General features: G+C 68.8%; 46 protein-coding genes. 17 read left to right on the top strand and 29 right to left on the bottom strand.

Features of this window, described 5'->3' with window-relative positions; all coding sequences use genetic code 11:
* Nucleotides 1–67 precede the first annotated feature (67 nt).
* Nucleotides 68–1,450: an aminomethyl transferase family protein gene (locus B1729_RS15225; RefSeq protein WP_163615926.1), complete on the bottom strand. Its 1,383-nt coding sequence runs from the start codon at nt 1,448–1,450 to the stop codon at nt 68–70.
* A gap of 224 nt (nt 1,451–1,674) precedes the next feature.
* On the opposite strand from B1729_RS15225, the gene B1729_RS15230 reads away from it, so the two are divergent.
* Genes B1729_RS15230 through B1729_RS15250 form a run of 5 tightly spaced genes read left to right on the top strand, consistent with a single transcriptional unit; the run spans nt 1,675 to nt 6,507 of the window.
* Nucleotides 1,675–2,487: an ABC transporter ATP-binding protein gene (locus B1729_RS15230; protein ID WP_239539665.1), complete on the top strand. Its 813-nt coding sequence runs from the start codon at nt 1,675–1,677 to the stop codon at nt 2,485–2,487.
* A complete protein-coding gene (locus B1729_RS15235; RefSeq protein WP_163615928.1) occupies nt 2,474–3,184 on the top strand; it encodes an ABC transporter ATP-binding protein in 711 nt (236 codons plus the stop codon). The genes B1729_RS15230 and B1729_RS15235 overlap by 14 nt, the downstream gene beginning before the upstream one ends.
* A gap of 1 nt (nt 3,185) precedes the next feature.
* Nucleotides 3,186–4,067, top strand: coding sequence for a branched-chain amino acid ABC transporter permease (locus B1729_RS15240; protein WP_163633578.1), 882 nt, complete (start codon nt 3,186–3,188; stop codon nt 4,065–4,067).
* On the top strand, nt 4,067–5,215 hold the full coding sequence (locus tag B1729_RS15245; RefSeq protein WP_163633579.1) for a branched-chain amino acid ABC transporter permease: 1,149 nt from the start codon (nt 4,067–4,069) through the stop codon (nt 5,213–5,215). Before B1729_RS15240 ends, B1729_RS15245 begins: the two co-directional genes overlap by 1 nt.
* 20 nt (nt 5,216–5,235) lie before the next feature.
* Nucleotides 5,236–6,507 carry an ABC transporter substrate-binding protein gene (locus B1729_RS15250; RefSeq protein WP_239526222.1) on the top strand — a complete coding sequence of 424 codons (1,272 nt, stop codon included), beginning with the start codon at nt 5,236–5,238 and terminating at the stop codon, nt 6,505–6,507.
* A gap of 210 nt (nt 6,508–6,717) precedes the next feature.
* On the opposite strand, the gene B1729_RS15255 is transcribed toward B1729_RS15250, so the two are convergent.
* Nucleotides 6,718–7,377, bottom strand: coding sequence for a GntR family transcriptional regulator (locus B1729_RS15255; RefSeq protein WP_163633581.1), 660 nt, complete (start codon nt 7,375–7,377; stop codon nt 6,718–6,720).
* Nucleotides 7,378–7,647: 270 nt separating this feature from the next.
* Here B1729_RS15255 and B1729_RS15260 point away from each other — a divergent pair, with 270 nt between their 5' ends.
* Nucleotides 7,648–9,144, top strand: a complete 1,497-nt coding sequence (locus tag B1729_RS15260; RefSeq protein ID WP_163633583.1) for an aldehyde dehydrogenase family protein — start codon at nt 7,648–7,650, stop codon at nt 9,142–9,144.
* 243 nt (nt 9,145–9,387) lie between these two features.
* Here B1729_RS15260 and B1729_RS15265 read toward each other — a convergent pair whose 3' ends face one another.
* Nucleotides 9,388–11,862, bottom strand: a complete 2,475-nt coding sequence (locus B1729_RS15265) for a caspase family protein (protein WP_163633585.1) — start codon at nt 11,860–11,862, stop codon at nt 9,388–9,390.
* A gap of 33 nt (nt 11,863–11,895) precedes the next feature.
* Nucleotides 11,896–12,744, bottom strand: a complete 849-nt coding sequence (locus B1729_RS15270; RefSeq protein ID WP_163633587.1) for a caspase family protein — start codon at nt 12,742–12,744, stop codon at nt 11,896–11,898.
* A gap of 204 nt (nt 12,745–12,948) precedes the next feature.
* Here B1729_RS15270 and B1729_RS15275 point away from each other — a divergent pair, with 204 nt between their 5' ends.
* Nucleotides 12,949–13,527: a DUF998 domain-containing protein gene (locus B1729_RS15275; RefSeq protein ID WP_163620298.1), complete on the top strand. Its 579-nt coding sequence runs from the start codon at nt 12,949–12,951 to the stop codon at nt 13,525–13,527.
* Between the two features lie 26 nt (nt 13,528–13,553).
* On the opposite strand, the gene B1729_RS15280 is transcribed toward B1729_RS15275, so the two are convergent.
* The 3 genes from B1729_RS15280 to B1729_RS15290 all read right to left on the bottom strand — a co-directional run bounded on the left by B1729_RS15280 (nt 13,554) and on the right by B1729_RS15290 (nt 15,674).
* Nucleotides 13,554–14,210 (bottom strand): redoxin domain-containing protein, encoded by a 657-nt coding sequence (locus tag B1729_RS15280; RefSeq protein WP_163633589.1) that lies wholly within the window; start codon nt 14,208–14,210, stop codon nt 13,554–13,556.
* Between the two features lie 250 nt (nt 14,211–14,460).
* Entirely contained in the window at nt 14,461–15,381 is a 921-nt protein-coding gene (locus B1729_RS15285; RefSeq protein ID WP_163633591.1) for a hypothetical protein, read from the bottom strand.
* 44 nt (nt 15,382–15,425) lie between these two features.
* Nucleotides 15,426–15,674: a hypothetical protein gene (locus B1729_RS15290; protein WP_163620304.1), complete on the bottom strand. Its 249-nt coding sequence runs from the start codon at nt 15,672–15,674 to the stop codon at nt 15,426–15,428.
* Between the two features lie 402 nt (nt 15,675–16,076).
* On the opposite strand from B1729_RS15290, the gene B1729_RS15295 reads away from it, so the two are divergent.
* On the top strand, nt 16,077–16,541 hold the full coding sequence (locus B1729_RS15295; RefSeq protein ID WP_239526224.1) for a hemerythrin domain-containing protein: 465 nt from the start codon (nt 16,077–16,079) through the stop codon (nt 16,539–16,541).
* Between the two features lie 144 nt (nt 16,542–16,685).
* Here B1729_RS15295 and B1729_RS15300 read toward each other — a convergent pair whose 3' ends face one another.
* Nucleotides 16,686–17,276 (bottom strand): TetR/AcrR family transcriptional regulator, encoded by a 591-nt coding sequence (locus B1729_RS15300; RefSeq protein WP_163633593.1) that lies wholly within the window; start codon nt 17,274–17,276, stop codon nt 16,686–16,688.
* 108 nt (nt 17,277–17,384) lie between these two features.
* On the opposite strand from B1729_RS15300, the gene B1729_RS15305 reads away from it, so the two are divergent.
* Complete coding sequence (locus B1729_RS15305; RefSeq protein WP_163633595.1) at nt 17,385–18,263, top strand: SDR family NAD(P)-dependent oxidoreductase; 879 nt, start codon at nt 17,385–17,387, stop codon at nt 18,261–18,263.
* 118 nt (nt 18,264–18,381) lie between these two features.
* On the opposite strand, the gene B1729_RS15310 is transcribed toward B1729_RS15305, so the two are convergent.
* The 7 genes from B1729_RS15310 to B1729_RS15340 form a co-directional block, all read right to left on the bottom strand.
* On the bottom strand, nt 18,382–18,966 hold the full coding sequence (locus B1729_RS15310; protein WP_163633597.1) for a pyridoxamine 5'-phosphate oxidase family protein: 585 nt from the start codon (nt 18,964–18,966) through the stop codon (nt 18,382–18,384).
* A gap of 204 nt (nt 18,967–19,170) precedes the next feature.
* Nucleotides 19,171–20,061, bottom strand: coding sequence for an MBL fold metallo-hydrolase (locus B1729_RS15315; protein WP_204260177.1), 891 nt, complete (start codon nt 20,059–20,061; stop codon nt 19,171–19,173).
* 683 nt (nt 20,062–20,744) lie between these two features.
* A complete protein-coding gene (locus B1729_RS15320) occupies nt 20,745–22,175 on the bottom strand; it encodes an HNH endonuclease signature motif containing protein (RefSeq protein WP_163633599.1) in 1,431 nt (476 codons plus the stop codon).
* A 255-nt stretch (nt 22,176–22,430) separates the two neighbouring features.
* Nucleotides 22,431–23,039 (bottom strand): helix-turn-helix transcriptional regulator, encoded by a 609-nt coding sequence (locus B1729_RS15325; RefSeq protein WP_163620336.1) that lies wholly within the window; start codon nt 23,037–23,039, stop codon nt 22,431–22,433.
* A gap of 187 nt (nt 23,040–23,226) precedes the next feature.
* On the bottom strand, nt 23,227–24,636 hold the full coding sequence (locus B1729_RS15330) for an aminomethyl transferase family protein (RefSeq protein WP_163620338.1): 1,410 nt from the start codon (nt 24,634–24,636) through the stop codon (nt 23,227–23,229).
* A gap of 91 nt (nt 24,637–24,727) precedes the next feature.
* Complete coding sequence (gene purU / locus B1729_RS15335) at nt 24,728–25,603, bottom strand: formyltetrahydrofolate deformylase (protein WP_163620340.1); 876 nt, start codon at nt 25,601–25,603, stop codon at nt 24,728–24,730.
* Nucleotides 25,600–26,505, bottom strand: coding sequence for a methylenetetrahydrofolate reductase (locus tag B1729_RS15340; protein ID WP_163633601.1), 906 nt, complete (start codon nt 26,503–26,505; stop codon nt 25,600–25,602). Before B1729_RS15340 ends, purU begins: the two co-directional genes overlap by 4 nt.
* Nucleotides 26,506–26,840: 335 nt before the next feature.
* Between B1729_RS15340 and B1729_RS15345 the strand changes: the two genes are divergently transcribed.
* From B1729_RS15345 to B1729_RS15365, 5 genes are all read left to right on the top strand, one after another.
* The gene (locus B1729_RS15345; RefSeq protein ID WP_163633603.1) at nt 26,841–27,824 is read left to right on the top strand and encodes an ABC transporter substrate-binding protein; all 984 of its coding nucleotides are present in this window, start codon (nt 26,841–26,843) and stop codon (nt 27,822–27,824) included.
* A 192-nt stretch (nt 27,825–28,016) separates the two neighbouring features.
* Nucleotides 28,017–28,850 carry an ABC transporter permease gene (locus B1729_RS15350; RefSeq protein ID WP_163633604.1) on the top strand — a complete coding sequence of 278 codons (834 nt, stop codon included), beginning with the start codon at nt 28,017–28,019 and terminating at the stop codon, nt 28,848–28,850.
* Nucleotides 28,847–29,671 (top strand): ABC transporter permease, encoded by an 825-nt coding sequence (locus B1729_RS15355; protein ID WP_163633606.1) that lies wholly within the window; start codon nt 28,847–28,849, stop codon nt 29,669–29,671. The genes B1729_RS15350 and B1729_RS15355 overlap by 4 nt, the downstream gene beginning before the upstream one ends.
* Entirely contained in the window at nt 29,664–30,485 is an 822-nt protein-coding gene (locus B1729_RS15360) for an ABC transporter ATP-binding protein (protein WP_163620350.1), read from the top strand. The genes B1729_RS15355 and B1729_RS15360 overlap by 8 nt, the downstream gene beginning before the upstream one ends.
* On the top strand, nt 30,482–31,342 hold the full coding sequence (locus B1729_RS15365) for a PaaX family transcriptional regulator C-terminal domain-containing protein (protein WP_239526229.1): 861 nt from the start codon (nt 30,482–30,484) through the stop codon (nt 31,340–31,342). Before B1729_RS15360 ends, B1729_RS15365 begins: the two co-directional genes overlap by 4 nt.
* A gap of 38 nt (nt 31,343–31,380) precedes the next feature.
* On the opposite strand, the gene B1729_RS15370 is transcribed toward B1729_RS15365, so the two are convergent.
* Genes B1729_RS15370 through phnD form a run of 5 tightly spaced genes read right to left on the bottom strand, consistent with a single transcriptional unit; the run spans nt 31,381 to nt 37,096 of the window.
* Entirely contained in the window at nt 31,381–32,349 is a 969-nt protein-coding gene (locus B1729_RS15370) for a PaaX family transcriptional regulator C-terminal domain-containing protein (protein ID WP_163620351.1), read from the bottom strand.
* Between the two features lie 24 nt (nt 32,350–32,373).
* Nucleotides 32,374–33,639 carry a cytochrome P450 gene (locus tag B1729_RS15375; protein ID WP_163633608.1) on the bottom strand — a complete coding sequence of 422 codons (1,266 nt, stop codon included), beginning with the start codon at nt 33,637–33,639 and terminating at the stop codon, nt 32,374–32,376.
* Nucleotides 33,639–35,276 (bottom strand): phosphonate ABC transporter, permease protein PhnE, encoded by a 1,638-nt coding sequence (gene phnE / locus B1729_RS15380; protein ID WP_163633610.1) that lies wholly within the window; start codon nt 35,274–35,276, stop codon nt 33,639–33,641. The genes B1729_RS15375 and phnE overlap by 1 nt, the downstream gene beginning before the upstream one ends.
* A 1-nt stretch (nt 35,277) precedes the next feature.
* Nucleotides 35,278–36,096: a phosphonate ABC transporter ATP-binding protein gene (locus tag B1729_RS15385; protein WP_163633612.1), complete on the bottom strand. Its 819-nt coding sequence runs from the start codon at nt 36,094–36,096 to the stop codon at nt 35,278–35,280.
* 4 nt (nt 36,097–36,100) lie between these two features.
* Complete coding sequence (gene phnD / locus B1729_RS15390) at nt 36,101–37,096, bottom strand: phosphate/phosphite/phosphonate ABC transporter substrate-binding protein (protein WP_163633614.1); 996 nt, start codon at nt 37,094–37,096, stop codon at nt 36,101–36,103.
* A gap of 296 nt (nt 37,097–37,392) precedes the next feature.
* Between phnD and B1729_RS15395 the strand changes: the two genes are divergently transcribed.
* Nucleotides 37,393–40,029, top strand: a complete 2,637-nt coding sequence (locus B1729_RS15395; RefSeq protein ID WP_163633616.1) for a hypothetical protein — start codon at nt 37,393–37,395, stop codon at nt 40,027–40,029.
* Between the two features lie 138 nt (nt 40,030–40,167).
* On the opposite strand, the gene B1729_RS15400 is transcribed toward B1729_RS15395, so the two are convergent.
* The 6 genes from B1729_RS15400 to B1729_RS15425 all read right to left on the bottom strand — a co-directional run bounded on the left by B1729_RS15400 (nt 40,168) and on the right by B1729_RS15425 (nt 45,922).
* Nucleotides 40,168–40,629 (bottom strand): DUF3237 domain-containing protein, encoded by a 462-nt coding sequence (locus B1729_RS15400; protein WP_163620363.1) that lies wholly within the window; start codon nt 40,627–40,629, stop codon nt 40,168–40,170.
* A complete protein-coding gene (locus B1729_RS15405; RefSeq protein ID WP_163620382.1) occupies nt 40,626–42,149 on the bottom strand; it encodes a long-chain fatty acid--CoA ligase in 1,524 nt (507 codons plus the stop codon). Before B1729_RS15405 ends, B1729_RS15400 begins: the two co-directional genes overlap by 4 nt.
* Nucleotides 42,150–42,279: 130 nt before the next feature.
* Complete coding sequence (locus B1729_RS15410) at nt 42,280–42,732, bottom strand: MaoC family dehydratase (protein WP_163633618.1); 453 nt, start codon at nt 42,730–42,732, stop codon at nt 42,280–42,282.
* A gap of 110 nt (nt 42,733–42,842) precedes the next feature.
* Nucleotides 42,843–44,048, bottom strand: a complete 1,206-nt coding sequence (locus tag B1729_RS15415) for an acyl-CoA dehydrogenase family protein (RefSeq protein WP_163633620.1) — start codon at nt 44,046–44,048, stop codon at nt 42,843–42,845.
* 1 nt (nt 44,049) lies between these two features.
* A complete protein-coding gene (locus B1729_RS15420) occupies nt 44,050–44,952 on the bottom strand; it encodes an amidohydrolase family protein (RefSeq protein WP_163633622.1) in 903 nt (300 codons plus the stop codon).
* Nucleotides 44,953–44,977: 25 nt separating this feature from the next.
* Nucleotides 44,978–45,922 (bottom strand): SDR family NAD(P)-dependent oxidoreductase, encoded by a 945-nt coding sequence (locus B1729_RS15425; protein ID WP_163633624.1) that lies wholly within the window; start codon nt 45,920–45,922, stop codon nt 44,978–44,980.
* 94 nt (nt 45,923–46,016) lie between these two features.
* On the opposite strand from B1729_RS15425, the gene B1729_RS15430 reads away from it, so the two are divergent.
* Nucleotides 46,017–46,481, top strand: coding sequence for a MarR family winged helix-turn-helix transcriptional regulator (locus tag B1729_RS15430; RefSeq protein ID WP_163633626.1), 465 nt, complete (start codon nt 46,017–46,019; stop codon nt 46,479–46,481).
* A gap of 79 nt (nt 46,482–46,560) precedes the next feature.
* Here the strand turns inward: B1729_RS15430 and B1729_RS15435 are convergent, their stop codons facing one another.
* The 3 genes from B1729_RS15435 to B1729_RS15445 all read right to left on the bottom strand — a co-directional run bounded on the left by B1729_RS15435 (nt 46,561) and on the right by B1729_RS15445 (nt 50,180).
* Entirely contained in the window at nt 46,561–47,787 is a 1,227-nt protein-coding gene (locus B1729_RS15435; RefSeq protein WP_239539666.1) for an MFS transporter, read from the bottom strand.
* Between the two features lie 216 nt (nt 47,788–48,003).
* A complete protein-coding gene (locus tag B1729_RS15440; RefSeq protein ID WP_163633628.1) occupies nt 48,004–49,188 on the bottom strand; it encodes a 4-hydroxybenzoate 3-monooxygenase in 1,185 nt (394 codons plus the stop codon).
* 239 nt (nt 49,189–49,427) lie between these two features.
* Entirely contained in the window at nt 49,428–50,180 is a 753-nt protein-coding gene (locus B1729_RS15445) for an IclR family transcriptional regulator (RefSeq protein ID WP_163633630.1), read from the bottom strand.
* Nucleotides 50,181–50,595: 415 nt separating this feature from the next.
* Here B1729_RS15445 and B1729_RS15450 point away from each other — a divergent pair, with 415 nt between their 5' ends.
* On the top strand, nt 50,596–51,354 hold the full coding sequence (locus B1729_RS15450) for an IclR family transcriptional regulator (RefSeq protein WP_163616874.1): 759 nt from the start codon (nt 50,596–50,598) through the stop codon (nt 51,352–51,354).
* Nucleotides 51,355–51,676 lie beyond the last annotated feature (322 nt).

Raw genomic sequence — 51,676 nt, forward strand, 5'->3', positions numbered from 1 at the left:
CGCTCCCTCAACGACCGGGACCCGGTCGTTGAGCGAGCGAAGCGAGACGAAACGCGCCGAACGCGGCTCAGGCGTTCGCGCGATAGACCGTCCGGGCGTAGTCGTGGTACGGCGCGGGAGCGACGGTCGCGCGGATCCGCACCTGGCGGTGGTCGGCGTCGACCGAGTCCTTGCGCGAGACCGGGTCCTCGCCCCACACCACCTCGACCTCGTCGCCGTCGCGCAGCGCCACGTCCAGGGTGGCCAGCGACATGTAGAGCTGGTCGTACGCGACGTAGCCGGCATCCGTCGAGATCCCCACGCGCTCGCCGCCCTTCAGGATCTCGTCCATCTGGTACAGCCCGTAGCGGGCCTTCGGGAAGTCGAGGTACTTGGCCGGGGTGCCGGGCTCGACCTGCGAGCGGACGACCGCCGCGACGTCGTCGGCGTTCCAGATCAGCGTGACCTTGCGGCGGCGCTGGTTCTCGGCGTGCTTCTCGAGCGCCTCGCGCCCGTGGAAGTCGTGGTCGAAGCGCACCGAGCGCCCGAGGCCGATGTCGAACGGCGTCAGGTAGAAGTCGTGGACGTCGCTCGAGTACAGCGAGCCGGCCACCGAGCCGATGCGCGCGGCGGGGAGCCAGGCGCGGTACTCCGCGAAGTCGTCGTCGAACACGGCGGGGAAGGGGGTCGGCACCCAGCCCGACTCCAGCGGCGACGACGAGTACGCCTTGGCTCCGACGCGGCGGATGTCGTGCTCTGCGCCGGCCTCCATGAGGGCGTTCAGGACGATCTCGTTGTCCTCCCACGGTCCGTAGAACTCGAACCCTGGCTGCCCCGCCATGCCGTGGCGGAGCGCCTTGACCGGGCGCCCGGCGATGGTCACGTCGCCGATGTGGAAGAACTTGATCTCGGGCGCCGGCCCGCCGAACACCTTCTCCATGACGAGGTCGGCGTGGGGGCCCTGCAGCTCGTAGCGGTAGAACGTCGGCGGCCCTTGGCGCATGTGCGAGTTCGCCTCGAGGCGGTATCGCACGTCCTTGCCGGCATCCTGAGCCTTCTCGACGTTGAAGCGCACCCAGTCGATGAGGATGTGGTGCCCGATGAGCACGAGACCCTCGGGGCCCTCGGCGTTGTAGAACAGGATGCCGTCGCCGATGAGGTAGCCGTCCTGGTTCACCGAGATGAGCTGCTTCGCGACGCCCGGTCGGAACGTCGAGAAGGTGTTCGGCGAGATCGAGCTCAGGAGCGGGATGAGGTCGGCGCCGTCGAGGAACAGCTGCGTCATGTGGTGCGACTGGTCCATGAGCGCGACCGACGTGTTCCAGGCCCGCTGCTCGTCGCGCCAGTTCGTGAACTCCGGTGCGACCGGGAAGGTGAATGCCGGCCAGTTCTGGTTGCGCAGCAGCTCCACCGCGCTGCCTGCGCGATCGATCGCCTGGGCAAGTGTCTCTGCTGAGTCGTTCGTGGTCATCGTCGACCCTCCTTCGTTGTTGCGGAAGCTGCGGTCAGCGTAAGAGCTCCTCTCGGCGGCTTGTCTTGGCTGTTCCGTTGAACGGAATCGGATGCCGCATCCCCCGGTCGGGCGGGCCAGCATCGAATCGCAGGGTCACGGTTGCGAAACTTCACACCAAAATCGTTGACAATCTTTCCGGGGATCCGTAGTTTTCCCAGCAGGGGAGGACTCGAGTCCCCTTGATGACCACACGCGACGACGCGAAAGGTGGGGCCATGGGCGCTCGGCTCGCAGTCCGCGATGTCAGCCTTCACTTCGGCGGCGTCAAGGTGCTCGAGGACGTGAGCTTCACCGTCGAGCCGGGCCAGATCTTCGGCCTGGTCGGGCCCAACGGCGCCGGCAAGACGTCTCTCTTCAACTGCGTGAGCGGTCACTACCGGCCGAACGCCGGCTCCATCACGATCGACGACGTCGAGGTCGTCGGGTCGTCCCCGGCCACGCTCGCGCGGCAGGGGCTCGCGCGCACATTCCAGCATCCCGCGCTCCAGTTGCGTGAGACCGTGCTCGAGAACGTGCTCCTCGGCGCCCATACGCGCCTTCCCGGCGGTCCGGTGGAGTGGTCGCTGCGGCTGCCGCGCACCGTGCGCGCCGAGAAGGCGCTGCGGCAGGAGGCACTCGACCTGCTGGAGCGCAACGGCCTCGGGTGGGCCGCCAAGATGCGGGCCGACGAGCTGTCGCACGGCCTGCACAAGGGCATCGAGCTCTGCCGCGCGCTGCTCACCCACCCTGGCCTCCTCCTCCTCGACGAACCGGCGGCAGGGCTCCCGCACGCCGAGGTGGAGCAGCTCATCGAGACGGTGCGGCGGGTGCGCGATGAAGACATCACGGTGGTGATCGTCGAGCACAACATGGGGCTCATCTCGGCGCTCACCGACCGTGTCGTGGTGCTCGATCACGGCCGCAAGCTGATGGAGGGCTCGGCCGCGGAGGCGCAGGCCGACCCCCGCGTCATCGAGGCCTACATCGGGAAGGACGCGGTCGATGACGCTGCTTGAACTGGCCGACGTGCGCGCCTTCTACGGCCGCATCCAGGTGCTGGAGGGCGTCTCGCTGACGGTCCCCGACGGCGGCGCGGTCGGCATCCTCGGCGCGAACGGCGCCGGAAAGACCACGACGCTGCGCGCGATCTCGGGCACCGTGCGCTCGACGGGAACGATCCGATTCGACGGCAAGGACCTGCGGGGACTGCGTCCCGACCAAGTCGCCGCACTCGGGATCGCGCACGTGCCGGAGGGGCGCGGCACGCTCGGCGATCTGACGGTGCGGGAGAACCTCAGGGTCGGCGCCTACAAGCGCAAGGACCGCAAGGGCATCGCGTCGGACATGGACTACTGCCTCGACCTGTTCCCGCAGCTGCAGGACCGGATCCGCTCCAACGGCTCAGCGCTCTCGGGCGGCGAGCAGCAGATGCTCGCGATCGCCCGCGCCATCATGTCGAAGCCGCGGCTGCTGCTGCTGGACGAGGCATCCCTCGGTCTCGCTCCCGGCACCGCGAAGAGCGTGTACCAGGCGATCGGCCGGCTGCGCAGTGAATCGGGTATCGCGATGCTCGTGGTCGAGCAGAACGCCAACCTCGCCTTCACTCTCGTCGACAGCGCCACGGTGCTCGAGACCGGGCGGAACGCCCTCACCGGCTCGTCGGCGGAGCTCAAGGGCATGGACGAGATCCGCCGCGCGTACCTGGGAGGCTGACGTGGGCACGTTCATCCAGCTCGTCATCGACGGCCTCTCGACCGGCTCGATCTACGCCGCCCTCGCGCTCGCGATCGTGCTGGTGAACCAGGCGACCGGGCTCATCAACTTCGCGCAGGGCGGCATGGCGGTGCTGTCCGCCTACATCGCGTGGGCGCTGAACGGTCTCGGCATCCCGCTCCTGCTCGCGATCCTCGCAGCCGTCGTCATCTCGTTCTTCCTCGGAGCCGTCATCGAGCGGTATCTCATCCGGCGCTTCGAGCGCGGCGACCCTGACACCGCCGTCGTCGTGACGATCGGCCTGCTCACCTTGATCACGGGGTTCTGCGCCTGGATCTGGACGTACAACAACCGGCTGTTCCCCTCGCTGTTCCCGCTGGAGACCATCCAGATCGCGGGGGCGGTGGTCAGCGTCCGCTCGCTCGGCACCTTCATCGTGATCGTCGCATGCATGCTGCTGCTGCAGGCGCTGTTCCTGGGCACCAAGCTCGGTCTCGCGCTGCGGGCAGTCGCGATCAATCCCGCGTCCGCCGCATTCTCCGGCGTGAACGTCGGCCGCAACCTCATGGTCGGCTGGGGGCTCGCCGCCGTGCTCGGCGCGGTCGCGGGCGTGCTCGTGGCGCCGCAGCTGACCCTGACGCCCGGGATGATGGACTCCGCCCTCGTCTACGCGCTCGCCGCATGCATCCTCGGCGGCCTGTCGAGCCCCGTCGGGGTCGTGGTGGCCGCGTGGCTCATCGGCGTGCTCGAGAACCTCGCCGCCGTCTACGTGCCGTTCATCGGTCACGATCTGAAGATCGCGGTGCCCTTCATCCTGATCTTCGTCGTGCTCTTCCTGCGGCCACAGGGCCTGTTCGGGCGGAAAGCGGTGGTGCGCGTCTGATGGCTGCGAACACGGACCTCTCCAACCGGTCGCCCCTCCTCGAGCGCCCCTGGGTGCGCTGGGCCGTCATCGGCCTCGTCATCGTGCTGATGATCGTGCTGCCGCTGATGCTCCCGGAGTTCGCGAACCAGACGATCGCGCGCATCGGCGTCTTCGCCGTCGCCGTCCTGGGACTCAACGTCGTGATGGGCTACACCGGCCAGGTCTCGCTCGGCCAGATCTTCTTCGTCGGCGTCGGCGCCTACGTCACGGCGTTCGGGGTCAACGCCGACTGGAACATCCTGCTCGTCTTCGTGCTCGCGTGCCTCGTCCCCGCGGTCATCGGCCTGGTCATCGCCCTCGCCGCCGCGCGGCTCGGCGGACTCGCCATCGCCATGGTCACGATCGCGCTGCCGATCATCGGCGTGCCCCTCGCCAAGCGCCTGTCGCACTTCACGGGCGGCTCGCAGGGCACCTCCGCCCGCTTCTCGGGCGCACCGGAGTGGACCGGCCTGTACGACGACCAGTGGCAGCTGTACATCGTCTTCCTCATCGGCGGCATCACCTTCATGCTCACGCGCAACCTCGTGCGGGGCAAGTACGGCAGGGCCTTCGCGATCGTGAAGGGGAACGAGGCGGTCGCCGGGTCGCTGGGCGTGTCGCCATACCGCTATAAGGTGCTCGCGTTCACCATCGCCTCGCTCATCGGCGGCGTGAGCGGCTTCCTCTACATGGTCGTCATCCAGTACACCTCGCCCGAGACGCTGCACTTCGGCCACTCGATCGAGCTGCTCGCGTCGATGGTGATCGGCGGCGCCGGCAGCATCCTCGGCTCGCTCCTCGGGGGCATCTGGTACGTGCTGCTGCCGCAGGTCACCAACCTCATCGACCCGAACATCACCGCCATGCTGCAGGGCGCCATCCTCCTGGTCGTGCTGTTCATCCTGCCCGGCGGCCTGGTCTCGCTCCCGAGCCTGTGGCGGCGACGCGGGCGCGACGCCGGCTCCGGTCGCCCGGGCGGACCCGTCGGCGGTGCCATGCAGGCGGATGCCGCGGCATCCGTCGCCGGAACCTCCACCGTCGGCGACGCACTGGGCGCCCCTTCGAAGCAATCACCACCACCACCTACGACGCAATCACCACCATCACCACCTACGACGCAGTCGTAACACACAGAGAGGCATGACCCATGAGCACGAATCGCAGAAGGATGCGCGTCGCCTCGGTCGTCGCGGGGATCGGCATCGTCGCCGTCCTCGCTGCCGGCTGCGCACGCGGCGGCGGATCGCCGAACGACACCGACGACGGCGGCGGCGCGGAGGCGAGTCCGGGGATCACCGACGACTCGATCACCCTCGGCATCACCACCCCGCTGTCGGGTCCGACCGCCGGCCCGGGAACCTGCACGGTCGCCGGCATCACCGCGTACTTCGGGGCGCGGAACGCCGAGGGCGGAGTCGAGTTCGGTGACGGCAACACCCGCACGGTCGAGATCGAGGCGCTGGACGACGAGTACGACCCGCAGAAGGCCAAGGCCAACTACGACCAGCTCAAGAGCAGCGTCTTCGCTATGACCGCCGGTCTCGGCACGCCCACCAACCGGGCGTGGCTCGACGCGGCGATCGCCGACGAGGTGCCGCAGGTGCTGATCATGACGGGCGACCCGATCTTCAGCAACCAGGAGGAGAGCCCCTGGCAGCTCGGGTTCGTGCCGATCTACCAGAACGAGGGCGAGGCGTTCGGCGAGCTGCTCGCCGGATCGGGCGAAGACCACACGGTCGCGATCCTGTCGCAGAACGACGACTACGGCGAGGGCTACGTCGAGGGCTTCAAGACGGCCATCGAGGGCGCCGACAACATCGAGATCGTCAAGGAGCTCACCTACGAGGCCACCGACGCCTCGGTCGACGCGCAGCTGACCGAGCTGGCCGGCTCGGGCGCCGACGTGTTCTTCAACGCCATGTCGATCACCCCGCTGGTGATCTCGTCGCTGCAGAAGTCGCAGGAGCTCGGCTGGCTGCCGTCGTGGTTCCTGCCGTCGAACACGTCGAGCCCGACCGCCATCCTCGAGCCGGGCGGCGCCGCGGCGTTCCCCGGCGTCTACACGGTGGCGTTCGCGCAGTCGGCGGCCGCGCCGACGTTCGCCGAGAGCGAGGAGGGCGCCGCCTTCCTCGAGCAGCTCGCGGAGTACGCGAACTACCCGGACGTCCCCGCGTTCCCGCACTGCGTCTGGTCGTACCAGATCGGGGCGACGCTCGAGGAGGTGTTCGGCGCCATGACCGAGCCGACGCGCGACAACTTCATGGAGGCGCTGCGCGACGTCTCAGGCTTCACGGCGCCGCTCATGCTCGAGGGCTCCACCGTCGACACGACCGAGGACGGACTGCCCGCCGTCTCGACGGTGCAGGTGCAGAAGTACAACGGCAAGGGCTACGCCCCCGCCGAGAGCTGGGACGAGTGACCTGAGGGGTGCGGAGGGGCGGCCGGAGCATCCGGTCGCCCCTCTGCCGTGCGCCGGTGCGTTTCGTCTCGCTTCGCTCGCTCAACGACCGGAAGCTCGACCCCGGTCGTCGAGCGAGCGAGACGAAACGCGCTCCACCCGGACGAAACACCCTCCACCCGGTCGTTGAGCGAGCGAGGAACGAGCGAGACGAAACGCGCCGAGCGCGGCTCACTCCATGCCGTGGAGCACCTCGACGATGCCGGAGAGGTGGGCGCGGGTCGCGGCCTCGGCGGCGTCGGGGTCTTTGGCGAGGATCGCGTCGATGATCGCGATGTGCTCGGGAGCCGACGTCGTGGCGCGACCGGGGTGGAACGCGAGCCGGAACTGGTGGCGCGCCGACTGGGCGCGCAGCCGCTCGAGCAGCTGCGTGGCGGTGCCGTGGCGGCTGAGATCGCGGATGCGCCGGTCGAGCTCCTGGTTGAGTCGCGAGTACGCCATGAGGTCGCCCGAGCCGATCGCCGCCTCGATCTCGGCGCGCAGCGCCCGGAGCCCGTCGGCGTCGGCGGGAGTGAGATTCTCGGCGGCCTTGCGCGCGCAGAGCGTCTCGAGCCCGATGCGCACCTCGACGATCTCGATCGCCTCGTCGACGGTGATCGCGCGCACGCGCGCGCCGCGGTTCGGCAGGCGCTCGACGAGCCCCTCGCCGGCGAGGTTGAGAAGCGCGGTGCGCACCGAGGCGCGCGAGGCGCCATACCGTTCGCTCAGGTCGGCTTCGATGAGGCGCTGGTGCGGGGCGAACTGCGCCTCGAGGATCGCCTCGCGGATCACCTGCGTCAGATCGGGGCGATCCATCGCGTCGTCGTCACTGCGCACTGCGGCATCCGTCATCTCGCCCACCCCTTCGGCGCCTTTGTCCGTGCTGACACTATCTCTCGACGATCGTCTCATCGGGAAGCATTTCATACGAAATCCGCGCGAAAATCGTCGACAATCTTGATTCACGCCCATGCGAGAGGCACGCTGGGAGCAGGTGTCGACGGGCGCACCCGGCGCCGCCCCGCTGACAACCCGAACGACGTGCCCCGGCGAGAGCCGGAGCAAGGAAGCACGAGCCCCGGCGAGAGCCGGAGCAAGGAAGCACAGAGAGGTGGGCGTTCCATGGGCGAGACCGCGATGGGGACATCGGTTCGGACGGGGCTGTACATCGGCGGTGAGGAGCGGTTCACCGACGACGTGCTGACGATCCCCGACCCCGGCAGGCCCGGAGTGGTCGTCGGCGAGGCGGCTGCGGCATCCGTGTCGGATGTGAAGGATGCCGTCGCCGCGGCGAAGCAGGCCTTCCCGGCGTGGGCGGCGCTCACGCCGCAGGAGCGTGCCGCGAAGATGGCTGAGGCGATCGCGGGCATCGCAGACGACCGCGATGAGGACGCCGCGATCCTGTCGCAGGAGAACGGCAAGGTCCGGATGGAGGCGTGGATCGACGGGCTGGTGTTCGAGATCCGCTGGAACCTCGCCCTCATGCTCGCCGATGAGGTGGATGCCTCCAAGACGCTGCCGCCGGTGCCCGGTGCGATCCCGGTGTCGACCGAGGTGTCGTACCAGCCGCTGGGTGTCGTGACGGTGATCGTGCCGTTCAACTGGCCGATCGCGATCCTGGGTGCCTCTCTGCCGCACGCGCTGCTGGCGGGCAACACCGCGATCGTGAAGCCGCCGCCCTCGGCGCCGCTGGCGACCACGCGGGTCGTGCAGCGGGTCGCCGAGAAGCTGCCGCCGGGCGTGCTGAACGTCGTCACCGGACGCGACCAGGACATGGCCGACCTCATCCAGAACCCCGACGTCGCCAAGGTCTGCTTCACCGGCAGTGTGAACGGCGGCAAGCGGATCATGGAGATGGCGTCCAAGACGCTGACGCGCGTGACGCTCGAGCTGGGCGGCAACGACGCGGCGGTCTTCCTCGACGACGCGATCCTCGACGACGCGCACCTCGACCGGCTCTACGCCGCGATCTACGACACCACCGGCCAGATCTGCATGAACGCCAAGCGCGTCTACGTGCACCGTTCGCGTCTCGACGAGCTCGTCTCGGGGCTGAGCGCACGGCTCGAGCAGGCCAAGCTCGGCCACGGTCTCGACGAGGGGACCACGATGGGGCCGCTGCACCAGCCGGCGCAGAAGGCGTTCGTCGACGAGATCATCCAGGAGGCGAAGGATGCCGGAGCCGACGTCCGCGAGTTCGGCTCACTGCCCGAGGGTGATCTGGCCGACGGCAACTTCGTCCGCCCGGCGATCGTGGTCGACCCGAAGCTCGACCTGCGTGTGGTCACGCAGGAGCAGTTCGGTCCCGTCATCCCGGTGATCCCGTTCGACGACGAGACCGAGGCGGTGCGCCTCGCCAACGACACCTGGGGCGGGCTCTGCGGATCGGTATGGACCGGGTCGCCGGACGCCGCTCAGCGCGTGGGTTCGCAGCTCGAGTGCGGCTACGTCTGGGTCAACGACCACGGCGCCACGCGCCTCGACCTGCGTGCGCCGTTCGGCGGCATGAAGCAGTCGGGCTTCGGCCGCGAGCAGGGCATCGAGGGCGTCCGCGCCTTCCAGGACACCCGTAGCATCGCGACGATCGACCCGGAGGCGCTCGCGTCGATGGCCCACTGACCTGTGGGCGGGCTCAGGAACTGCCAGCGAGACTTCGACGATGTCTTCCCACTCGTCCAGGTGGGCTCATGCTCGGCACGTGCTCCGTCCTCCGCAGCCAACAGCATCACGTCTGTTCGGACGGCGCGATAAGAGGCACGGTGTGCGATTCTTCCGGTTCACGCCGTGAGCACCGACCAAGATGGTTCACCTCACTTTCGGATGAAGATCCTGCGCGGGCGCTCTCCATCCTCGCGGAGCAGGTCAAGCTTCCAGGCCAAGGTCCGCGGCGCTGATCACGGCACCCCCGGGCTCGAGTCCGCGGCGGGGGGTGAACGCCGCCCACATCGAACCGCGCACGTGCCGTTGGAAGACATGCCGGACGAGCGCGGCGCGCGTCATGGGCAGTCGAATGTGACGCAGCCCCTCGAGGAGTCGCGTGAGGCCCTCGCCGAACGCCGGGATGCCGCAGTCGACCGCGTTGATGAAGGCTTGCTCCGCGAGTTCGCGCTCTCCTTTCACAGCTTCATGCTCCGCGCGAAGGATGTACGCGTCGCTCAAGGTGGGAGCAGCCGTGATGATCGCTGAGGCGAGGGCGCCGAGTTCTTCATGGAGCCCCAGGCGGAGCAGCACATATCCGGCGACGACTCCTGCGAAGGGATCCTCGGGCGCTGTTGCCGCCAACTCCTGTGCGAGGCGGTCTGCGACGTCGATGCGTCCGGCGAGCAGCATCCTCTGGAGGTACTCGAGACGCCATAGGTGGCTGACCTCTGACGATGCGCCGTCCGCGATGCTGGGATGGTACTGGTAGAGCCGGATGCGATCGATGTCGATCTGTGCGACAAGCGTGGCCAGCCGCTGTGGCAGCACCGGCACTGCGACGACCATGGGAGCGGCATCGGGGGCCGTGAAGGAGACCCAATGCGGCGCGGCATCCACGCGCAGTACCCTCCCGGCGACGCCGGCCGCCGAGGGTTGGAGTTCAAGCCCTGTCCCGATGACCGGCTCGCCGGCCCTCCAGATCGCCACCTTGACTTGCCGTACTGCGTCGAGGTCCGCGCGCCCATCGCGGCCGACACCGACGGCGAACACCGCGACGCCGGAGCCATTGCGGAGCTCAGCGCGAGCGGTCCCAGCGGCCATGGCCGCCGGCTCGTCTCCGGCTAGGTACTTCGCCAGTCCGGCCGTCACGACCGTGGTGGGGCGCGCCCAAGCAATAGCGTCGTCCCCCATGGTGAGGTAGCCGTCGCGGACGCTTCCGCCCATCGCCGAGGCCAGTTCCTCCACTAACGAGCCCGGCGGTCGAGGCTGAAGCGACACCCGCTCCGACTCGCCGGCGGTCAGCCGGACGAACTCAGCGTCGCGCGTCGCGTCAGGGCCGATGTGCCGGACATAGTAGAACCCGGGCTCCACCTGCGCTGTTTCGCCTGCCCGCTTGACCGCGCGCACCCGACCGGCCTCGTCCACGATCTCGGCCACGGCGAGAGAGTCTTCTGACTCGATCAAGATCGTGGCGCCGGATTGCTGGTGATCGTCCCCAGCGGCCGTATCGAATCCGATCGGCTCGGTAACCGGGGTCCCCTCGGGCTGGGGGAACGACCGCGCCACGGGCTTCTTGCCTCGCGGTAGCAGTTCGACCGTCACGGGCTGGTCTTCGTAGAGCTCGATCGGGGCGGTGGCCGAGCCGGATAGACCCTTCGGGGTAGTGGTCGTTGCCTGAACAGCGTATGTCTTGGGCGGAAGCTGAAATGCTTGGACCTCGCCGGTCACCCCGAGCGCGGACGCAACCGTGGCGCCGAGCGCGTCCAGTACGCTGACCTGAGCTTTCTTGCGCTTCGCTTCGACCGCGAGCCGGACGGTCAGTGTCGCAAGGTCGAAGTGGCCGCTCGGGAACGACACCACCACCGGGTCGCGCTCGCGGCTGGCCACCCCGCGCGTGCCGGTGTCCTGGGGGATCTGTGCTTGGATGTCCGCCTCGGAGATGCCCGCCGGCATCCTCGCCCTCATTCCCCTGTTGATGAACGAGGCGAGGCGCTCCCAGCGCACTTCATAGCAATTGCGTTCCCACGACCAGGCCTTGGCATTCTTGACGCCCGTCAGGCCCTCCAGGAGGACGCCCGTGAACCTGCCGTCCGCCTCCCCCAACCAACCAACCTCTTGAGCGGTATGACCTGGCGCGGTCGCGTAGAGGATGAACTGCTGAGTCGGGGGCGCGCCCGGATCGCGCTTGCGCGGGACCGGCCAGCGTCCGATTTCAAGCTCCCTATTGGCCCACGGGACGTTGCGGCAGGCGTCGATGAACAGGAACTGGTCCGCGAAGGAGGTCGTTTCGAAATACTCGGCGATCGAGCGGACGGACAATGAATGGTCGGGGTGCACCTCGTCGAACCCGGGCAGGACGAGCGCGCTCTCGTCACGATTGGAGACCCGGGCGGTGATGCCGTGGCCCGCGAAGTAGAAGTAGAGCCGCTCCGGCTTCTGGTCTGCCGTGGCCACCACCACCTCGTTGATCGCGGACACGATATTGTCTTTGGTCGCCGGCCGCGCGCGCCTGGCTGGATCTTCAGCTGGATGTGGATCCTTCGATGCCGGGGAGAGCAGCAACCGCACATTGGATGCCGGGACGCCACCACGAACAGTCACCCAATCGCGAAAGTCGCACGCATCGGACACTGCGGCAGACAGCTCCATCTCGGGAGTGCCGTAGTCGTCCGCACCGACGACGATGGCCCAGCGCATGAGCCGAGCTATCCGCAGGACGTGGTCACGGCGTCACCCGATCGTGAAAGGCTTCTGCTGCTCGAACTCTGGATTATCAGCGCCCACCGGGTTGTAGTTCGGTTGCTGGTTCTGCGGCATACGGGCGCGGATGGCCTCACGGAACGCCGGGTACCCGCCCTCCCACGCGCCGTCGTTCCACACCGCCTTCAGGTTCTCGGTGAAGAGCCCGTTGGCAAGACCATCGAGCGACAACTGGTCGTCGCGGCAGCCGGAGATGAGCAGCACGGTGGCCTCCGGTCGGGCTTGCCCGGCACTGGGCACCTGCTTCTGGATGTCGTCGTACAGTTCGGCGTGCGCACGGTAAGTTGCGGCAAGTACGTCTTGCGGCATCGCTCTGTACCGCGGTGACTCGGCGGCCGCCTGCTGCCTCGTCCTGACCACGTTAGGCACTCGGGCGTCGTCACCGATTCTCCTATTTGCAGTACCGCTGTGGCAGCTGTCGGAGAGCACGAAGATGCGCACTCGCGGCGCGAACTTGCCCCAGAGCGCGTAGAGCTCGTCGTCAACGAGCTGCCGGTCGTACGCGACCCAGGTCTCGTCCAGGCGATCCTCTTCACCTTCACCGTTGCGGTCGGGGACTTGCCCCCCGTGGCCGGAGTAAGACAAGAAGAAGGAATCCCCCGGAGCCAGCTCATCCGCGGCTCCGCTGATCGCCGTCTTCATGGCGTCAGCGGTCGCGTCCTGCGTCAGCAGCAGGTGTGCGTCGAAGCCGCAGCTTTCGGCGATCGCCTGCATGTCGTGGGCGTCGAATTCGCACGCGTTGAGCGCGCCGTCCCACCCGTCGTAGTGAGCAGGATCGACGCGATTGAGCCCAATGTGCAACGACAAACCGCTGGCCATTGTGTCCCCCCAAGAACAACAAAACCCCGTTGTCAAGGTAGGCCTGCTGGCTGCTGCGGTCAAGAGTAGGTCCCGTACGACGGCCGCCCATGCGGCTCAGCCTGAGATCGCGAGCTACCACCGGGATAGAGTGCCCCGCAGGAGGATGCCCGTGGTCACTGCAGGTATGGCTGTCCGATATTGAGTGTCGCTGCCATCGCCGCCGTGACGGCGCTTGTCGCCGGCGGGATCACGGTGGGGCTGATCGCGATGCTTCACGTCCTCGAGCCCGAGTATGACCCGTCCTGGCGGATGATCAGCGAGTACTCCGTCGGACGATACGGGTGGGTCATGCGCCTCGCCTTCGTCACGATGGCCATCAGCCCTGCCGCGACGTGCGTCGCCTTGTGGCCGTTCGGCGGCGCGTGGACCATCGGCCTTGCCGCTGTCGCACTGGGCGCGCTCGGTGCCGCGTTCATCGACGCCGATCCGATCATGACTCCGCGTGCTCTGGCCACACCCGTGGGCAGGGCGCACACGGTACTGGGCATTGTGCTCCTCGCCGGCTTTCCCCCTGCCGCGCTGATCGCGGGGGTTGGGGTGACGCCCGCGCTGGGATGGATGCTGGCGATCGCCTCGGTTGTTCCGTGGGCGGGCCTGGTGTGGTTCCTCATCGCCGCTGCTCCCGCCCACGGGCAGGGCGGCTCGCCTGAGATCCGAATCGGTTGGCCGGACAGGTTCTGCCTCCTCGCATACCTGGCATGGGTCGTGCTCGCCGCTATCGGCGTGCTGTCCGTCGTGTGATGCAAAAGGCTGCGTAAGCGTCAGGCTCAAGCCGGATCTGCCAGCCGAGCGGCGGTGGTGAGCACCCGCGGGTCGGGGAAGTCTTCGCAGTACTGATACGAGTAGCCGAACCTGATCACCCCACTCTGCGCGACGATGAACTCGGCGGCGGCACGCCACGGGTCATCGACCATCGGTCGGCCCTCCGCACGTCGAGACTCGGCCAGGCTCTGCCCGAGTTCGCGGGGGTGTGCGAGGTACTCGACCGGGGCATCGAACAGAAGCTGCTCGGGCTGCCAATGGCCGACCCCGTATGCACGGTAGACATCGGCGGTGGGGTCGACGAGCACCCGCACCGTGATGCCGTGCTCGTGGGCGTATTGAGCGGCCTGCGTGGGTTGCCCCTGGCCCACGATGACGACAGCGAGGCCCGCCGCACGGTAATCGCCGAGCTCGGCTTCGAGGCGTCGCGCGCGCTCCATCCCGCACCGGCATCCGAAATGCCGCCAGAAGATCACCAGCGCGGGGCCGGCCGCCCAGCTCTCCGCAAGCTGGCTCTTGGTGCCGGTCGCATCGGCCAGCTCGGCGTCAGGGGCAGTGTCGCCGCGCCCCAGCAGTCGGCTCGGCGGCTCGGTCGGACCGGCCGCGAACCCTGAGAGCCAGCACTCCTCTGCGTGACGGATGAGATCGTCGCCGGCCGGCATGCGAGTCCTCTCCACAGTTCGAATTGAGCCACACGCTACCCCCGCTGGATGTCCCGAACCACCGGTCGCGTTCCCCGAGGATGGGCGCCAGAGCCGGCAAGATCGCCCACACCGGGGTCGTCGATGCTCGTCCAAGCGACCGAGGCGATCCGAACCGGAACCGTAATCCGGGTGTCTGGCGACGCTGCCCGCTGAAGGATCTTGGGCCGGCGCCCACGGGCCGGGAGCATCGCTGCGATCAGGTTGTGTCTCACGATCCTGTTGGAATCAGCACCGTGATGAAGGAAGTCAGAAACGGGGAAAGCACTCCGAGTATGGCGATGGGTCGTCGGACATACGATCGATCGATCCCGATGCGAACCACCAGTCGCTCCCGCGCGGCAGCGCTTGCTTCATCTGGGACTCCGGAGGCGGTGTCAGGTGTCGCTCGGCTGACGAGTTCGAAGCCGGCCTCACGCCAAGCGACGAGCACCGGGATGAGGATGGCGGCGAGGATCACCATGAAGAAGACGCCGTAGCCGAGGACCTCCCACTGTGAGAAGGATTTCGGTGAGACGCCGGCTTCGATCGCGACATTCCTCATGAAGGCGGTGTTGATGACCAACGTCGACAACAGCAGCCCAAGCGCGAGACTGGATCGTTCGATCGCCTTCCAGACGGCGTCGAGTTCCCGGATCGCGGGGCGGAAGCTGCCTGTGCCGTTCGCCTTCACTCCGATCCGCAGTGATTGCACTCTTTCATCCGTGATCCAGAGAAGGAGCAGCCACGGAGCCGCCGCCAGCCAACCGCAGACCATGAGGATACGCACGATCAGGGTCACGCCCGGGTTGAACGATCTACCGCCCAGGGCCGAGGTGAGCAGGGTGAGGAAGACGGTCGCAGCTAGGCCGAGCACCACAAGGAGGACGATCGCGATGAGGAGCCAGCGCACCCCAGGCTTCCAGGGAGCCTCAAGCGCGATCAATTGGCCTAGCCCGCCGATGAACACGAACACCCACGCGACGAGCCCCACCGTCGCCGAAGTCGCCCACACCGCGAACGAGCGACTCGTCGACTCAGGATCACTGAGGATCGCTTCCAGCTGCAGCATCGCGAAGAAGATGAATCCGGCGACGACAACCGTGATCGTCGCCCGAACAACAGGCACCAGGTTCAGTGGAGAGCGTTCCATCGTTCCCTCCGAACGGCCACGAGACGTGTTCGCCGGTACCGGCGCTACGAAGTCGAGACGCGACGCGCTCCGGCGATCAGCGTGCCCTGCAGCCTCCGTACGACGCCCAGATGCTCGATCAGCGTCTCGGTGATGCCGAAGGCGAAGACGTACTCGGCGGAGGTCGTCCAGCCCGGACGACGGATGTCCTCCAGCACGGCCTCGAGCAGACCGGAGTCCACGCTCTTCAAATCCTCGATGGCGACTTTGATCCGCTCTTCGAGCGCATCGATGTCGTGTCCCAACTCGTCCATGACAGTCCCCTTTTCCTGTGGGCCAGCAGTCGCCTGCCTCACTGGAAGAGGGCGCTGTCCGGCCACTGATACGGCGGGAGGAACCCGAGCCGCTGTTGAATCGCACGCGGGAACAGCCGGGATGAGCGCGCTCGCGCCGCCCCTAGATCCGACCGCGCGACGGTCCGTTGCCAGCCAGCTTGGAGATGCCCGTCGGCCTGATCCGCCACGAGACGTCCCCATTCGTTTCCTTGCACGAATGCGGTCCCTGATCGTGCCTGTGCTCGCACGGGGATCCGAACAGGACAAGGGGTAGAAGTCTCAGTCGAGTGGCCAACTAGGCTGGGAGCGCGCTGGGTGGACCCATGGTCAGCTCGGCGCGCGTAGAAGGCGGTCACATTGAAAGCTCGTACCGACATCGTCGTGAGCGACATCCCGAGGCTCGTCGCATGGCGACGGCAGCTTCTCCAAGCCCACGAACGACTTCGTCTCGCACTCAGCACCGCGCAGCTGGCCGCCCGCGATGGTGCGGACGTCGCAGACGCCTCGCGAGACCTCCTGCTCTACTGCCACGGCTTCTGCCTCGCTCTCGACGGCCATCACCGAGGAGAAGACGCGCTGCTGTTCCCCGCCCTCGTCGAGCAGTACCCCGCAGCAACACGCGTGGTCAGCATGCTCCGGCAAGACCACGAAAGGATCGCCTCCCTTCTGACCGGATTCGACAGCGCAGCGCGGTCCGGCGAATCGCCCGCGAGCCTCGCACTTCACTTGGAGGGTCTCGCGGCGATCATGGAGTCACACTTCCGGTTCGAGGAACGAGAGTTGGAACCGCTACTCGACCAGCTCGAGCTTGATGCCGACCCAGCCGTCGTCTTTGGTCCACTATGACCGCGTGACCCCGCGGACCCGCTGGAGCATCACCAACCGTGGCGCCCGCAGCGAGAAGGTTGTCAACGCTCTCCCTGCCACGCTCGCTTAGGGCTTCCTCATAGGGAGGTTCTGTGTGGACTCACCCGGACTGGCGCATTTCGCCTAGGGCCGCATGCCTCGGAGGGCGGTGCGGAGGAGTGCGTCGACATACTCGTCGCTCAGGGGGCCGCTCCGCTGTAGCCAGCGATTGAGAATCGGCCCCCAGATGATGTCGATCGCCACGTCGAGATCGAGGTCGTCCGCGAGCTGCCCCGCCTCTTGCGCCTCGCGCAGACGCTGTCGTTTGGCTTCGCGCAGCGGGGCGTCGAGCTGTCGATGGTAGGCCTCGGCGAGACTCTCATCCTGGGCAAGCTCCGTGGCGAGGGCTCGCATCGGGTCGGAGAGCCGCGGATCATTCAACTCCACGACCGTCGCCCGCAGGACCAGGGTGAGATCAGCCTGGAGATCGCCCGTATCGGGGAGCTGTGGCGTGTCACTGCCGTCTCGCGCGCTGAGGAGGAGGAACGCGTCGAACAGGACGGCCGCCTTCGACGCCCACCACCGGTAGATGGTCTGCTTCCCGACGCCGGCGCGCGATGCGATGCCTTCGATCGTGATGCGGGGATACGGCACTTCCTGCAGCAGATCGAGAGTCGCGTCGAGAACGGCTCGGCGTGCATTCTCGTTACGTCGCGCGGGGTCGGGGCTCGGCATGTCAGCAGTCTATGGCAAGACGAGACGTTGCGTATTGCCAAGACGGAGAACCCGTGTTAGGTTCATACTCTAGCGAGACGAACCGTCTCGTCTCAGCAAGGAGTGATCATGAATCAGTCTTCCCCGACACCGCTCACGTGGTTCATCACCGGCGCGAGTCGAGGCATCGGCCATGCTCTCGCGGCGGCGGCCCTCGACCGTGGCGATCGCGTCGTCGCGACCGCACGAACCGCAAGCGCAGCGACGTTTGCCACACATCACCGTGACCGCGTCCACGCGTTGGATCTGGACGTGACCGACAAAGGGGCAGTCGACCTCGCCGTCGCGGCTGCCGTCGAGCGCTTCGGCGGGCTCGATGTCGTGGTCAACAACGCAGGCAACTTGTCCATGGGCATGGTGGAGGAATTCACCGAGCAGCAGGCGCGAGCACAGTTCGAAGTGAATTTCTTCGGCGCGCTGTGGGTCAGCCAGGCGGTGATGCCGCACCTGCGCGCGCAGGGCTCGGGCCACATCCTCCAGATCTCGAGCGTCGCGGCCCTCGGCGGCTTCCCGAGCACGGGGCTCTACAGCGCGAGCAAGTTCGCCCTCGAGGGGATGAGCGAAGCTCTGGCAGCGGAGGCGGCCGCCTTCGGCGTGAAGGTCACGATTGTGCAGCCTGGCGGCTATTGGACCGATCTGTATTCGAACATCACCGCGACCTGTCCGTCCGAGCCGTACGCGCCGTTGCGGGCCGAACTCGAGCGGCAGTGGGCGGAGGGATCGGTCGACAGCGCGCCTCGTCTGGCTGCGGATGCGATGCTCACCCTGGTGGATAGCGACGCACCACCGCTCCGGTTGCTGCTCGGAAGCATGGTCTATGACCTCGCACAGCAGATAGCTGAGCAGCGCATCGCAACGTGGGCTGCCTGGGAGAACGTCAGCCGGGCTGCCGAACACGCCGTTTCACACTCCGAGGCCGACGGCGCCACACGTGCCGCAACCAGCTGAACCAGACCGTAGCAGGCCGACGGACGAGAAACGCCACCGCTCAGCGAACATCACCCGCAACTGTCGGGAGTGCGCTGACGGACCCGCTGTGGACAGTTGGCTTCTTTGTCGACAACTCTCAGGAAGAGGGTTCTGATGAGTCGCCGCCTGGAGCGATATCCATCAACCATCCGTCGCCGTTGAGGTGGTAGACGATGCGCGTGTGTCGGCGATCGGTTGATCCTTGCCAGAACTCGACCCGCGTGGGCTGGAGGCGCCACAGGGTCCAGTCCTCGGAGGGGACACCCGCCCGCGCCGCTGCGCTGCGCGAAAGAAGGTCTGCCTCGCTCTCTGCTCGCGTCGCACGGACGACACGCCCGCGCACCCGCACGGCACGCACCATCGGCTGCCACCAGAACGTGAGAGCCGCCACCGGGTTCGCGGCAAGCTGTGCACCGCTCCGGCTCGATCCCCGGCCGGCGAAGGCCCACCCGCGGGCGTCGACGTCTTTGAGGATCAGTGTCCTCGCGTCTGGCATCCCATCGGCGCCGATCGTCGACAGTGTCATGGCGAGCGGCTCGGGTACGTCCGCGAGGACCGCGTCATCAAGCCAGTCGACGAACTGTGCAGCAGGATCCGCGCGTAACGCTGCGGTGTCCAGACCTGGCGCCGACCCGGTCAGGCTCGGGATGGCTCGCAACCTGGCCCGGAAGTCATTCGTCACTCGAGGATCATTCCATGACACGAGTCTGCCATTGGCATCCCGGCGAACTGAGGAGTAGAGGACCAAGCCCGCAACGCGACCCGGCCAATCTCCACGGGGCAGAGGAACAGAATCTTCCGGCCCGCGGAGGGAGGGATCCCTCAGCGGGCCGAAACTGACTGGGAGGCAGCTCTGGTTTGAATGAGCGCGGCGGCTCGCTGAATGCTAGGAGCGCGCACCGACTCCGATCTGCATCAGGTCTTCGCCGATGATCAGATCGCCGCTGAAGCCCTGCTTCGCGGCCCGAAGGCGCTTCACGTCGGCATTGCTCGGCGCAATGTGCGACAGAACGAGCGTCTTCACTCCCGCTGGCTCAGCAACGTCTCGACCCACCTGCTCGATGGTGGTGTGCGACACGAGCAGGTGTGCTTTGAGCGCCTGTCCTGCAGGACCTCCGACCACCGCGGCGAGTTGATCTGCGAATGCAGGGTCGATGACCTCGTGGACTAAGTAGTCCGCTCCCTGCGCAAGCTCGATCAGATTGGCGCTCGGTGCGGTGTCGCCCGAGACCACCACCGACCCGTCGGGCGTGTCGAACCGGAAAGCGAATGCAGGCGCGGTGGGCCGATGATCAACGATGGTTGCGGTGATGCGTACTTCACCGTCCTGCCAGATCGCGAATGGTGAAACCCTGGGCGGGATCCCGGCTTCATCCACAGCCCACATGCCGGAGATGTCGATGTCGGTCATGCTGAAGTACGGCCACGGCCCAGGGGCGCCGCTGTCGCGGATGCGGTCGTTGAAGTCTGCTGCGAACGCCTGGTCGAGGTATCCGGTCATTCCCGAGATCCCGGGCGATGGTCGTTCCGGGTTGACGACCGCCGGCGTGGGACGGTTCGGTGGAAACACCCGCGGCAGCGTTTCGCGATCGCCAGGTCCGAAGACGCGGATCGGGTCACTCGTGGCCCCCACGCGGTTGGTCATTCCAGTTGAGTACGTCGCCGGCCACTCTGCCACGTGATCGGAGTGCATGTGGGTGAAGAGGATGCTGCGTACGTTCGTCAATGAGCGACCGCCGAAGCCTTCTCCGGCGAGACCGGCCTTGGTCAATTGCATGTGGGCACCGTGCCCAAGGTCTACCAGGTAGACGGCTCCGTCATACACGACCGCGGTAGAGATACCCGCCCTGCCCTCACTGAGCAGCGTCGGCCCACCTCCGGTCCCCAGAAGCACCAGCTTCGTCCGGAAGCGTGACGTGCTCGTCTGCCCCCCGCCAGTCGCAGCGGCGGCCGGCGTGGCGGCTACCAGAGACAAGCCGCCGACGACCGCCGACGCTCCCATGGTCTGCAGAAATCGGCGCCGTGACGTCTCAGGCAGGCGAGCTATAGCGTGATCAATCACATCGCACATACGGGGATCCTTTGCAGTGAGGGGCGGTGGGTCATGAAGCGCCCGCAAATTGTGGCCCGGCCGATCGTGTCAACGGCGGGCATGGTGCGTACCATCGCGCGTGCACGACGGCTGAGTCGATCACGAGGCAGATGATCGGGACCGCAGAAAGATCGGACGGCGATGTCACGTGTTGCTCCAAGCACGCGCCGCGACTCCGCGGCGCTTTGTTCATTGAACGTCGCACACCGCAAATCAGTGAAGATCTCATCGATGATGGTCGTCATCGACGGCGGTGATGACCGCGAGGCCGTCGGCGTTGTGATCTGAACGGCGTCCTGTCGATGACGGCTGCCCTCGCTGGGCGATCCGCCTGCGCGCTCTGGACAACAGAACTCGGCGTTCCAAGTTCACGTGCGCAGGGCGATGAGGTCGCGTCTTCGGGTAGGGGACTTCGTGGCGGGTCGCCACTTCACCTGCGCGTCCCACCAGTACGGGCCCTTCACATATGGGATGCCGCCGACCATGCGGATCTGCCATCCGCCGGTGTCGATCGTCCGATGATGGAACCAGCAGAGCAAGACCCCGTTGTCGGTGTGTGTGAGGCCGCCGCGGGAGTGCTCTTCGACATGGTGGAGCTCGCACCATTGCGGGGGCACGTGGCAGCCGGGGATGAGGCAGCCGCCGTCGCGGAGGGTGATCGCTTTGCGTTGGTGGTGGTTGAAGATGCGGTCCAGGGTCGTGATCGACACGATCCGCCCGTTCTCGCCCAGCACGACGCGCTGGATGGTGCCGGTGCACGCGATGTGACGTGCGACCGCGAGCGGGACCGGCTGGTCGTCGCCGGGGAGGTGGGCGCGACCGTGGCCGGCGGCGAGGTCTTCCGCCCGCACCGACACGACCAGGGTGGGCGCCGCCCCGCCGAGGGTGGGCAGTTCGCCGGATGCCGCGGCGGCGGTGAGCAGCACCGCGAACGCGTCGTGCTGCCTCTGGGCGTGGCTGCGCTGATCAGCAGCCGACGCCAAGGGCTCCCATGGATCGCGGTCCGGATCCTCGACGAAGCAGGGCCCTGGTGCCGGTGCGCCGTCCACGCGCGGATTGAGAACGCTGTCGAGCCCGAGCTGCAGCTGCGCGGCCAGTTCGGGGAGCAGGCGTCCGCGGAGGGGGACCAGACCGTCGTCGCCGCGACGACCCACCGTGATGCCACGCTTGCGGAGCGCGCGGGTGTCTTCGGGTTCGGCACCGTCCTGGTCGAGGTACGCCGCCCACACCTGCGCCAGGGCGCGCAGCTCATCCGCCGACGCCGGCGGTGCGGCATCCACCCCCTCGCCGCACGCGGCGGAGGCCAACTCAGCGTCGGCGGCGAGCATGCCGGCCCGGCCGGTCTGACAGCCGCGGAACGCGCCGGTGACCGCGATCATCCCGTCGAGCCCGATCTGACCCGCGCTCAGGGCGGCGCGCAGACCCGGAAACTCCGCCGGCAGCACCTCACCGGTGGACAACGCGACAGACTGCTGCACCGCGTTCGCTGCGGCGATCATGTCGGACGCCGTCCGCCCCGAGCCGCGCGTCGCGCGCTGCACGAGTTCGCTCATGTTGCGGCATCCGTACCGCGTCGTGATGCGGTCGGCGTGACCGACGCCACGGTCACGGTCCACGATCACCGCGACCGCCTCGACCATGACCGCTTCGGCAGCACGCCGGATCCGGCCCGCCGTCGCGAGCGCTCCAAGCACGTCGGCGTCGTCGGAGCCCCGCAACCCACCGTCGGCGAACGCCGCCGCGGATACTTTCGCGAGCGCGTCGCCGAGCTCTGTGAGAGCGTCGGCGAGGTTTGTCATACCCTCATTCTGGCGAGGGCCACCGACATTCAAACACCCAGGTCAAAGGCTGAAACCGTGCTGTGGATAACCCGGTGAAGCGACCCGCGAGAGGCGCCTGTGGAGGAACCGAACGGGCCCACCGACGTGTGCGCCGGGTGTGCGCGTTTCGTCTCGCTCGTTCCTCGCTCGCTCAACGACCGGGGCTCAGAACCGCCCTCGCTCGTTCAACGACCGGCGCCCGAAACCGCCCTCGACAAGCTCAACGACCGGGAATCAGGTACCGGTCGCCGACTGGGCCTCCGCGCCCTCCAGGCGGTCGATCAGCTCCAGGCCGCGGCGGGCCCAGGCGATCTCGGCCTGCGCGCGTTCGACGAGGCCCTCGTACGCGAAGCGCTTGTAGGCGATGGTGCGCTCGCGATCGGCATCCGCCGTCACGGCGAGCCGGCGAACGAGCATGGGGTTGGCGATCGCGTCGATGCGCTCCAGCTCGCCCTCCCACTGCGCCAGCTCGCTCTCCCACTGCGCGATGTGGCGCTCCAGGAAGGTGCGGGCCGCCTCGGGCGTGGTCGCCTCGAGGTAGGCCGCCCGCAGGTGCGCGGGGTCGCGCACGCGCTGGTAGTCGAGGGGAGAGGCCATCCAGTCGAAGAAGGCGCGGTTTCCGGCATCCGTCACGTGGTACATGCGGCGCGTGCCGCGCTCGCCGCGCGCCTGCTCTTCGCCCTCGATGAGGCCGAGCTCCTCCATCTTGCGCAGCTCGGGGTAGATCTGGGAGTCGGGCGCGTGCCACACGTGGCCGACGGACTGGTGGAACTGCTTCTGCAGGTCGTACCCCGACAGCGGGCCTACCCGCAGGATCGCCAACAGCGCGTACCGCAGACTCATGCGACTCCCTTCGCCTTCCCGAGGTTAGCGGGGCGGTCCCGGTCGTTGAGCGAGCGAAGCGAGACGAAACGTTCTCAGCCTCCGAGATGGGCGGGCGCGTCTCGTCCCTGCGTTTCGACTCGCAAGCTCGCTCAACGACCACGTCGCTCGCGCGCTCAACGACCGGACGGGTCGTTGGCGTTCGATCTCAGGCGGACTCTTGGTACCCGGTGCGCCAGCCGCCTTGGTAGCTCTGACGGACGACCGTCGAGTACGGCACGGGGGAGACCACCGCGCGCACCTCGAGCTGCTTGTGCGGCTCGACCGACGCCTTCTTCGTGCCGCCGTCGGGCTCGCCCCACACCACCGTCACCTCGGCGCCCTCGGGCACGTCGGGGTTGACCGTGGCGAGCGAGAGCGCGCGCTTCTCGTTGGCGCTGTACCCGGTGAACATCGAGAAGCCGACGACGTCGCCTCCGGCATCCGTCACCGAGTCGTAGTTCGCGGACCCGTAGTTGGCCAGCGGCAGGTCGAAGAACTTGTAGCTGTCGCCCTCGACGTCGAAGAGCGACGCGAAGATCTTCGTGACGTCCTCGGCGTTCCACGCGAGCGTGACCTTGCGGCGCTGCGTCGCCGGGTCGATCTTCTCGAGCGCGTCGCGGCCGATGAAGTCGTGGTCGAACTTCACGAACGAGCCGTAGCCGAGCTCCCACGGCGTGAGGTAGTAGTCCTCGATGTCGTCCGAGACGAACGAGCCCGCGAGCGTGCCCGTGGCCTCGTAGCTGTCGACGCCGAGCCACTCGCGGTAGCCGCGCTCCTCCTCGCCGGAGTAGATCGCGGGCAGAGGCGAGGGGATCCAGCCCGACTCCAGCGTGTTCGACGGGTAGGCGCGCGACCCGACGGGCACCAGCCCGAACTCGGCGCCGGCCTCGACGATGATGTCGCGGACGCGGTGGTGGTCCTCGTAAGGGCCCCAGACCTCGAGGCCGGGGGCGCCTGCCATGCCGTGGCGCAGGGTGCGGACGTTCGCGCCGCCGATCTGCATCTCCGACATGCTGAAGAACTTCAGCTGCTCGAGCGGCCCGCCGTTGAGCTTCTCGATCACCTGCCACGCGGCCGGCCCCTGGATCTGGAACCGGTAGTAGCGCCGGCTCACGGCGTCGCCGTACGGGCGCGAGGGGGAGCGGCGGTCGACGGTGACGTCGAGGTTCGAATAGCCCCCGGTCTCACCGTGGTAGAGCAGCCAGTTCGACGCGGGCGCGCGGCCGACGTACACGTACTCGTCCTCGGCCTCGTGGAAGAGGATGCCGTCGCCGATGACGTGGCCCGACGCGGTCGTCGGCACGTACTGCTTCGCGCGGTTCACGGGGAAGGTCGCCACGGAGTTGATGGCCGTGTCGGAGATCAGCCGGATGGCATCCGAGCCCTTGAGGAACACATTGTCCATGTGGTGCGACTGGTCGTAGAGCACGGCGGTGTCGCGCCACGCCTTCTGCTCCTTGATCCAGTTCTGGAAGTCCGCGGGGACGACCGGATAGATGTACGAGCCGATCTGCGAGTTGCGCAGCATCTCGACGGCGTTGTGGCCGTCGAGCAGCTCCTGCAGATTCTTCGCCATGATGAACCTCTCTGTTCGTGGGGTGTGGTTATGGGGACGGATGCCTCGGGCCGAGCGTTTCGTCTCGCTTCGCTCGCTCGACGACCGGTGGCTAGGTGAACACGATGGTGCTGTTGCCGTGGCGGATCACGCGGTCCTCGGCGTGCCATTGCACCGCCCGTGACAGCACGGCGCGCTCGACGTACGCGCCGCGGGCCTGCAGGTCTCCGGCCGTCATCGCGTGGGTGACGCGCGCGACGTCCTGCTCGATGATCGGGCCCTCGTCGAGGTCGGCGGTGACGTAGTGGCTGGTCGCGCCGATGAGCTTGACGCCCCGCTCCTTGGCCTTGCGGTAGGGAGCGGCGCCGATGAACGCCGGCAGGAACGAGTGGTGGATGTTGATCACCGGCACCCCGACCTCGTCCAGGAACGAGTCGGAGAGGATCTGCATGTACCGGGCCAGCACGACGAAGTCGACGTTGCCCTTCAGCAGCTCGACGATCTTGGCCTCGGCGGCGGACTTGTCGGCGCCCTGCGAGGGCACGTGGAAGAACGGCATGCCGAAGGCCCGGACATCCTCCGCGGTGTTGGTGTGGTTGGAGATGACCATCGGGATCGTCACCGGCAGCTCGCCGCGACGGTGCCGCCAGAGCAGTTCGAGCAGGCAGTGGTCGGATGTGGAGGCGAGGATCGCCATCCGCTTCGGGATGGACTGGTCGGTGACGCGCCACTCGAGCTTCAGCGGCCCGAGGGTCTTGTCGAGGTCGGCCTCGATGTCGGGCAGTGCCGCCTGCAGGTCGGGGCGATGGAACACCACGCGCTGGAAGAACTCGCCGCCCTCGGGGTTGTCGGAGTACTGGTCGAGTGTGACGATGTTCCCGCCGACGCGCGTGACCAGGGCGGTCACGGCGGCGACGATCCCCGGCTGGTCGGGACCGTGCACGGTCAAGCAGGCGTGGTCGCGGTGCGCGTCGAGGTGGGCCGTCATCGGCGCGCTCCGGAGGACTGTGAGGCGACGAACTCCCGCGCCCACTGCGACGTCGCGAGCAGGCCGCCGAACGTGTAGAAGTGCAGCTTCACGTCGCCGGAGCCACCCCCGGTCCCTGAGCCTGTCGAAGGGTCCGTGAGCAGCGCCGCGAGATCGGACACGAAGCGGTCTGGGCCGGCGGTGCCCATGAGGTTGGTGAGCGAGAACCCGTACTTCTTCACGATCATCGCGTTGGCGCCCACGCCGAACCGGCGCGCGAAGCCGATCAGCCGCTTGATGCCGGCCGGTCCGGGCGTGCCGATGCGGATCGGCGCGTCGATGCCGCGGTCGCGGACCTGCCCGATCCACGTCATCACGGGATCGGTGTCGAAGGCGAACTGGGTCAGGATGACGGCATCCAGTCCCTCCTGAGCGAGCGTGAGCGCCTTCTCGTCGAGGTGGCGCCAGAGCAGGTCGGCGGGGATGTCGGGGTGGCCCTCGGGGTAGCCGGCGATCGACACCTCGCGGACGCCGAACTGCTGCAGTACGCCCGATCGGATCACGGTCAGCGCGTCGGGGTACGGGCCCTCGGGCTCGGCGGGGTCGCCGCCGACGGCGAACACGTGCTCGGTCGCGCCGACCTCCTGCAGGCGCCCGAGGAACTCCTCGAGCTCATCCTGCGACTTCAGCCGCCGTGCCGAGATGTGGGGGACGGGCACGAAACCCATCTCCTTGACGGCCTTCGCGGCCGCGACGCGCATCTCGAGGTCCTCATTGCCGAGGAACGTCACGTTGACCTTCGTCCCCTGCGGGATCATGTCGCGTGCCTCTTCGAGACCGGCGAGGTCCTTGCCGGTCATCTCCAGGGAGAAGCCTTCGACGAGAGCCGCCGCGGAGGGCGATGCGGGGGTCCCATGGGCCATGAGGGAGGTCCTTTCCTCTTCCGCGTGCGTCACTGCATCGCGGTATCCAGAGAATACCTATCACCATAGGTAATGGCAATAGGCACGCTGTGCGTGCGCACCCATCCTGCGCGGCGTGGGCCGTGACGCAGGCGGCGATTTCCATTGAGCGGATGCCGACGCCCGAGGTCCGCGCCTAGTTCATGCAATCCGTGACGGGCGTCACAAAAGCATTGACAATCGATTCGGAGTGGCGCACGATGACTGTGTCAGGCACGCCGCGGTGCCGACGCCGACTCCGGTCGGACGGACGCGGTCGCCGGCACCCACAGCACCCGCTCCTGAGAGGCCCGTCAATGAAGAAGAGTCTTGCCACCCTCGGCGTTCTCGCCGCCGCCGCGCTCGCGCTGAGCGGCTGCACCGATTCCGCAGCCGACCCGTCCACCACCGCCACCGATGACGCCGGCGGCGGGGAGCTCACGCCTGTCCGCGTCGCCGCGCTGCCGATCGCCGAGAGCGGCGCCCTCTGGGCCGCCATCGACGAGGGCATCTTCGAAGACCACGGCCTCGAGATCGAGGTCGTCCCCGCGCAGGGCGGAGCCAACGCCATCCCCGCACTGCTGAGCGGCGACATCCAGTTCGCCATCGGCCAGCCGTTCGGTCCCATCCGAGCCGACGCGCAGGATCTCGGCGTCGTGATCGTCGGCAACTACGCCAACAGCCTCGCCGAGGGCGACGACGTCAACGCGGTCGTCGCGCTGGGCGACTCCGGCATCATGCGACCGGCCGACCTCGCCGGCAAGAAGGTCTCGGTGAACACCATCGGCGCCGCCGGAGACCTGACGATCCGCAAGGCGGTCGAGGACGACGGCGGCGACCCGTCGACGATCGAGTTCGTCGAGGTCGCATTCCCCGACGTGCCCGCTCAGCTCGCCGCCGGCACGATGGACGCCGCGTGGGCGCCCGACCCGTTCCGCGGCATGGTGCTCGGCGACGGCGGAGTCTCGGTCGTCGCGCCGTACCAGGCGACGATCCCCGGGCTCTCGGTGCTCACCAACATCACGACGCAGGCGCTCCTCGACGAGGACCCCGAGCTCGTCGCCGACTACTCGGCCGCGATGTCGGAGGCGCTGGAGTGGGCGAGCGAGAACGAGGACGCCGTGCGCGCCGCGATCGCGACCAACCTCGAGATCACCGAGGAGGCCGCTGCCGGCATCACGCTCCCGACCTTCACGTGGGACCTCTCCGACGCCGGCATCGAGGACCTCGGCGCACTGGCGGTCGAGTACGCCTACATCGAGGCCGAGCCCGACTTCGACCGGCTGCTCCAGCAGCAATAGCACGGACGTGAGGGTGATCGGATGCCGCACCTCGCGGCATCCGCTCACCCGCCACGCATCGTCGCGCGAAGCGTCGGGCGCGTGAGCCCCCCTCGCGGCGCAGGCATCCGCTCGCCCCCTCCCTCCCCTCCCTCACCTCGTGGAGCGTCGCACCGACGCCCGCACGACCCGACCGCACCGATCGGAGGTACCGTGACCGCCACCGCTGACGCACCCGCGACCGTCGCCACGACGCCCCACGCCCGGCAGCACCGCACCCTGCGCAAGCTCGTGCTCGGCGTGGCCGGCATCCTCGGGTTCCTGGCGACGTGGCAGCTGCTGCCGACGCTCGGGATCGTGAACCCGGCGTACTTCCCCACGGCGACCGAGACGATCGCGCAGCTGTTCGTGCTCTTCGGCGATCTGGAGTTCTGGCGCAACGTCGGCCGCACGCTGACGTCGTGGGCGCTGGGCCTCGTGATCGCGACGGTGCTCGCCGTCGTGCTCGGCACGGTCATCGGCCTGGTGCCGTTCCTCCGCCGCGCGACCCACACCACGGTGGAGTTCCTGCGGCCGATCCCGTCGGTCGCGCTCATTCCGCTCGCGATCCTCATGTTCGGCTATCAGCTGCAGGCGGCGCTGCTCATCATCGTGTACGCGAGCTTCTGGCAGGTGTTCATCCAGGTGCTCTACGGCGTCGCCGACGTCGACGCGGTCGCCCGCGACACGGCTCGCAGCTTCGGGCTGTCGCGGGGATCGCGGATCGTGAACCTGGTCTTCCCCACCGCGCTGCCGTACCTCATGACGGGCCTCCGGCTCGCCGCGACCGTCGCGCTGATCCTGGCCATCACCGCCGAGATGTTCATCAGCATCCCCGGCCTCGGGCGCGCGATCATGCTGGCTCGAGAGTCGGGGCAGTGGACGACGGTGTATGCCCTCGTCATCGTGACCGGCATGCTGGGCCTCCTCGTCAACCTCATCTTCCGCGCGATCGAGCGCCGGTCGCTGTCCTGGCACCAGTCCATCCGAGGGGAGGAGGTCCTGTGACCCTCTACACGAGCACCGTCGTCACGCCGCGCCGCCCGTCCCGGGTATGGGCGAAGTTCGGCGAGAACACCGCCTACGCGCTCGGGCTGCCCATCCTCCTGCTCGTGGTGTGGGGCATCTGGTCGTCCATCTCGCCCGCCCCGTTCTTCCCGAGCCCGCTCGTCATCGCCGAGGCGTTCGTCGAGACATGGGTGGGGCCGGCGTTCTTCGACGACGTGCTGCCGAGCCTCGGCCGGCTCGCAATCGGCATCGTGCTGGCGGTCGGCCTCGGCATCGCGGCGGGCATCGTCATCGGCCTGGTGCAGTGGCTGCGAGAACTGCTCGAGCCGGTGTTCGAGTTCTTCCGCGCGGTGCCGCCGCCGGTGCTCATCCCGATCGTGGCCGTGCTCGTCGGCGCGAACGACCTCATGAAGGTCGTCGTGATCGTCGCCGGTGCGATCTGGCCCGTGCTGCTGAACACCATCGAGGGCGTGCGTTCGACGGACTCGGTGATGACCGAGACCGCGAGGTCGTTCGCGGTGACCTCGGGTGAGCGGCTGCGGTACCTCGTGCTTCCGGCGGCGAGCCCGCGGATCATGACGGGTGTGCGGCAGTGCCTCTCGATCGCGCTCATCCTGATGGTGATCTCCGAGATGTTCTTCTCGTCCTCGGGCCTCGGCTATCGAATCGTCTTCTTCCAGCGCAACTACCTCATCGCCGAGATGTGGAGCGGCATCGTGCTGCTCGGCCTCATCGGCATCCTGCTCGCCGTGATCTTCGGGTTCGTCGAGCGGCGCGTGCTTCGCTGGTACCACGGAATCAAGGAGGTGGAGCGTGCCTGACGCGCTGCGCAAGAGTGAGCCGCTGCTGAACGTCGAGAAGCTGCGCAAGGTGTACGAGTCGTCGACCGGGAACGTCGAGGCGATCGGCGACATCGGATTCCGGATGGATGCCGGTGAGCTGGTGTGCATCGTCGGCCCGTCGGGGTGCGGCAAGACGACGCTGCTGAAGTGCATCGCCGGGCTGCTGAAGCCCACGTCGGGGGTCATCGAGCTCGGCGGCCGGAAGGTGACCGGCCCCCCGCCCAACATGGCGCTGGTATTCCAGGAGTACGGCCGCAGCCTCTATCCGTGGCTCACCGTCCGCGGGAACGTCGAGCTGCCGCTGAAGCACAAGAAGCTCAGCCGCACCGACCGGGACCGGCTCGTCGACGACGCGCTCACCGCCGTCGGGCTCGAGCACGCGACCAAGAGCTACCCGTGGCAGCTCTCCGGCGGCATGCAGCAGCGCGTCGCCATCGCCCGCGCCGTCGCGTACCAGCCCGAGGTGCTCATCATGGACGAGCCCTTCGCCGCGGTCGACGCGCAGACGCGCGCCGATCTCGAAGACCTGGTGCGCACGCTGCATCGTGAGCGCGGCATGTCGATCCTGTTCGTGACGCACGACATCGACGAGTCGGTGTACCTGGGCGAGCGCGTGATCGTGCTGTCGAAGTCGCCGACCTGGGTGCAGGAAGACCTCGCCATCGACCTCGCGCCCGAGCGCGACCAGATCACGACGCGCGCGCTGCCCCGCTTCACCGAGCTGCGCACCCACGTGTACGAGCAGATCCAGCGCGCGAAGCGCGGCGAGGCCGTGCGCCCGGAGGCCGCATGAGCATCGCGACCGCCAAGGCGGCCGTCGCGATGCCGGGTGTCGCGGCCGTTGAGACGTCGGTGCTCACGCGCAAGCCGCGGCAGCTGCTCTTGGCGTTCTTCGGCGAGTACGTCTGCGACCGGTACTTCGAGCCGCTCCGCGCCAGCGTGCTGATCGGCGCGCTCGAGAGCGCCGGGGTCGCCGCGTCCGCGGTGCGGACCAACCTCGACCGCATGGTGCACAGCGGGCTGCTGGAGCGCCGGCGCCTGGGTCGTGAGATCGGGTTCGTGCTCACCGGGCACGGAAGCGAGGTGCTGCGCGAGGCATCCGGTCGTGTCAACGGCCCCGCGCCGTTCGAACCCCAGGGCGACGGCTGGACTCTTGTCACCTACACGGTTCCCGAGCACTTGCGGGACCTTCGCCATCGCCTCCGTGCGGCGCTGACGTGGTCGGGGTTCGCCGTGCTCCGCGACGGGCTGTGGATCGCACCCGGTGCGGTCGACCTCGCCGCGGCACTGGGAGCGATCATCCCCGACCTGCCGCCGGGATCGGTCAACGCCTTCTCGGCCGCGGAGCTCGACGGGTTCCCCATGGTCGAGGCGGTGCGGGTCGCGTGGGACGTCGAGCGCATCCGCGAGGCGCACGACGAGTTCATCTCGCACTGGGAGCGTGAGGACGCGGCATCCGACCTCCCTCCGCTCACCGCGCGCACGCTGCTGGTCGCCGACTGGCTCGCCCTGCTGCGCGCCGACCCGCGCCTGCCGCGGCCCTACATGGGCGACGACTGGCCGGCCGACCGCTCGGCGGAGCTGTTCACGCAGCGCCACCGCGAGTTCGCCTTCCCCGCGGTGCGGGACTTCGCCGCGCTCGTCGGCTGAGGTCTCGCAGCGCTCGTCGGGCGAGCCGCCGCGCGCCGTCAGGTATTCCGCGGCGCGGGGACGTCCGCATAGGCGGCGAACGTGTGGTGCGACACCAGCTCGGCCAGCTCCGCGGAGTGCGGCTCGAGGAGGCGGCGGAATTCCGCCTCGGCGGCCGGACCGGTCGAGTCGTAGATCATCGAGCAGACGGACAGGGCCCGTTCGAAGGGGAAGTCGTCGCCGACGAGCGGCTCAGGCAGCATCGGATCTGCGTGGCGAAGCTCGCGCCACTCGCGCATGATCGACGTTCGCAGTCGGAGCGCATCACCGTCGTGAGGCGCGCGCTCGTCGTGCGGGTCTCGACGGCGTGGACGTCCGCTCTCCCGGATCTCCGCCGCGATCGGCTCCCACCGGTCGGTGAAGTCCCGATACGCCGCGGCGATGTCGTCAAGGCCGAATGCGTCGCGTGCGACCGCCGTCACGCTTTCGTCGGCCAGATGTGCACCCACGAAGACCGTCAACTGCCCCGCTGACGGTTGGACCGCGAGTTCTCCGACGATCGAGTCCACCTCCGATCGACGATCTCCGGGCCGTATCCAGAGACCGTCGTGGACGTTGCCGAACCCGGTCTGCCGCAGCCGCTCTCGCAGGGTGTTGCGCGTGCCTCGCTGGTCCTCCCTCAGGGAGTACCCGACGACGGTCCATGTGCTGTCCCACGGGCGAGGAATGTGGCTGCGGAAGAGCAGCTCCACATGGGCGTCGACCGACTCCTGGCTCATGGGGGAGACGGAGTAGGAGGTCGTCCTCCCGCTCTTGACGCTGACCAGGAATCCGCGCTTCGCGAGGCGTTGGATCGCCGCACGGGCGCCGGCGGGCGTCACGTCGAAGAGCTCTAGCAACGAGACCAGCGCCGCGGAGGGGATCGGCTCCGCGCGCAGGTGCCAATAGTCGCCCAGGAGCACGATGAGAAGCTGCTGCGAACGGGCGCCCTGCTGGTCGCGTGGAAGCAGATCGTCGGCGGGCCTCATGGAGCGATTGTGCCAGTCAGCCGGTCACGTGACGTTCGCCGGCACGAGAGCGAGCGGAACGGCGCGCGGACCGTACTCGAGCCAGTTCATCATCCGGACTTCGCCGGCCAGCTCGAACGACGTCGTTCGCTCCAGCAGGGCCTGAAGTGCGATGAGCAGCTCGAGCCTGCCCAGCGTGGCGGCGGGGCATCTGTGTGCGCCGCGGCCGAAGGCGAGGTGCGAATTGTTCTTCCGATGCAGGACGAATTCGTCCGGCCGGTCGAAGGCCGCAGCATCCCGGTTCGCTGAAGGGAACACGAGGGCCACCGGTTCGCTCCTGCGCACCATACGTCCGTGCACCACCGTGTCTTCCCTGGGCGTGCGCGCGAAGACCCGGTAGGGGGCGTGGAGGCGCAGGAACTCCTCGATGGCCGCGGGGAGATCCTCCGGGTGGCGTCGCAGGTGCTCTTGCAGGTCACGGTCCTGCGCGAGGTGGACGACGCAGCTGCCGAGCACAGCCTGCGGCGCCCCCATGCCTGCGACGATCATCTGACGGATCGTCGCGATCGCCGTCCGCTCGGTGATGTGGTTCGCGGGATCCATGGCGGCGGCGTGCAGGCTGCCGACGAGGTCGCGCGAAGGGTCAGGATCCACGGCGAGACGCCCGTGATAGACGCGTTCGGCGATGTCGTAGAGCTGGGCGCTGCACTCGGCGATGATGTCGTCGTCCATGTCCTGGATGGCGAATCCGTAGCGCACCCCGATCGCCCGCACGTGCCGCGTGAGCTCGACCGGGACGCCGAGGAACGCCGCGAAGCAGTCGACGACGAAAGGTGCGGCGAAGTCGGCGACGCCGTCGGCATTCCCACGAGCGAGCATGTCGCTCACCAGCTCGTCGGCGCTCGCGCGGAACTTCGTCTCGTGGGTCGCCACGACCGCGCGGCGCATCACCGGATCGATCGCCTCACGATAGGCGGTGTGCTCAGGAGGGTCGAAGTGCAACGGTGGGCGGCGCGCGGATCGCGGGACATGAGGCACGACGTTCTGCACCGATGTGATGAACCGCTCGTCCTGCGCGATGGCGACGACGTCGTCGTACGTCGTCGCTGCCCAGAAGCCACCGAAATCCTCGCTCCAGGGAAATGGATCCCTCCGCCGCAGCTCGGCGTAGTCGCGGTGTGCGCTGCCGAACGTCTCGTCCAGCGCGGGCGACCACTCGCTCGAGCGCTCGGAGCGCGTGCGCGTGTCGGCAGCGGCGGACGCCACGGCGCTCTCGTCCTGCGACGTGAAGCCGAAGGGGCACGTGGCCATCAGATCACCTTCCTGCGCGCCCAGCGCGCAACCGATTCGAGGCTCACGACGACCGCGACGAGCCCGATGAGGATGCCGGCGGTCGTCTGGTAGTGAAGAGTGGCCACCGACTCCTCGAGGAGGAAGCCGATGCCACCCGCACCGACGATGCCGAGCACCGCGGACTCGCGCAGCGCGAGATCGGAGGTGAACAGGCTGTTCCCGATGAAGCTCGGCACGAACTGAGGCCACACACCGCTGACGAACACCTGCACGCGGTTGGCGCCCGTCGCCTCGAGGCTTCGCAGAGGCGCGGGATCGACCTTGACGAGCGAGTCCGTGAAGAACTTCGCCGCGAGCGCGGTGCACGAGATCGCGAGGGCGAGGAAGCCCGCGAACGGTCCGAGGCCGAGTGCGGCGACGAACAGGAGGGCGTAGATGATGTCGGGGACGCCGCGAACGAGCACCATAAGCCCGCGCAGTGCGAGGGACAACGGCTCGAAGCGGATCAGATGACGAGTCGACAGGACGGCGATCACGAGGCCGAAGATCACGCCGAAGGTGGTCGCCGAGATCGCCATGATGACGCTCTCGAAGATCCCGTAGGCGATGTCGAGCGTGAAGACGGGCGGAAAGAACCCCGAGAGCACCGCGAGCGCGTTCTCCCAGATCCGCACCAGTCGAGGGGCGTCGGCGAACAGCTGGGCGAGTGAGAAGAGGAAAAGGGCGAGCGCCGCGACACCGGAGCCCACGCGCAGGATGCGCGAGCGGTTCCATCCCGGCGTTGCCGGCGTGCGTCCGGCTCCGTACAGCTCGGCAGCGGTGTGCTCTTCAGCGTGCTCCGCCAGGGCGCGCTGGGCGAGGTAGGCCACCGACTCGAGCAGGAGCAGCATCACGACGATGACGAGGATGATCCCGAGCGCACGCTGGTAGTCGAGCGATCCGATGGCAGTCTGCAGCGCCACCCCGATGCCTCCTGCGCCGACGAGGCCAAGCACTGCGGAGGCGCGGATGTTGATGTCGAGGCGGTACAGCACGATCGATGTGATGCTCGGCAATGCTCGGCTGAGCGTCGTCGCGACGAAGTTCTGCGACCGGCCCGCTCCCACGGCCGCCACCGCCTCGCGCGGGGTGGGATCCTGCTCTTCGAAGACATCGGCGAACATCTTGCCGATCATTCCGACCGAGTGGAATGCGATGGCCAGCCCGCCGGCCAATGGGCCCAGCCCGACGATCCGCACCAGGATCAGGGCGAATACCAGCGAGGGGACAGCGCGAGTCACGATGATGATGCCGCGCGCCAGCCAGCCGAGGACCCGCGGTCCGGTGAAGTTCCGGGAGGCGACCGCGCCCAGGAAGACCGAGGCGATGGTGGCGAGGCCGGTTCCCGCGATGGCGATCCACAGCGTCTCGAGAGCGAGCGTGACGAGGTTCGCGGGATCGCCGACGGTAGGCGGCGCCATGCGCTGCAGCAGAGCTGCGATGTCTTCCAGCCCGTCGATGAGGGCAGCCGGACGGATGTCGAGCCACCACATGCCGAAGAGCGTGATGGCGAGGTACGCGAGGGGGATACCCACGGTCGCGGCCGACGCGCGGGGACGGCGGGGCTCCGGATGCGCAGGAGCGTTCACCGGGGGGCGGTCGACGGTCAGCGACATGTCAGGCCCGCTTCGCCTGCTCGTACACGGCGCGGATCTGCTCCTCGGTGGTGTCCGCCGTCAGGGCATCGTGGACGAACGCGCCGTTCCTCACTGCAACCACGCGATCCGACACGGCCAGGGCGAGCTCGACCTGGTGCAGGGAGCAGATGACGGTGAAGCCGTCCTCGGCGCTCAGTTTCTTGAGCGTCTGCAGCACCGAGACGCTCGCGTTGGGGTCCAGTGACGCGACTGGTTCGTCCGCGAGCACGAGCTCGGCCTCCTGCATGAGCGTGCGTGCGATGGCCACCCGCTGCTGCTGGCCGCCGGAGAGCGTGTCGCAACGCTGGTAGCGCTCGTCGAGGAGTCCTACACGGTCGAGATTCGCCACCGCGCGCTCGCGCAGTTCCCTGGGGTAGCTCGAGATGCCGTAGCGCGGCATGCGCAGCGAGCCGAGCGCACCCATCAGCACGTTCTCCATCGCGCTCAGTCGCCCGACGAGCCCGAACTGCTGGAACACGAATCCCACGCGGGTGCGAAGTCGCTGGAGAGCGCCTCGGCCGCATGTCGCCGGGTTCACTCCGAGCACCGACAAGGCCCCACCGGTCGGCCGATGGCTGCCGTTGATGAGACGCAGCAGCGTCGACTTCCCCGCGCCGGATGGCCCGACGAGGGCGACGAACTGGCCGGTGGTGACTTCGAGATCGACGCCCTTCAGGACCGTCTTGTCGCCGAAGCGCATGCTGACATCGGTGAGGGCGACACTGACGGTCCCGGCGTCGATCGGAGCGGTCTTCTTGTCGGGCATACCAGCCGCCTTCTGCATCACCGGGACGGTCATCGGGTCATTCCTCGCCGCGGCAGACGTCGGTCTTGAGCGTCTGGCAGATGGCGTTGATCACGTCGTAGTCGGATGAGGTCGCCGGCTCGAACGCGAAGGCTCCCGTTCCGCCCCACTTGCACGCCGTCTCCCCGGTGTACTCCTCACCCCATTCGGCGGGTGCTTCGCGGTTCTGCTCTTCACACAGGCCGGCTTCGAATGCGGTGACGGCGTTGTATTCCGTCACGGCCTCGACGATCTGGTCGCGGAGTTCCTCGCTCAGCCAGCTGCCGACCACGATCGGGGTGCCGGGGATCGGATCCGAGGTCCACACCGTCTCGGTGTCCCCCTCGGCGATGACGCCTCGATCGGGCAGGATCGTCGTCACGAAAGTCTCCGCCACGAAGGCGATGTCGCAGTCCCCGGCAAGCATCTGCGTCACGGCGACGTCGTGCGATCCGACGAACAGCGGGCTGATGTCGGCCTCGGGGTCGATACCCGCCTCGGTCATCGCCGCCGCCGCCGTGAGGTAGCCGGTCGTGGAGGCCGGGTCGGTGAAGCAGACGTTCTTCCCGGCGACATCCTCGATCGACGAGATGGCGGAACCAGGTGCGACGACGCCCACGGAGTTCACCGCGCCGGAACCGGCTTCGGGTGTGCGCTGGTCCTTCGCGATGGGTGCCACGTCCGCGACGTCTGCAGCCAGGTAGTAGGAGAAGGCGCCGTACGTCGCGATGTCGACACGCTCGGCCACCTGCGCTTCAATGACTCCCGCGTTGCTGCTGACCGCTTCGATGCGCGTCGGGATCCCCGTGGTCTCCTCGATGGCAGCGACGACGGGGAGGAAGCTGTTCTCGAGCTCCTCGCTGTCATCGGTGGGAACGACCGCGAAGACGAGCTCGGCGGGCGCATCCGACGCGGCCCCGCCGTCGTCCGGTCGCGCGTTCGGGCTTGCGCCGCATCCCGCCAGGAGCAGCCCGGCTGCCATGACGCTCGCGGCCAGAACCATTGTCTTCTTCATGTCGGCACCTTTCGACTTCGGGAAGACGGCCGCGAAGCTTCGCACCGACACTGGTGAGAAACACATTGAACAACGTCCGTCGTTGGAGGTGTGGTCTATAAACAGAATCACGCATCGTTGCGATTGTCAACGGATCGGTTTGGCAACCGTTGACATCGTCAATCGATCGTGTCAAGGTCAAACCGCTACACATCCCGCTGCGCACGTCACCGCAAGTGTCGTGCGCTCGGTCAACGAAGACCTGATGGTGCGACGCTCGACGGCGAGCCCCGCTCGTGCGTCGCGGGAAGGGAACCATGTCATCACGCTTGATCCGCGTCGGAGTCGGTCTTGCCGCATCCGCCGCTCTGGCATTCGCTGCCGTTCCGGCAGCGGCTGCGCCGCCATCGCAGCCGACGGAGCTCCGCGGCTCGTTGCCCAGCGGCGGCCAGTACGTCCTTCACGAGCCGGAGCGATGGAACGGCACTCTGCTGACGTGGAGCCCGGGGTATGGCGGCGGAGGAGGAACAGCATCCGCCGGCCCCTCGAACGAGGTCGTGTCGTGGCTGACAGGTCAGGGCTACGCGCTCGCCGGCGCCGCGGCCGGGACGGGATGGGCGGTCGAGGACCTCCTCGTGGCGCAGCCGCAGGTAGTGGATGCCGCAACAGCCGTGCTCGGTGAGCCCGAGCACGTCGTCGCCTGGGGGGCTTCGATGGGAGGCCAGGTCTCGGTCGCCCTCCTGGAGCAGCATTCCAGCACCTTCGACGCCGCGCTGCCGCTGTGCGGGTCGATCGCGGGCGCCATTCCGATGCTCAATGGCTCGCTCGACGGCACGTACGCGCTGAAGACCCTTGTCGCCCCCGAGGATGCGCGGCTGGAGCTCGTCAATGTGACGAACGAGCCGGCGCGGCAGGCCGCGTTCAAGGAGGTGCTCGATGCCGCTCAGCAGACGACCGAGGGGCGGGCGCGGATAGCCCTCGCTGCAAGCCTTGCCCAGATGCCGACGTGGTCGCAGACGGGCACCGAGCAGCCGGACAGGCATGACGTCGACGCGCAACAGGAGCAGCTCTACCGCATCTTCATGTGGGGCACGGTCTCGCCCCGGCAGCCGCTGGAACAGCGGGCGGGCGGAAACTTCTCGTGGAACACCGGAGTGGACTACGCCGACGCTCTCCGCGAGTCGGGCAACCTCCAGCTCGTCCGTCAGCTCTATCGCGACGCCGGGCTCTCGCTCGACGAGGATCTCACGGCGCTGAACGCCGGGGTCCGGGTCGCCGCAGATGAGCAGGCCGTCGCGTACATGCAGCAGAACGCCACACCGACCGGCGACATCCACGGTCCTGTCCTGTCTCTTCACGAGACCGGTGACGCCGCACCGGTCGTCGCCCAAGCGGGAACGTACGCGGATCGCGTGCGGGCCCACGGGCAGGCAGCGCTCGTCGAGCAGGCTTTCGTCGACCGCCCGGGCCACTGTGCCTATGCCGATGCGGAGGTGGCGGCGCTGGTCACCGCCCTGCAGGACCGGCTCGATTCCGGCCGATGGCAGAACCTCGCGACCCCCCGCGCCCTCAACGACCGCGCCGATGCCATCGCCGAGAGCGGAGGCCTGGAGCGAGGGGGCACCTTCGCCCGCCATCAGCCGGGCTCGCTGCTGCGACCCGAGCGCGAACCGGACGTCTTCGCGCCACGCCCTGAGGACCCCGTGACGCGGACGGGTGCACTTCCGAACGGTGCTGCCTACACCGCCATCGCCCCCGGCGACTGGAACGGATCGCTCGTCGTCGTGCCGGGGCGTTCCACCGCGGAGTTCGCATCGGCGGAATGGCTGCTGCAGCGCGGCACGGCGGTGATCGGATACGACCTCTCGGACGGTTGGGACCTGGTGCGCGATCGCGACAACGCCAGTGCCGCCGTCGCCCGGTTCACCGAACTCGTCGGCGCACCCGACGATGTCGTGCTCGCCGGACGCTCGCAGGGTGGACTCGTCACTCGGATCGTCGCCGATTCCGCGCCCGCATGGCTCGACGGCGCGGTGCCGATGTGCGGCGGAGGCGCCGGAGCGGTGAGCACATGGAACTACAAGCTCGACACGGCCTTCGTCCTGCGTGAGCTGGTCGACCCGGCGTCCGCGATGCGGATCACCGGGATCGCGGATCTCGAGGCGGAGATCGCAGAGCTGAACGGGCTCGTGGCGAAGGCGGGGGGGAGCGCGGAAGGACGAGCGCGCGCGACTTTCGCGGCGGCGCTGAGCAAGATCCCCGCCGTCGACCCGGCGACAGGTGCGGAGATCACGGACCGCGACGCACGGATCGACCGCTACCTCGTCTACCTGCCGTTCGCGGTCGGCTCTCACGTGCGCGCAGGATACGAAGCCACCGTCAGCGGCACGTTCTCGTGGAACACCGATGTCGACTACGAGCGCGCGCTGCGCGACTCCGGAAGGTGGAGCGAGGTCTCGGCCGCCTACCAGGACGCCGGTCTCTCCCTCGACGATGATCTGCGCACGCTCGCTCGAGCCGACAGGCTGGAGGCGGACCCCGCAGCGGTCGGGTTCGTCGAGCGCACGGCGTCGTTCACGGGCGACCTCACCGTGCCCGTGCTGTCGCTGAGTACGTCCGGCGACGGTGCCGGCTCGACGCAGGATGACGAGGCCTATGCCACAACGGTGCGCGAGGCGGGGGAGCGAGCGCATCTGCGTCAGGCGTTCGTCCAGGCGGAGGGGCATTGCACCTTCAACGCGGCGGAGGAGGCCGCGGCGTTCGAGACGATCTTCACGAGGATCGCCGAGGGCCGCTGGCCCTCCACGTCGCCGGACGCACTGGTCGAACGGGCGGCGGCCATCGACGAGCAGAGCGGCCTCGTGCTGGGTGAGGCCCGCTTCGATGGCCCGCGCCATGGCGGCATCCCGGCTCGGATGTGGGATGCCGACGACTGGGGCTCGTACACCGGATAACGGGCCCCGGACCGCATGCGCGGGGCCCCGGCATCCGTCATCCGGATGCCGGGGCCTGTGGCCCCTTCGAGCTGTTCACGCAGCGCCACCGCGAGTTCGCATTTCCCGCGGTTCGCGATTCCTGCCGGGACAGAGCCGTCAGGTGACGCGGTAGGCGACGTACCGGACGCGGCTCGCCTCACGGATGTACGACGCGACGTACACCGCGCGCTCGAACTCGGGGCGCGTGGCGGACTCCAGCGTGAGCGCGGCACGGAAGTAGTAGGCGTCCGGGTCGACGTCGTCGCCCCGCAGCAGCGCCTCGAGTACCTCTGGGTCGCCGCTGCGCACGCCGCGGGCGCGGACATAGAGCAGCGATCCGTCGTCGCCCCGGGCGCTGTAGCGGCCGTCGATCTCGATGGAGCCGTCCGCCCGCACGGTCTGCCAGTCGGCGCCGCCGGCGAGGATCGTGCCGGTGAAATCGCCGGTGACCGTGCCGCCGACCACCGGGATGATGCGCCGATGGCCGGCGCGCGTCAGGCCGTGGTCCTCGAGCGGACCGAGCTCGGCGACGACCTCGAAGGCCGGTACGAGGGAGGGCACCGGCGGTACGCGCGTCATCGGCTCTCGCCGAACCGTGCCCGCAGGTCGGCCTTGCGCACCTTGCCGGACGCGGTGCGCGGCAGCTCTTCCACCACCACGACGTTCTTCGGCAGTTTGTAGCGGGCGAGCACGCCGTCGAGGTGCGAGCGCACGATCTCGGTGTCGACCTCGGCGCCCTCCTTGAGCGTCACGACGGCCCACGGCACCTCGCCCCAGCGGTCATCGGGCACGCCGACGACGGCCACGCCCGAGATGCCCTCGATGTCGGAGATGAGGTTCTCGACCTCGGCGGGATAGATGTTCTCGCCGCCGGAGATGATCATGTCCTTCAGCCGGTCGGCGATGAAGAGGTAGCCGTCGGCATCGAGGTAGCCGAGGTCGCCTGAGCGGAACCAGTGGTCTTCGGTGAAGGCGGCCGCCGTAGCCTCGGGCTGGCCGTGATAGCCGAGGAAGACGTTGGGGCCCGAGATCTCGATCTCGCCGACGGTGCCGCGCGGCACGACGTCGCCGTGCTCGTCGGTGATGCGCACCTCGGTGAAGAAGTGCGGGAGGCCGACGCTGCCCTGTTTCTGGCGGGTCATCGAGGGTGCCAGCGACGTCGCGCCCGGGGAGGTCTCGGTCATGCCGTAGCCCTGCGAGAACGACAGCCCGCGCTCCTCGTACGCATTGAGGATCCGGGTGGGCACGGCCGATCCTCCGCATGTGAGCTTCTCCAGCGTCGAGATGTCGGTCGCCGCCCAGTCGGGGTGGTCGGCCAGCATCTGGTACGTGGTCGGCACACCGCTCAGCATGGTGATGCCATGGCGTTGGATCTGCGCGAGCGCGCGCCCGGGCTCGAAGCCCTTCTCGAGGACCAGCGTCGCGCCTTTCAGGATCACGGGCAGCGCGCCCATGCCGAGCGAGGCGACGTGGAACAGCGGCGAGATCATGAGCGAGACGTCGGTCGAGACGACGTCGTAGTCGACGATGCAGTTGACGGCGACCCATGTGAGGTTGCCGTGGCTCAGCACGGCGCCCTTCGGACGCCCCGTCGTGCCCGACGTGTAGATGATGGCGGCGGGGTCGTCGAGGCCCACCTCCGCGACCGTGTGGCCGCCCGGGGCGTCGGCCACGAGGCGGGCGAGGCCGGGGTGCTCCGGCAGCCCCTCGCCGGTCACGATGACGTGGGCGATGCGCCCCGCCTCGATGCCGGGCATCGCCCGCTCCAGGAACTCCGGGTCGAGCACGACGGCGCGTGCAGCGGAGTCGACGAGGACGTGCCGCATCTCAGGGCCGGCGAGCCGCGTGTTCAGCGGCACGAAGACGGCGCCCAGCTGTGCCGCGCCGAACATGACCTGCAGGAACTGCGGGCTGTTCTCGCCGATGTAGGCGACGGCGTCGCCATGACGGATGCCGCGACGCCACAGCACTGCGGCGACGTGGTCGGCGGCAGCCGCGAGCATGCGATAGCTCAGCTCTTCGTCGCCGAAGACGACGGCCGTCTTGTCGGGGTCCTTCAGCCGCCGCTTGGCGAGCCAGAACCCGATTCCCTCGTGCATCGTTGCGGAGTCCTCTCCCTCGAGGAAGGTGGTCGTTCGGGCCACGCGGCCCCTGAGCCTTGTCGGGTCCCTGAGCTTGTCCGGTCCCTGAGCTTGTCGAAGGGCGCTTCGACTAGCTCAGCGACCGGGGTTAGGCGTAGAAGCGGTACAGCCCTCGAGCGACGACGGCGGGCTTCTCGCCGCCTTCGATCTCGATCGTCTGGTCGACGGCGAACTGGAAGCCGCCGCGCACCTCGGTGACCTCGGCGATGACCGCGCCGCCGCGCACGCGGGCGCCGACCTTCACCGGCGAGACGAACCGCACCTTGTCGAGGCCGTAGTTCACGCGCGTCGTCACGCCGGTGACGTCGAACAGCTCCGACCAGAACTTCACGGTGAGCGACAGCGTCAGGAACCCGTGGGCGATGGGCCCGCCGAAGGGGCCGTCGACCGCGCGCTCGGGGTCGACGTGGATCCACTGGTGGTCGTCGGTCGCGTCGGCGAAGAGGTTCACGCGGTCCTGCGTGACCTCGAGCCACTCGGTCCAGCCGAGGTCGGTGCCGGCGAGCCCGGCGACGTCGGCGTAGTCGACGGTGGTGGTCATGGGTTCTCCTTCAGTGGGGTGGTGCTTCGACAAGCTCAGCAACCGGTGGGCGGTGCAGCAACCGGTGGGGCGGTTCCGCAACGGGGTGGGCGGCTCGGGCGGCGGGTGGGTCAGGTGAAGGCCGACGCGCCGGTGAGCGCGCGGCCGACGATGAGGGCGTTGATCTCGTGCGTGCCCTCGTACGAGTACACGGCCTCGGCATCGGCGAAGAAGCGGGCGACGTCGTGCTCGAGCAGGATGCCGTTGCCGCCGAGCACCTCGCGCCCGAGGGCGACCGTCTCGCGGGCGAGGCGGGCTGTCTGCATCTTCGCGAGCGCCGAGTTCTCGTCGGCGAACGCGCCGCCGACCTCGGCGGAGCCGTCCTGCTGCAGCGACAGCTGCACGACGAGGGCGAGCGACGCCACGCTGTTGCCGAGCATGCGGGCGAGCTTCTCCTGCACGAGCTGGAAGCCGCCGATCGGCCGGCCGAACTGGTGCCGCTCGCGCACATAGCGCACGACGGCGTCGAGGACGCCTGCCTGGAGCCCGGCGGCGATCCAGGCGACGTCGGCGCGCATGGCCCGCAGGATGCGCGCCACATCCGCCCACCCGTTCACGTTCTGCAGCCGTGACTCTTCGGAGACCTGCACGCCATCGAGCGTGATGAGGGCGTTCTGCATCGGTCGCAGTGAGACCTTGCCGCGGATCGTCTCGAGGAGAACCCCCTCGGCACCGGTGGGGACGAGGAACGCCTTGACGGCGCGGTCGTCGACGTCGCGCGCGAAGACGACCAGCACATCGGATGCCGCAGCCCCGCCGATCCACTTCTTGCGGCCGTCGATCACCCAGCCGTCACCCACGCGCCGGGCGCTGGTGGCGAGTCCACCGGCGATGTCGGAGCCGTGCTCGGGCTCGGTGAGCGCGAACACCCCCTTGAGCTCGAAGCTCCGGACGCGCGGGTCGAGCTCGGCCGCCTGTGCGGGCGAGCCGCCGAGGGCGATCGCCGCCCGGAACAGTCCGGACTGGGCGTTGTAGAGCGTGGCGACCGACACGTCGGTGCGGGCGAGCACATAGTTGCGGAACCCCGAGTAGACGCTCGACGCCGCCTCGGCGGCATCCATCCCCTCCGGCTGCATGAGATCGAGCGGGATGAGCGCGTCGAGCACCTCGGGGGGCATGGTCGCCGTCTCCCACGCGTCGGCGAGGAGCGGGCGGATGTCGCGGTCCAGCGCGGTCTGCAGCCGCCCGAGCGTCGCGCGTGCGGCGTGGCTCAGCCGGGCGGCAGCGATCGCGTACGGGTCGAACCCGAACGTCGCATCCGCCTCGAGCACCGGCATGTCAGCCGCCGAGCCCGAGGAGGCGCACCGCGTTGTCCTTGAGGATGCCGGGCAGCGCCTCGGCCTTGAAGCGCGCGGCGCCCGAAGCGGTCGGCAGCTCGGCATCCCGCAGCCAGCGGTCGGGGGTGAGCAGTGGGAAGTCCGAGCCGAACAGCACGCGGTTCTTGAGGTACGAGTTGGCGGCGCGCACCAGCTGCTCGGGGAAGTACTTCGGGCTCCACCCCGACAGGTCGATCCACGTGTTGTGCTTGTGGGTCGCGACCGACAGGGCCTCGTCCTGCCAGGGCACCGACGGATGCGCCATGATGATCTGCAGCTCCGGGAATCGCGCGGCGACCGGGTCGAGCAGCATCGGGTTGGACAGGCCGAGCAGCAGGCCGCGCCCGCCGGGAAGGCCCGCGCCGATCCCGGTCTGGCCGGTGTGGAAGAGGGCGACGACCCCCGCATCCTGCAGCGCCTCGTAGAGGCGCGAGTGTGCCGCGTCGGAGGGGTCGAACCCTTGCACCGTCGGGTGGAACTTGAAGCCCCGCACGCCGTGGTCTTCGATCAGGCGCCGCGCGTCGTCGACGGCGGTCGGCTTCAGGGGATCGACCGAGCCGAAGGGGATCAGCACGTCGTTGTTGCGGGCGGCTCCCTCGGCGATGTCGGCGCTCGAGATCGGCGAGTGCCCGAAGTTCGTCTCGGCGTCGACCGTGAACACCACGGCCGCCATGTGCCGCTCCCGGTAGTACGCGGCGACGGCGTCGAGGTCGGGGTTCGGCCCGTCGGTGCTGAAGTACTTGGCCGCTGCGTCCCGGAGGTCGTCGGGCAGCGACGAGTGACCGTGATGGTCGACCTCGATGTGCACGTGCACGTCGACCGCGGTGAGCGCGTCGACGTCGATCGCGGGTTCGTAGCGGGTCATGGGCGTTTCGTCTCGCTTCGCTCGCTCAACGACCGGCCGGCGCCGGGCGCTGGAGCTCGTCCGGCAGCGGCGGGAACTTCTCGCCGACCGACTGCAGGTCGCCGGCGGCGTCGGCGAAGCCGGTCGCCAGGTCGTCGTACGACCAGCCGCCCTCGTGGTACGCGGTCGCGACGGCCTCGGGGTGCGACCACACCTGCAGGCGGTCGCCGCCGATGCCGATGGCCTGCCCGGTGACGCCGGCGGCGGCATCCGACGCGAGATAGGCGATGAGCCCCGCGACGTCATCCGACGTGCCGAAGCCGAGGTCGTGGCGGAAGAACGCCGGCATCGGCTCGCCTGCGGCCTCGGCCTCGACGGCGGCGGCGAAGTACGGGACGGTCGCGGTCATCGCGGTCGCGGCGACCGGGATCACGGCGTTGGCGGTGATGCCGGCCTTCTTCAGCTCCAGCGCCCACGTGCGCACCATGCCGACGATGCCGGACTTCGCGGCGGCGTAGTTGGTCTGCCCGAAGTTGCCGCGCTGACCGGTGGGTGAGCCGATGCAGATGATGCGGCCGGGGATCTCGTTGGCGCGCATGTAGGTCGCGGCTTCGCGCACGCAGGTGAAGGTGCCGCGCAGGTGGACGTTGACGACGGTGTCGAAGTCGTCGTCGCTCATCTTCCACAGCACGGTGTCGCGCAGCACGCCCGCGTTGGTGACGAGGATGTCGAGCCGCCCGAACGTGTCGACGGCGGTCTGCACGAGCTGCTTGGCGGTCTCGGTGGGACCGACCGGGGCGACGACGGCGACCGCGCGGCCGCCCTCTGCCTCGATCGAGGCGACGGCCTCGGCGGCGGTGGCCTCGTCGACGTCGTTGATCACGACAGCGGCGCCCTGTCGGGCGAGCTCCTGGGCGTAGGCGAGGCCGAGGCCGCGGCCCGAACCGGTGACGATGGCGACCTTGCCGTCGAGGGGGGCGTGCGAAGACATGCGTGAACTCCTTCGTGTCGGGATCCATTGAAGTCCTAACCGTTGAGAAAGTCAATCATTCCGTTCGTCCATGAAGTGGACTAGCATCGTGGCCATGCAGAAATCCGCCGACGCCGTCGCGCCCGAGGGGCTCCGCTCGTCGGCGCTGACCGACGACGTGAGCTTCCTGCTGGCCCGCGCGAACGCCATCGCGCTCGCCGCGGGCAATGCCGCACTGGCCGAGCATGGACTCAAAGCACGGTCGTACTCGGTGCTCGTCCTCGCGTCGGGCGATGCCCGGCCGTCGCAGCGGGAGCTCGCGGAGTTCCTGCGCCTCGACCCGAGCCAGGTGGTCAGCCTCGTCGACGAGCTGCAGTCCCGCGGCCTCGTCGAGCGTCGGCCGGATCCGTCCGACCGTCGCGCCAACGTCGTCGTGGCCACGGATGCCGGGCGCTCACTCGTCGTGACCGCGCGCGAGTCCGCCCGCGCCGCCGAGGAGCGCGTCCACGGTCAGCTGAGCGCCGAAGATCGCGAGACCCTGGGCGCGCTTCTGCGGGCGCTGGCCTTCCCCGACGAGTAGCCCGGACCTTCGGGGGACGCGAAGTGTGGGAACGCGGCCGGCGTTGCCACGTGTCGTGACCCCCTGACCGACGCGGGGGTCAGGAACGGTCGAGCACGTACCGGTCGCGGCCGGCGAACACGCCGACGACCGTGAGCGCGGCGAGCACCGCGAGCACCAGCGCGAGCGAGGCGATCCAATCGCCGGTGAGGCTGTGGAGCGCGCCGAAGGTGACCGGACCGAGCGCAGCGATCACGTACCCGACCGATTGCGACATGCCCGACAGCGCAGCCGACGCGTCGTGGTCGCGCGCCCGCTGGGCCATCAGCGTCAGCGACATCGCCAGCGTCGCGCCGCCGGTCAGCCCGATGAGCGACGCCCAGAGCAGCACCGTGTCGGGCGCGATCATGAGCCCCGCGACGCCCACGATCGCGAGCGACGGGATGAGCGCCGGCGCCCACCGCTCCAGGCCCCCGCGGAGGATCAGCGGCAGCAGCAGGCAGCCGGCGAGCGAGAACAGCTGGTAGACCATGACGTCGATGCCGGCGACCACCTCGCTGCGGCCGATCGACATCGACAGCGGGGCGAGCCACGTCACGAACATGTAGAACATGGATGCCTGCAGCCCCATGTACACCGCCACGAGCCAGGCGACCGGGTCGGCCCAGATGCCGGTGCGGCCGCGCGGTGCCCCGGCGCGGACATGCACGTGCGCCGCACCACGGTGGGCCCACCACCATCCGGCGATCGCGAAGGGCAGCAGGGCGGCGCCCGTCACGAGGAGGGCGAACCTCCAGCCGGCGGGGTCTCCGGCGAGGGGGATCTGGGAGATCGGAACCACCACGCCCGATGAGACCGCGCCGAGTCCCGCGAGCAGCGCCGTGTAGGCCGCGGTCACCGCAGCGACGTGCGCGGGGAAGTCGCGCTTGACCACGGCGGGCATCAGCACGTTGATGATCGCGATGCCGATGCCGATGATCGCCGTGCCGACCCACAGGCTGACCACCGGTCCGGGAATCGAGCGGACGAGGGTGCCGGCCAGCAGCACGAGGAGCGACCACATCAGCACGCGCGGCTGCCCGAACCGCCGGCTCAGGTCGTGCGCGAGCGGCGAGAACAGCGCCCAGGCGACGAGCGGCACGGCGGCGAGCACACCGAGCGCCGACACCGACATGCCGGTGTCGGCGCCGATCTGGTCGAGCAGCGGGCCGAGGCCCGTGATCGCCGGCCGCATGTTCGCCGCGACCAGGCAGACGGCCACGAGCAGCATCGTGACCGACGCCGCACGCGACGGCTCGGGCGGTGCGGTCCGCGACGATGAGGCCATAGGGCTCGGACTATAGCCGAGCGGCGGCTGCGGCATCCGTTGATTCCCGATGAGCGGCAGTGGCGAGGGCGCGTCCGTCGGTCGAAAAGTCGGGCCGGTGATCCGACACGCCGCGACGTATCGGCGTTCGTCGGCGAGTCTTGGTGACGGACCCGACTTTTCGCACCCTGGCGACGAGTGGTACGAGCCGTGAACCACTCGGCAGCGGGCGAGGCGTCAAGCCAGGCCCTCGAGCGGCCACCCGGTGTAGGCCTCGGCGAGGAAGCGGCGGCCTGCCTCGGACTCGACCACGGAGCGCAGCTCGCCGAGCTGACGGAGGCGGTCGAAGTCCGACGCGTCGGGCGCCACATGAAGCATGTTCGTCATCCACCACGAGAAGTGCTGCGCTTTCCAGATGCGGTGCAGGGCCGTCTCGGGGAACGCCTCGATGAGCCGGTCGTCGTCCTCGAGCAGCAGCGCCCGCAGCGCGCGCTCGAGCACCAGCACGTCGGCGACGGCCAGGTTCATGCCCTTGGCGCCGGTGGGCGGCACGGTGTGAGCGGCGTCCCCGATGAGCGCGACCCGCCCGCGCAGCAGCTCGTGGGCGACGAAGCTGCGGAAGCGCAGCACATCGCGCTGGAAGATCGGGCCCTCCTTCAGCGTGGTGCCGGGCACGCGCGACTGCAGCTCGTCCCACAGCTGCTCCTCGCTGAAGGCGCCGGGATCGGCATCCGGGTCGCACTGGAAGTACATGCGCTGCACCGTCGCGCTCCGCTGACTGATGAGCGCGAAGCCGTTCGGCGAGTTGCTGTAGATCAGCTCGTCGGCGCTCGGCGGCGCCTCGCACAGGATGCCGAACCACGCGAACGGGTACTCGCGGAAGTAGCCGCCGGTGTGCGAGCCGGTGACCGCCTCGCGCACGACGCTGCGCGAGCCGTCGGCGCCGACGACGAAGTCGGCCTCGATCTCGAGCGGCGAGCCGTCGGCGTCGGTCGCGATGAGGCGGGGGCGATCGGATGCCGCATCCTCGACCCGTACCGCGGTCACGCCGAAGCGGAGGTCCTGGCCCTTGCCGAGGCGCACGGCGATGAGGTCTTTGAGCACCTCGTGCTGCGGGTACAGCCACACTCCCCGGCCGACGAGCTCGGCGAAGTCGATGCGGTGGCCCGCGCCGGCGAAGCGCAGCTCGATGCCGTCGTGGCGGTTGCCGACGGTGCGCACGCGGCTGGAAGCGCCGGACTGGTCGAGGATCTCGACCGTGCCCTGCTCGAGGATGCCGGCGCGGATCGTGGTCTCGATCTCGTCGCGCGAGCGCTGGTCGATCACCACGGACTCGATGCCGGCGATCCCCAGCAGGTGCGAGAGCAGGAGGCCGGCGGGCCCGGCGCCGACGATGGCGACGCGGGTGCGGATCGTGGACATGACGTCTCCTTCGACGAGCACAGGGTGTGGGATGCTGCGGCCCAGTGTGCCGCTGTCGGGCCGGCGTTGCGCGGGATTCCCGTTCATCGGGCGGAGGTGGTCGATCCGCGGCGACGACCTCAAATGAGGACGTGGGCCCAATTGAGGAGCCTCGTCGCCGTTTCGTCCCTCATCTCCGCACGTTTCCTCAACTGAGGACGCGCCACGCGCTTCCTCGATCCCCTCCGCTGGTGACGGGCTCAGCGGCGGTCGGCGCGGAGCGCGGCCTCGATGCCGGCCGCTGCTTCGCGCAGGGCCGCGATGGCGGCATCCGGGTCGGTCTCCCGAGGGAGCACGACCGACAGCGCGGCGACCACCTCGCCGGCGTCGCGGATCGGCACGGCGACACCGGTCGAGACGGCTTCGATCGAGCCCGAGGCGACCACCACACCGGTGCGGCGCACCTCGGCGAGCAGGCGGCGGAGACGTGCGGCATCCGTCACGGTCTCGGGAGCCAATGCCCGCAGCGGGCCGGTCAGCACCCGCTCGCGGAGGGGCGACGGGGCATGCGCGAGCAGCACGAGGCCCGACGACGACGCGTGCAGCGGCAGACGGCCGGCGATGCGCGTGATGTTGGCCCCGGCGTCGGGGTGGGAGAGGCGCTCGAGGAACAGCGCCTCGTCCTGCTCGAGCACCGCGAGCTGCGTGTGCTCGCGGATGCGGGCCTGCACCTGCTCCATGTGGGGGAGCGCCGCCTGGCGAAGGCGCAGCGCGGTCGAACCGCGCAGGGCGAGCTCCCACAGGCGCAGACCCAGGTGGACGCGGCGGTCCTCGTCGCGCTCCAGGAGCCCCGCGTCGACGAGCTCGTCGACGATGCGGTGCGCCGTCGACGAGGGCAGCCCCGCGCGGCGGCCGATCTCGGCGGCCGACTGCATCGAGCGCTCGGCCGTGAACGTCTCGAGCACGCGGACGATGCGGTCGGTCATCGAGTCGCCGGAGGGCGAGTTGGCCATGCGCCCACTCTGCCATCGAGGTGCGCGCGGCGTTTCGTCTCGCTCGTTCCTCGCTCGCTCAACGACCGGTACCCAGGTTCGCGGTCGTTGAGGGAGGAGCGCCAGCGACGAGACGAAACGCCCCGAGCCTCGCTGCTGCGCGGGGTGCGTGCGTTTCGTCTCGCTCGCTCCGCGACCGGTACCGGTGTCCCGGTCGTTGAGCGAGGGAGCGCCAGCGACCGAGACGAAACGCCTCGAGCCGAACGGATACGCCGGGTGCAGGCGTTTCGTCTCGCTCGTTCCTCGCTCGCTCAACGACCGGGAGTGGGGTGGCGTCCAGTCGGACCGAGCTCCCCGGACGACCGGGAGGAGCCCTCGGTTCGCCCCGAGCATCGTCGACCGCGGCCGCGGAGTAACGTCGGGCGGGGGAGGATCCATGGCGGACGGCGAGGGCGTGCTCGAGCGCACGCTGCGCGTGCTCGGGTGCTTCACCGACGACGAGCCGGCCGTCACCGCCGCCACGCTCGCGGCCCGCACGGGGCTCGCGATGTCGACGCTGCACCGGCTGCTCGCCACCCTCGTGACGCAGGGGCTGCTGACGCGAGGCCCCGGCCACACGTACGCCATCGGTCCGCGGCTGTGGGAGCTCGGCGAGCTCTCGCCGCTGTCGCTGCGGCTCCGCGAGACGGCACTGCCCCACATGGTGCGTCTGTATGAGGCGACCGGCGAGAACGTGCACCTCGCCGTGCTCGATGGCGCCACCCCTGAGACCACGAGCGCGCTGTACGTCGGGCGCCTGACCGGACGCCAGTCGATCCCGACTCTCAGCCGCATGGGCGGGCGCGGGCCGCTGCACGTGACGGGCGTCGGCAAGGCCCTGCTCGCGACGCGCGACGAGAGCTGGCTGCGGCAGTACTTCCGGGCGCCGCTCGAGCGCGAGACCGTGAACTCGATCACGACCGAGCCCGAACTGCGCGCCGACATCGCCCGCACCCGCGCGCTCGGCTACGCCACGACCCGCGAGGAGATGACCCTCGGCAACGTCTCGGTCGCCGCCGCGCTGCCCCGCGTCGACGGCCTGCCGCCCACCGCGCTCGGCCTGGTCGTGCACCTCGAGCGCGCCGACGAGCGCCGGCTTGGTCCGCTCGTGGTGCAGGCCGCGAAGGACCTCCACCACGACCTCCGACACAACTGAGCGGGACCGATGCCGCGGCCGCGGCATCCGTCCGGCATGCCGTACCGCGGTCGCCCCGGTATGGGGCGCATGCCGTGCGTTCGGGGCGCGCGTTTCGCGCCCCGAACGGACGATTCGCGCCCCAAACCCCGATGGAAGAGGGATGCCGCGAGCCGCGGCATCCGTCATTCCCACTGGGTGGGAATCTGCCACGCGCACCCGACCCGGCGGTGCGAACCTGGGACCACCCGAGTCGTCGAAGGAGACCTCATGACCGCGACCCAGCCCGATCCCCGGGACGAGGAGGCGTTCTCGTCATCGGTGGTGCTCGAGCAGCACGCCG

Origin of the sequence: Microbacterium sp. B35-04, assembly GCF_010634885.1 — a bacterium.
Lineage (GTDB): Bacteria > Actinomycetota > Actinomycetes > Actinomycetales > Microbacteriaceae > Microbacterium.

What these genes read in the sequence shown, in the direction of transcription:
- B1729_RS15325 (WP_163620336.1), bottom strand. Translation starts at nt 23,039, where the DNA reads ATGAGTCTGCGGTACGCGCTGTTGGCGATCCTGCGGGTAGGCCCGCTG.
- B1729_RS15420 (WP_163633622.1), bottom strand. Translation starts at nt 44,952, where the DNA reads ATGACCCGCTACGAACCCGCGATCGACGTCGACGCGCTCACCGCGGTC.
- B1729_RS15280 (WP_163633589.1), bottom strand. Translation starts at nt 14,210, where the DNA reads ATGCCGGCCGGCGACGATCTCATCCGTCACGCAGAGGAGTGCTGGCTC.
- B1729_RS15255 (WP_163633581.1), bottom strand. Translation starts at nt 7,377, where the DNA reads ATGACGGATGCCGCAGTGCGCAGTGACGACGACGCGATGGATCGCCCC.
- B1729_RS15340 (WP_163633601.1), bottom strand. Translation starts at nt 26,505, where the DNA reads ATGGCCCATGGGACCCCCGCATCGCCCTCCGCGGCGGCTCTCGTCGAA.
- B1729_RS15395 (WP_163633616.1), top strand. Translation starts at nt 37,393, where the DNA reads ATGTCATCACGCTTGATCCGCGTCGGAGTCGGTCTTGCCGCATCCGCC.
- phnD (WP_163633614.1), bottom strand. Translation starts at nt 37,096, where the DNA reads ATGAAGAAGACAATGGTTCTGGCCGCGAGCGTCATGGCAGCCGGGCTG.
- B1729_RS15315 (WP_204260177.1), bottom strand. Translation starts at nt 20,061, where the DNA reads ATGCAATTGACCAAGGCCGGTCTCGCCGGAGAAGGCTTCGGCGGTCGC.
- B1729_RS15265 (WP_163633585.1), bottom strand. Translation starts at nt 11,862, where the DNA reads ATGCGCTGGGCCATCGTCGTCGGTGCGGACGACTACGGCACTCCCGAG.
- B1729_RS15225 (WP_163615926.1), bottom strand. Translation starts at nt 1,450, where the DNA reads ATGACCACGAACGACTCAGCAGAGACACTTGCCCAGGCGATCGATCGC.
- B1729_RS15300 (WP_163633593.1), bottom strand. Translation starts at nt 17,276, where the DNA reads ATGCCGAGCCCCGACCCCGCGCGACGTAACGAGAATGCACGCCGAGCC.
- B1729_RS15260 (WP_163633583.1), top strand. Translation starts at nt 7,648, where the DNA reads ATGGGCGAGACCGCGATGGGGACATCGGTTCGGACGGGGCTGTACATC.
- B1729_RS15430 (WP_163633626.1), top strand. Translation starts at nt 46,017, where the DNA reads ATGCAGAAATCCGCCGACGCCGTCGCGCCCGAGGGGCTCCGCTCGTCG.
- B1729_RS15440 (WP_163633628.1), bottom strand. Translation starts at nt 49,188, where the DNA reads ATGTCCACGATCCGCACCCGCGTCGCCATCGTCGGCGCCGGGCCCGCC.
- B1729_RS15270 (WP_163633587.1), bottom strand. Translation starts at nt 12,744, where the DNA reads ATGGCCAGCGGTTTGTCGTTGCACATTGGGCTCAATCGCGTCGATCCT.
- B1729_RS15250 (WP_239526222.1), top strand. Translation starts at nt 5,236, where the DNA reads ATGAGCACGAATCGCAGAAGGATGCGCGTCGCCTCGGTCGTCGCGGGG.
- B1729_RS15320 (WP_163633599.1), bottom strand. Translation starts at nt 22,175, where the DNA reads ATGACAAACCTCGCCGACGCTCTCACAGAGCTCGGCGACGCGCTCGCG.
- phnE (WP_163633610.1), bottom strand. Translation starts at nt 35,276, where the DNA reads ATGTCGCTGACCGTCGACCGCCCCCCGGTGAACGCTCCTGCGCATCCG.
- B1729_RS15435 (WP_239539666.1), bottom strand. Translation starts at nt 47,787, where the DNA reads ATGGCCTCATCGTCGCGGACCGCACCGCCCGAGCCGTCGCGTGCGGCG.
- B1729_RS15405 (WP_163620382.1), bottom strand. Translation starts at nt 42,149, where the DNA reads ATGCACGAGGGAATCGGGTTCTGGCTCGCCAAGCGGCGGCTGAAGGAC.
- B1729_RS15285 (WP_163633591.1), bottom strand. Translation starts at nt 15,381, where the DNA reads ATGGAACGCTCTCCACTGAACCTGGTGCCTGTTGTTCGGGCGACGATC.
- B1729_RS15385 (WP_163633612.1), bottom strand. Translation starts at nt 36,096, where the DNA reads ATGACCGTCCCGGTGATGCAGAAGGCGGCTGGTATGCCCGACAAGAAG.
- B1729_RS15410 (WP_163633618.1), bottom strand. Translation starts at nt 42,732, where the DNA reads ATGACCACCACCGTCGACTACGCCGACGTCGCCGGGCTCGCCGGCACC.
- B1729_RS15415 (WP_163633620.1), bottom strand. Translation starts at nt 44,048, where the DNA reads ATGCCGGTGCTCGAGGCGGATGCGACGTTCGGGTTCGACCCGTACGCG.
- B1729_RS15400 (WP_163620363.1), bottom strand. Translation starts at nt 40,629, where the DNA reads ATGACGCGCGTACCGCCGGTGCCCTCCCTCGTACCGGCCTTCGAGGTC.
- B1729_RS15290 (WP_163620304.1), bottom strand. Translation starts at nt 15,674, where the DNA reads ATGGACGAGTTGGGACACGACATCGATGCGCTCGAAGAGCGGATCAAA.
- B1729_RS15445 (WP_163633630.1), bottom strand. Translation starts at nt 50,180, where the DNA reads ATGGCCAACTCGCCCTCCGGCGACTCGATGACCGACCGCATCGTCCGC.
- B1729_RS15365 (WP_239526229.1), top strand. Translation starts at nt 30,482, where the DNA reads ATGAGCATCGCGACCGCCAAGGCGGCCGTCGCGATGCCGGGTGTCGCG.
- B1729_RS15305 (WP_163633595.1), top strand. Translation starts at nt 17,385, where the DNA reads ATGAATCAGTCTTCCCCGACACCGCTCACGTGGTTCATCACCGGCGCG.
- B1729_RS15230 (WP_239539665.1), top strand. Translation starts at nt 1,675, where the DNA reads ATGACCACACGCGACGACGCGAAAGGTGGGGCCATGGGCGCTCGGCTC.
- B1729_RS15330 (WP_163620338.1), bottom strand. Translation starts at nt 24,636, where the DNA reads ATGGCGAAGAATCTGCAGGAGCTGCTCGACGGCCACAACGCCGTCGAG.
- B1729_RS15245 (WP_163633579.1), top strand. Translation starts at nt 4,067, where the DNA reads ATGGCTGCGAACACGGACCTCTCCAACCGGTCGCCCCTCCTCGAGCGC.
- B1729_RS15425 (WP_163633624.1), bottom strand. Translation starts at nt 45,922, where the DNA reads ATGTCTTCGCACGCCCCCCTCGACGGCAAGGTCGCCATCGTCACCGGT.
- purU (WP_163620340.1), bottom strand. Translation starts at nt 25,603, where the DNA reads ATGACGGCCCACCTCGACGCGCACCGCGACCACGCCTGCTTGACCGTG.
- B1729_RS15375 (WP_163633608.1), bottom strand. Translation starts at nt 33,639, where the DNA reads ATGGCCACGTGCCCCTTCGGCTTCACGTCGCAGGACGAGAGCGCCGTG.
- B1729_RS15370 (WP_163620351.1), bottom strand. Translation starts at nt 32,349, where the DNA reads ATGAGGCCCGCCGACGATCTGCTTCCACGCGACCAGCAGGGCGCCCGT.
- B1729_RS15450 (WP_163616874.1), top strand. Translation starts at nt 50,596, where the DNA reads ATGGCGGACGGCGAGGGCGTGCTCGAGCGCACGCTGCGCGTGCTCGGG.
- B1729_RS15235 (WP_163615928.1), top strand. Translation starts at nt 2,474, where the DNA reads ATGACGCTGCTTGAACTGGCCGACGTGCGCGCCTTCTACGGCCGCATC.
- B1729_RS15345 (WP_163633603.1), top strand. Translation starts at nt 26,841, where the DNA reads ATGAAGAAGAGTCTTGCCACCCTCGGCGTTCTCGCCGCCGCCGCGCTC.